Below are 41390 nucleotides of genomic sequence, written 5' to 3' on the forward strand. Positions count from 1 at the left end.
GGTCATACGTTTATCTGTCTGGCAGGCGTGAATATGTACCGGAGCCTGCGCCCGGTGTTGGAGGAATTTCAGCGAAGAAAGATGAAATTTCTCTTTGAGGCGTTTGACATGGACAAGAAGCTGAAAACAGACTGTGATAGGCATTATCATAAATGTGCTGTCTGCAATGAAAGGGGGACGCCGGCAAACTGTCCATACAAGGTGGAAAAGCGCCGGATCATCCAGAACGCCTGTGGAAAAGTCTATGGGATCTGTCAGGAGTTGTCCCTGCCGGTTAGCCGTATGATCTGGGACCAGGATGCAGATGGTAACTGGAATGGAAAAATCAAAGGTATAGATGATTATTATTACGCAAAGCGGGCTGCGACGTCAGCCCCTTTGCAGAAACAGAAGGGAGTGGAAGCATGAGAAAAGGAGAAAAGCTGCTGTTTCTGGCAGGGATCCTGCTTGCCATCGGCGCCCTTGCTTTTTCTGCGTGGAAACTGAGAGGAATCTATGGAGAATACCAGGAGGGCGAAGATACCTACGAAGAGCTTGCCTCATTTGTGGAGGATCCGGAGGATAAGCCGGAACCAGACAAAAGCGATGTGGAACCGGACGGATATTTGCAGATTGATTTTGAGGGACTGCAGGCTGTGAACTCGGACGTGATCGCCTGGATTGATATTCCCGGCCTTTCCATCAGTTATCCGGTGGTACAGGGAACCGATAATGCTTATTATCTGCATCATCTGTTTACCGGGGAGTACAACAGCAGCGGCAGTATCTTTGCGGACTGGCATAACCAGCCGGATTTCACGGATCCAAACACCATTGTATACGGTCACAATATGAAAAACGGCAGTATGTTTGGAACCCTCTCCCATTATCAGGATCGGGCTCTGTGGGAGGCTTCTTCTTATTTTTACCTGTATGTGCCGGGGAAGGTACTGAAATATCAGATTTTCTCCTGTTATGCCGGGTATGTGGGGAGCGAGGCTTACACCTATGCGTTTCCGGAAGAGACAGACTTTCAGGCTTTTCTGAAGCAGATCCGCTCCTATGCGGGATATGATACCGGTGTGGAAGTCGTGGAAACAGACCGGGTGGTGACACTTTCCACCTGTGTCAGCTCTAGACGTGACTATCGGTACATTGTCCACGGGAAATTGACAGAGGAAATAGCAAATTGAAGAAGAAAAGTATAGGAACAGAAAACAGCGCCGGTATGGAAAAGGAAGACACCATGCCGGTCTTTTTTATGGAGGAAAGTATCATGTTGGAAGCTGAATATGAGAAAGCACGGGAGGAAATTGGATGGAAAGGAAACAGTGTGCTTGAAGAAGAGCGGATACAAACACTCCAGTTAATCTTTCAGCGAGCCTGGCGTTATCAGGAGCGAGGGATGCTGGATGAGATTATATTAGGCTTTGTCCGGAAAAAGACAGGAATGATTCAGAAAGCTAAAACAAAAGGAGAGCTGCAGGAAATCAGCAAACCGCCAAGGCCGGTTTATAACGGCAATGGCTTTACACCTGGAAAGTATGACACAGAGGAAGAAGAATTGCTGGTCTGGAGCCTTACTTGTTTGCAAGCACCGCTCAACAACCAGGCATATGAACGGTACAAAGAGCTGTTCTGCCGCCTGTTGCAGGAAAAGGCGAAGATATTATTCCCGGAAATGAATGAGAATAATCAGGCAAAAGTTGCCTGAAGAATGAAGAATGGAGGATGGATATGACGATCAGAGAAGCAGGAAAAGGAATTGTGACAACCGTGGGAGGTACTTACAGGATCGGATTTATCAACATGGATGGTCAGGAAGATGAGACGGAACTCGATGCTTACAACATGACGGAATTGGAAGAATTATACAGGGATTTTTGTAAAGAGAATGGATTTAGACAGAATACCGTCACCTATATGGAACGGTAAATGAAACGCAGGCACCGGGAAACCGGCGCCTGCCTTGATAGAGAAAAATTAGGATTTGTATTTATTCATTTAAGAAAAAATTCATCACTTCTGGTGAACGCCGATAAGGAAGTATCAAAAACGTACTAACTTAACGGCTGACAAACAGGGTTGCTAAAATGAACCGGCGTGTTATTTCGCAATGAAATGGCACGCCGGTTTTCTACGCATTTCAAACCGCATTTTCAATGGTAAGAATGGGAAAATACCTCCGACTATCCAACCACGCCAGAACACCTCGGTAACATCGGGCTTTTCCACCCTCAAATGCGTAGACGCAACACCATAATATCAGCGGGCGCAAGCGGATTTCTGCTTGCGTCCGCTTGGTTACCACACAGCAAAGACGGAGGAAACCGCCAAGGGCGCGGAGCGTTCATCTCGACCCTTGACGACTTCCTTTGGCTTTGTTATTTCTTTACCACGATGGCATCCACCAATTTTGCCTGCAAGCGGTGCTTCATATACTCATCAATATCGACGTGCGGCAAACCATCTTTGTCATAGAGCGTTCGCGTACAAATCTTGTTGATGTAACGGTCGTAGTACCGCAAGACGCGCTCCAACGCCAACGGATCACCAGCACGGGCTGCTTCGATCACATCCATGGGCAAAAGCACTCTGCCGTTAAAAGTTGGTTGCTTCATGTTAGTTTCTCACTCCTTTGGATTTCAAGTTTCTTCTCAGTTCATTCAGTGTCTTTGTTCTGTGTCGTTGGACGGCGCTACGGGACAATCCCACAAAATTGCCCACTTCTCTGTCTGGCAGTTCCAGCACACAATGCAGAATTAAAATCTGCTGTTCGCGATCCGGCAAACCGGCAAAAGCATCTGCCACCAATTCGCTCTTAATATGCAGGACATGGCCAAACGCCGATAATACAAACTTGTCGCTGGGGTATTCGTCTACGGTATAAAGTTCATCCATTTCGTATTGGGACAAAGCGCTGAACTGGATTGCTCGTTCCCGCTGGCGGCTCAGTTCCCGAAAATAGCTGATGGCTTCATGGCGGAGAACGGTTTTACAGAAAGCATCGAACTGGTGCCGTGCTCCATATTCATCAAACACAAACATTAGCTTCTCACCCCCGATCTGCGGGAGAGTGAGAAGTTGAGGTTGGAGCCGCTGCCCCTTGCGCCTATGTTGTTGCGGTAGTTCCGGCCCGCACCGAAAGGCCACAATAACAACTCGGTAAAAGTAAATGTGATATACAGGTTACTTACACTGTATAGTACATCTTTTTGCCCAAACCGCTCCCTTGTTGGGGACAGACTTTTTTTGATGAGCTATACGATTGAAAAACAGGCTGCATCAGCATGGCGGGTTCCTCCATATCCGCCGATTCTATGCAGAGCAAACGAAAACGGCGGCCTTGATTTCTCAAAACCGCCGCTGGGATATGTGGAATGAGCGCACGAAATCAACCTGCCCGGCAACGGTTTTTTCTTTCCCCGTGAGGCGGGGCAGGTTAGTTAGCTTTATATTGAATTCGGAGATTCACTCGATAGTTTCTATCGAATCCACAATATTCATTTTGGAAATATTTCGCAGCGGAATCGCTGTTGCCAACAGGCAAACCAAAATGGAAATGATTGCAGCTTCGGAAATTGCCAAAACAGGGATAGCGATAAGTTGTAATGTATCTGTCTGTGCCGCATTGACAAAAACACAACAGATATAGCCCAACACTGCGCCAATCAATGATGCGAAAATTCCATAATAAGCGCCCTCCCACAGAAATGTTTTATATAGGCTTGTAGCACTCATTCCAATGGCTCGCTGCACACCGATCTCATTGACGCGAGTATGGATATTGCTGTAAACGGTATTAATGATATTCAATATGCCAATCATTCCAATAAAGATAATCAGTACCCAGCAAAGCATTTTGATTTGTTCAAAGCTCTCTGCCATTTCGTTGCTGCTTTCAATATAAGAAAGCCAGTGAGCACCCGGATATTCGCTGCACCAATCATCCAATATGGTTTCAAAAGAATTGACATCTGCACCATCCCGTAATGTCAAATAGATTTCCGAATAAGCGTCATTTTCAAGCAGCGTGCAATATATTTCTTCATTCACAATAAGCTGGACACCGTTGGTGAAACCCTCGTTGTTGATGGTGATGGGAGTATCAATCAGCCCCATTACACGAAGCGTTTTGCCTCCTAACCGAACCGTATCGCCAACAGAGAGTTCCATATACTCCATAGGGGTATCTACGTAAGAAAAAGGAATCGGATTTTTGACAAGGCAGCCTGTTCCATCTTTTAGAGCCTGCTTATCCTGCTCAGAAAGGTCAGGCGCGTAGATTTCTAATAACCCATCATCAATGTTTGCAAGCTGAAAGGTTTCGTAGCTTTGAACAGACAAATCTGTTTCAAAGGGAAGCTCGTCACCAGCGCCCGGCATAAATATGGAAAGTCTGGCAGTGGAAAGGCTTTCTACTGCGTCGTTTGCCTTGAGTGTGTTTACAGCTTCCGCCGGAATACCCGATGCTTCATTTGTAATAGCGTAATCGCTAAAATACATATCCTGAACCGAACTGCTGGCATCAAGCAGATTGGTAAAGCTCTGCAAAGCAACAAAGACGGTAATACTCATAACAAGGGAAAGAATCGTGACAAGCGTTCTGCCACGCCCACGTTTCAAATTCAACCTCGCATAGTAAGCTTCAAAATTGTGTACTTTGTGATTTCTTTTTCCGCGACGTTTGATTTTCACAGAGTGACCAGACATGGCGACTGTCGGGGATACACGGGATGCGTACTGGGCAGCGGGAAAGGCAGCCAGCAGAGCAAATAAAAGTGTGACTGCTACACTCACAATGAGCATGGGAAACTTCACCGTACTGGCGTTGCTGATCGCTACATTCAATTCAGAAACACTATTTGCCATGAATATATCAGGATTAAGAACACCTGTAGCAGCAATCAGCACTCCCTTTGCGGATAATGTACCGAGTATCAGCCCGATTGGAATACCAATTCCACAAAGGATTAGGAGTTGCAAGGAAACAAGACGATAAATTTGTCCACGCTCTCCGCCGATTGCGCGAAGTGTTCCATATTCCCTAATGCGTTTTGTAATGGAAATTTTCAGAATGTTGTAAATAACCAATCCGGCTGCAAACAAGACCAGCAATCCTACCAAAATACACGCCACGGTCATAAATGAAAAACCTGCACCAGTATCACTGCTGGTTGCCTCATCATAAGAAATACCGATGGCATCAAGGAGAATCCAGTTGTACTGGATATACCGATCCTCTACATCCAACTCCTCCGCAAGATCATACATAATGCTCTGAAAGTTTTGCTTGTCATAGGTCTTAAAGTCCGTAGAATAAAGCAGATATTCTTTTGGCAGTAAATTTTCTGCGGTTCCGGTTCCTACAATTCCCGAAACTGTGCCGGTCGTATATCCGATATAGCTGCTTTCAAGAATACCCGTCAATACAAAATTGCCGGAATATTCAAATTCTGGCAGAGAACCATCCATAAGAGACACACGCATATCCAGAGAAACAGTATCCCCAATCGCAACATCTAATCCGAGATATTGGATACTATCTTCTGGTAATGCAATTTCGTTTGCGGCCTCTGGTAAACGTCCCTCTTTAATCGTTCCGATTGACGGATACATAGATAGAGCGTTATCGTGATACTCCCGAAGGTATAAAGATAAGCTGCTGCTGCCTAACGGCGTACTGCCGACAAAGATGGTATCGGCAACATCGTATAGGCGGTCATCTTCGTGCAGTTTTTGGGCCTGTTCTTGATTAAGCTGATGGAAAGTAGCGTAGCGGTTTCCATTCAGACTCGCCGCCTGCTCTATCCGCATAGATTGTAATATCCCAATGGACTGACCGACTACCGTTGTCATGATCGTAGACATGATAACCGCGATCAAAATTAAGATTGCTGTGATTTTTTGTGCTTTTAGTTCTTTCCATGTAAGTGCTAAATAGGATTTCATTTTGCCGTCACCTCCGAAAGAACCCCGTCTACAATCACAAATTGCCGGTCTGCCATTCTTGCAATACGGCTGTCGTGGGTTATGATAACAAGCGTTTTGCCCATCTTCTTCCATATATTTTGCAGCATTTCCATGACCTCGCTGCCGCTTTTGCTATCAAGATTTCCGGTTGGTTCATCGGCAAAGATAATATCGGGTTTTGCAATCAGAGCGCGGGCAATCGCTACACGCTGCTGCTGACCGCCGGAAAGCTCATGAGGTAAATGGGTAAGGCGCTCCCGAATCCCCAGCAATTCCGTAAGCTGCTTTAGATAGGCTTCATCCGGCTGCTTTTTATCCAGCAAAAGAGGCATAATAATATTCTCTTTTGCGGTCAGAACGGGAAGCAGATTGAACTGCTGGAAGATGAAGCCGATCCGCTGGCGGCGAAAAGCAGATAGAGCTTTGTCGTTGAAACTGTATATGTCTTTTCCATCGTATGTAAGGCTGCCAGAAGTCGGCTTATCCAACCCGGATAACAAATGAAGTAAGGTACTTTTTCCGCTGCCAGAAGGCCCCATAATGGAGATGAAGTCGCTGGATGCAATTTCAAGATTGACTTTATCTAATGCGACAACACGGCTTTCGCCGCTGCCGTAGATTTTTGATAGTTCTTTTGCCTCAATATTCATAAAAAAACACTCTCCTTATTTGTGGTATAAGGAGAGTGTAAATTAAAAATCTCAAAAATTGCTCAAGGTTTCCGATTTATTTGAAATGAAGCAATAGCTGTTGCGCCATACTCCTTTCGATTCGTGAGTATCAGTGTTCCTCCATGTTTCAGGCATAATGTCTGGCTGCTATAAAGCCCCATCCCAAAGTGAGCAGAATCACCACTTACTTTTCCAAACGGTCTTGGGCCGTTTTGTACCAGTTCTGCAGGATAGCCTGGGCCATCATCTGTGACCGACAGACACAAGAGATTTTCCCGTTGTTGCAGGCATATTATAATTTCGCTTTTTGCAAAACGAGCAGCATTTCCAATCAAATTTTCCGCAACAGTCAGGAATACCGCATGATCTATTGACGCGGTTCCGTATTCAGGTGCAGAAATGGATAGCCGGAATGTCCCAGCAAGAAGTTTTGCTGTATCTTCTAATTCAGAGCGCAACAGGGAATACGGATATTCACTTACCCGCAAGGGCATTTGCTCCAATCTTTGTATGCTGCTCATAGCTTCCACATACTGTTCAATTCGCTGGGTATAGCTTTCCAATCTGTCAATCGTCTGCTTATCTACTGTACCCTGACGCAGCAATTTCACAGTCCCTTTCAAGACTGTGATCGGATTTCTTAAATCGTGAGAGAACGCGGCATTTAGCCTTTTCCGTTCTTCCATCTGCCGCCATAGTTCCTGATTCGATTTCAAGAGTTCTTCACGCATGGTATCAAAGGCGGCACAGAGCTGTCCCAATTCATCACCGGAACGAACCGGCATAATAAAATCAAGGTCATGGTTCTGAATCCTTGTAATACCATTTCGCAATACAGCAATCGGCTGTTTCAACTTAATATGATAATATAAAACTCCCGACAGAGCCAGCCCACCCACAGGAAGCGCAATACAAGACACAATTTGAAAGATACCTAATGCTGACAATATCTTTTGCTGGGATGCTGTCGGTGCTTCCAGCCTGATTACTGTACCATCTGATAAAACTTCTATTCCACCTGCGGGAAAGGTGCTGCTGATTGAAGTACATACCGCAAAAACAAGTCCCAACAGTAGGAGGGCAAACAACACACAGGAAACAGACAAAACAAGAAAAGATTTTTTTAACCCCATATTTTTTAAGCGTTCCACCGATAACCGCACCCCCAAACTGTTTCAATATAATTGTGCAGCGTATATGCCGCAAACTTAGCCCGTATTTTCCGAATATGTTCCATGATGGTGTCGCTATTCCCGCCCCCATCCAATCCCCACACAAGCTCATAGATTCGTTCCCGATCAAAGACCTGTCCTGCATTGAGGGAAAGAAGCTCCACAATTTCAAACTCCCGTTTCGACAGCAGGATGTTCTGACTATTGATTGCAGCTGTCCGGGCCGAGTAATCCAATGCCAATTCACCAAAGATGCGAACCGCAGAATTATTCTGGCGGCGCTGCTCCCGCCGCAGGTGCGCGGCAATTCGCGCCCCCAATTCGTCCAGATCAAAGGGTTTCACAATATAGTCATCTGCCCCAACCTGAAAACCTACGATCTTATCGCTGGATTCAATGCGGGCCGTCAGAAATAAAATGGGACAAGTGATATAATCCCGTATCTTCTGGCATACGGTCAGCCCGTCTATGTCCGGCATATTGATATCCAACAAAATCAAATCCGGGTTACTTGCGATTTTTTGGAGCGCTTCTTGGCCGCTGTATGCAGTCAAAATATCATATTGAGTTTGAAAGTAACTTTGTATCATATCGACGATACCATGTTCATCATCGACAATCAGTATTTTAGATCTCATAATCCTCACCTCTATTTATTTTATCATATAGTGCAAATCTCAAAAAACGCTCAACTTTTTAGTAACTAATGTATTATGCGCCATTCTCTACCTTCATTCATTTTCTAAATTGGGAAAGATTTTTACTTTATGCCGTCTTGAAGCAGAATGTAAAGAAAAATCTATACAAAGTTTTGATTTAGCGGGTAGTTTCCGTCCTTTCCAGCGTATTATTGGCGAAGCAAAAACAAGGGTTTGGGAAGTTCCCAACAAGCAAAAATCTCCGCCCGTCAACAGGCCGGAAACGGAGATTTTGCGGAAGTGTAGCCACACTTCCTATGCTTGCTCTGTTATGACTTCCCCGGAAAGGACGGGAATGGAATGGAAGAGAAACGAAGCCCCAAAGAGAGCGATTATTTGCCAAAACGGGGAAATCCGCTGCAAGAAACTGTCTGTTACAGGCTCGGCGGGACGGTCTATGAAGTACATACTTCCTGCGGCGGTACAGAACTGCTCTATGACAAGATGGTACGCCTCATTCGCTCGGAAGCTATTGCCGCATCTGCTGACAAAGAGGACAAACCGCAGTATAATAAGGACAGCAACCTGTTTGTCGGGCGTTCATTACAGGAGGAATGAACCATGACAGCAAACACCAATTATCCCGACAACATTACTGCTTTGTACGCCCGCCTGTCCCAAGAGGACGCGCTGGACGGCGAGAGCAACAGCATAGCCAATCAAAAGAAAATCCTTTTAAAGTACGCGACTGACAACGGTTTCCCCAATCCTGCGTTTTTCATCGACGACGGCGTTTCCGGGGTGACCTTTGACCGTCCGGGCTGGAATGAGATGATCCGACTGGCCGAGGCGGGAAAGGTCAGAACCGTTATTGTCAAGGATATGTCCCGTATGGGGCGGGACTATCTGAAAGTGGGCTACTATACCGAGAGTTTCTTTGCCGAGCGCGATATTCGGTATATCGCCATCAATGACGGCGTGGACAGCGACAAAGGGGACAACGATTTTACCCCTTTTCGCAATCTGTTCAACGACTTCTACGCCCGCGATACCAGCAAGAAAATCCGGGCTGTCATGCGTGCCAAAGGAAATGCCGGGGAACACCTCTGCACCAATCCGCCCTACGGGTATCAGAAAGACCCGGCGGATAAAAAGAAATGGATCGTGGACGAGGAAGCCGCCGAGATTGTCAAACGGATTTTTGACCTGTGCATTGCAGGGAAGGGCCCCTTGCAGATTGCCAAGCTGCTGACCGCCCAACACGTCCTGACGGTTAAAGCTCACTACGCCCAGCGGGACGGAAAGCCGCTGCCGGAGAAGCCTTACAAGTGGAGCCCCCAAGTCTGTTGCGGGAATTTTGGAGCGGCCAGAGTACACCGGCTGCACGGTGAACTTCAAGACCTATTCCAAGTCCCACAAGCTGAAAAAGCGGCTGCATAACGCCCCGGAGAACCAGCGAATTTTCCCCAATACCCAGCCCGCCATTATCGAAGAACAAGTCTTTGCACGAGTACAGGAGTTGCGGGAGAACAAGCGTCGCCCCAGCAAGACAGGAAAGCAAGGACTATTCTCTGGCTTGCTCTATTGTGCGGATTGCGGGGACAAACTGTATTTCTGTACGACAAACAGCTTTTCACCCAAGCAAGACCACTATGTTTGCTCCAACTATAAGAGCAACACGGGAACTTGTTCCGCCCACTTTATCCGGGAAGAAACGCTGAAACTGTTTGTGTTGCAGCGGATTTTCGATGTGACGGCACTGTTCTTTGACGATGCCATGGCATTTGAGGAAGCCGCGAAAAAGCAACGGTTCCAAGAAGCCGAAAAAGAGGCCAAGAAACGCAGGCGCGAAATCGCCCAAGCGGAAAAGCGTATTGGCGAACTTGACCGGATTTTCAAACGCATCTATGAGGACGACATCAACGGGGCAATCAGCCATGAACGGTTCTTGAAACTTTCTGCCGACTATGAGGCAGAACAAAAAGAACTGACGGAGCAGGTCAAGGCATGGCGGGACGCAGTAGAAACCTTTGAACAGGATCAAGCCGATTTTGCCAGCTTTGCAGCCATTGTGCGAAAATATGTGGGCATCCGGGAACTGACGCCCACCATCGTCAATGAGTTTGTAAAGAAGATCATCGTCCATGCGCCGGACAAGTCCAGCGGCCACCGCAGGCAGAAGATCGAACTGGTCTGGAATTTCATCGGAGAAGTTAACCTACCGGGCGACAATGAGACTGTGGAACGGCAAGGAAAAGGCAGGACGGCATGACTTTTCAGCCATGCCGCCCTGCGACAATCAAATTACTTCCTTATGGGCGCTCGCCTTCTTGTTTGGTTTTCTTTTTATTCCCAGCAGTTTAACAAAATCATCAAATAAGGCTGTATCTGTTGGCTCAAACATTAACCATTTTCCGTCGTGATAGGTTTTAGTTTCATCATAAATTTTCTGCACTTCTTTTGAATAACTATTTCTATCTGTATCAAATTTTAATTGTTCATCTTTCCCTAAGATAATCATAAATCCTACACAGTTTTCCCTTGCGTACAATGCACAAAGCGTTTTTCCGCCACGACGATATTTATACTCATAAGTCCACGCTTTACCACCTTTGTTCCATAAACATTCCATGTCATACTTTTCATCAATTAAAGCACAAAGTTTATTCCATATATCATATAATGATTGTCCGATTAAAGCAGTCATTTCTTCTGCATTAGGTATTTTATCCAGCATATTCGTTTCTCCTTTATAACTTTCAATTTGTTTCTGCCTACATTCTACCAAAGACACGTCTGGAATACTATCCTAAATAAAAAGTCTCAAAAAATTTTCTCTCCAGAGTTGCTATCTACATATCTCATACGTATGGAATAAGTAGAAATCAATATAAGGAGTGACGCATTATGATAAAAAAACTGACTATCCCCGTGGATCACGGGAACCGGAACATGAAGACCACCCATTTTCTTTTCACTACGGGGCTCTCATCCACTGACCGTAAGCCTGCAGGCCGGGAGGATTTCCTTCAGACTGACGGGAAGTTTTATGTTTTGAGTGACAAGCGGATCCCGTATCAGAGGGACAAGACGCAGGATGAGCGTTTTTCCATCCTGACGAGGTTTGCTATTGCAAAGGAACTGGAGCGTACCGGTCAGGTAACGGAAGAAGATGTGGTGCAGGTATCGCTGCCGATTGGCGTGCCGCCCAAGCATTACGCTGAATTGGCGGAGCGGTATCGGGAGTATTTCCTGGGAGACGGAAAGGTGCAGGATCTGGTGTATAACGGAAGAACCTACCATACCTGCATCCGGGACGTAGCTGTATATCCCCAGGCGTATGCCGCTATGATGATCGAGGGAGAAAAAATCCGGCAGGTCCACAAGGCTGTAGGGATTGACATTGGCGGATTTACATCGGATTTTCTGCTGATGCGGAGTGGAAGCCCATGTCTGGACTATTGCGATTCCATGGAAAAGGGTGTCATCACCATGTATAACGATATCATTTCCAGTGTCAACGGGGATCACGATATGCTGCTGGAGGAAACTGACATTGACAGTATCCTGGAAGGCAAGACGGAATATTATCCGGAAATGGTGGTACATACCGTGGAAGAAATGGCCCGGAATTTTGTGACCGACCTGCTCAGCAGTGTCCGGGAACGGGGCATTGACACGAAATCTACCTATACTATATTCATCGGAGGCGGAGCCATCTTACTCCGGCGGTTCCTGGAAAGTTCCAGCCGTCTGATCAAGTATCAGTTTATGGATGATATTTTTGCAAATGCGAAAGGGTACGGCATCCTGTACCGCAGTTCTTTAGCAGGGAAGTGATGATGTGGGAAAGAAAAATCCATATGTATTTACGATAGGGTTTGACAAGAAAAATCCGGAGCATTTGGAAGTCGTAGAGATCCTGAACGGAACAGAGAAAAAGGCGGCGCTGATTGCGGAAGCAATCCTGCAGTATACAGGGAAGAAGTCCGGAGGAGATACCGGAGTCTCCCAGGAAAGCATCCAAGCGATGGTGCGTCTTCTGGTACGGCAGGAAATGGAACGGATTGCTGACGAGGCTCCTGTTTCAGACTTTGGAACTTCAGGCAGCCAGCAGCTGCAGCCGGAGGCAGATAAGAAACCTGCAGAGGCTGTAATCGAGGATCTGAACGAGGAAGGTCCTCCGATTGATGAACGAACAATGCAGGATATTGCGGATGCCATGGCAGCATTTAGAAATATGTGATACAGGTCTTTAGGGAGAACTCGCAGTGGTTCTCCCGATTTTTCACCGTTTTTTCAGAATTTCCATAGAAAATCCATAGAACTTCTATAAAGATTTCCGAGAAGTGTCTCTTACAATGGCAGAAGAGGTGGTTATGTGGGGTTCTCTGTCCGGGTATGTAGTCCTTTCAAGAGGCCTCGCAGCGTTTGCAGCACAATAACCTGCTCTTCTTCGGAGCAGGACTCCAACTCTATCAGGATCTGCTGCATCGTCGTACTGCCGCTATTGTTCTTACGGTCTTTGATCACCGCATCAATAGAAATGTTCAGATAGGACGCCAGGGAGCAGAGACTGTCAAAACGAGGGTTCGCCTTATAAGTTTCGATATCTGAAATTGTACGAAGGGATACGTGGGACCGTTCCGCAAGCGTATTCTGCGATAATTCCAAATTCATTCTGGCTTCTCTTACAGCATCCCCCAATCGTTGTCTATACATCCAATCACCTCATTTCCTGCATATATTTTACCGCAGACAAGCAGTATATGAAATGCGTTATCCTGCGTATTGACAGGCGATATAACGCATATAAAGAGGGGGAATCTACGGAAGATAAGGTGTGAACAGCCGGATGGATCAGACGCTATCTGAAACAATTTCAAAAAAATCCTGCTTCTTTTTGCAGGTGAAGAAACTCTTTTACACGCAGTATATGTGTTGGTTCCGACCACATATACTGCGTGTTCTCATGTAAAGTTAAATCCGCCGGATAGGATCGGGCTGCCGTTGGCAGCTTTCGGTCTTATTTTTTTGCCGTGGGAACGGAACGAAAGACTGCCAGGGTGCCGCTCGCCGCCGGCCTTCTGAATTTCTTTGGAACTACAGATGAAATTCAGGAGGAATCAACATATGAATGAAAAACATACCTATTCGGGAGATCGGACAAAGAACCATTTTACGGCATACTTACTGGAATTTATCAAAGGGCGCAGGAGCAGTTACCTGGACAAAAAGATCCGGACGGAGAAGGACTCCTTCTTGATGGAGGAAATTGCGGAGATTGAAGAACGGATCACATTTGAAGAAATGAGGGAGAACCAGGAGCGGGAAGAGATTCTGCTCAAAGAGGCTGCAGGTGAGTTCCCGGAGTGGAACGAACTCTCGGATGAAAAACTTGTGAAATCGCTGCTGATGCTCAATGAGAAAGAACGGGAGCTGATCTATCTTCACGTATTTGAGGAGCGCTCGTTTAAAAAGATTGGTCAGATGACCGGGATGACAGCAGAGCGCTGCAAGGATGCGTACTTCTATGCAATCCGTAAAATACGCAAAAGATTGGGGGATAAATAGGATGAGCTTTGATGAATTATTATTCCGGGCGAAAGCCGGCGACATGGAAGCGAAGACAGAGATCTTTGCGATGTACCGTCCATTGCTGATCAAGAACGCACTGGTGAACGGAAGATTTGATGAAGATCTGTACCAGGAACTGGCAGTAGAGCTGATGAAGTGTATCCGGTATTTCCGGGATGTGGAGTAATTAAGAAGGGACCGGGCGGTGTAAGCTGCCCGGTCCCTTCGATAAGGATACTATTATTAATTATGTGATAGAAACAGGATAAAAGGTTAATATTTTGTATCGCCACACAAGAAGCCCACAGGTCTTGATAAGCTTGATCACGACCGGGAGGCTAGGGATTGTCCCTTTATTCTCAATGTTGGCGAGATACCGCCACTCAATACCTACCATTTCCGCCAGCGCCTTACGCGCCAGACGCCGGGCTTTCCGCGCAGCCTTTACATCCGCGCCGAAAGTTTCAAAGCCGGGGCAATCTTCTACTTTCGCTATATAACATTACCCATTTACATTGTATAATTCATATTTACCCAATGGAATGTTGTTATGCAGGTAGATTAAACTTTATAATTCATATTTCTGTTAAGCAGCACTTTGTTAAGTTGACAAGGCCACCTCATAATATTATAATTGAGTTGACAAAATCAACACATCTCATTCTAAAAAATGTTACGGAGGGTATTATGGCAATAGAGTTAGTAGCTGCGTATGATTTTCCCAAAGAAGTACGAGTGCTTTTTACAGAATACACAACAATGCTTACAAACAGTGATCCTACTTTCAAAAAATATCTCGACATACAAAATTATAATGACGAATTAGATAATTTAAGCAATAAATACGGTTTACCAGATGGACGATTATATTTGGCTTATTATAACGGTGTATTGGCTGGGTGCATAGGATTAAAAAAGATTGACGAAGCTAAATGCGAAATGAAACGATTATATGTACGCCCAGCATATCGTAAACAGCATATAGCAACTGTCCTTGTCCGTCAAATCATAAGCGATGCCAAATCAATCGGTTATAAATTTATGTTTTTAGACACTCTGCCCTTTTTGCAGGGGGCTATAAATATGTATAAAAAAATTGGGTTCAAAGAAATCTCAAGCTATAATAATAGTCCTATGGAAACGTCAATCTTTATGAGATTAGATTTAAGCGAGGAACTATAAAAAATAAATAGACTTATAGAATGGAGAGTAAGGCATTTTGGATAATGAACTTGTTAAAAAAATACGGGAATTTAACCGATACTATACTGTATGGTTGAATGTGCTTACTAAGGGTTATTTAGGAACTGATTTTTCGTGGCCGGAGTCGAGAACATTGTTTGAAATATGGCTTTTTCCGGGTATTAACGCAACAGAACTATGTGAGCATCTTAATATGGATAAGAGTTACATTAGCAGAATTATTTCTAAATTTGAAAAAAAAGGACTAATAACAAGAGAACTTGTTTTGGGAAGTAAAGGAATTAAAAAACTATGGCTAACTGAGATTGGAGTGGAAAAAGCAAAGCAAATAGATACCAATGGTGATAATCAAATTATTGATAAGCTCAAAACTATGGATGATGAAACGTGTCGTAAACTTTGTAGGGCAATGGTATTTATCGAAAATACTTTGCGAGAGCATGAAAAAGGCAGGAATTGAATATATAGAGATAAATCATTCTACCATCATATCGACCATTACCGAAAAGTTTTGATTTCAATGAACTTTTGCCCTCTAAATGCGTAGGCAGGCGCGGATCGCCCTATTATTATGTCTGCTCCTAAAAGCAATATCTTGACAAGTTATTTTCAAGCAGCTAAAATGAAAGTGACTACTTGCATATATGGAGAGATAGAAAATGGATGATACCAGCCAAAAAATAATTGATGCTGCCATGTCCCTTGTAAGAGATAAAGGGTATGTAGCAACGACAACCAAAGACATTGCCAAATTAGCCGGAGTGAATGAATGTACTCTTTTCCGTAAGTTTCAGTCAAAAAAAGATATTGTGTTAAGTGGGATTGAACAGGAAAAATGGCGCGGAAATTTAACAACTGATGCTTTCAAAAATCTTAAATGGGAGCTTGCTCCCGATTTAAAAATGTTTATGACAGAGTACATGAACAGAATTACACCTGATTTTGTAAAATTGTCTATTGGACTTAGAGCGCCACAGCTTTACGAAGATTCAGCACCACTCATTATGAAAGTTCCGAAAGTTTTTTTGTCTGCATTGGTAAAGTATTTTACTGGAATGGAACAAAGAGGGAAAATTCCGCATCTGGATTTTGAGTGTTTAGCTATGTCATTCTTTTCAAGTACATTTGGTTATACGTTTTTAACTGCTTCTTTTGAAAACGAACTATTACCTATCTCACGGGAGCAGTTTATCAATCAGACAGTTAGAACATTCATTGACGGGATCATGCATCAAACATAAATAATACGGCACCATTTTACTGGTGCCGTATAAAAAACAAATATATGCAAGCAAGCACACGCAATCATCAAGGAGGCCCAACTAATGCAAATTACAGGAGCAGAATTATTTGTAAAAGCATTGCTGGCTGAACAGGTTGACACTATATTTGCCTATCCTGGCGGTCAAGCAATCGATTTGTTTAATGCCCTCTATGGCGTAGAAGAAATTAAAGTTGTTCTCCCACGTCACGAACAGGGACTTGTCCATGCTGCCGACGGTTATGCACGTTCTACTGGTAAAGTGGGAGTTTGCCTTGTTACAAGCGGCCCCGGTGCAACCAATCTTGTAACAGGAATTGCAACCGCAAATTATGACAGCGTACCCCTTGTGTGTTTTACCGGGCAGGTTCCCACACATTTGATTGGAAACGATGCTTTCCAAGAAGTTGACATAGTGGGGATTACAAGGAGTATCTGTAAATATGCAATTACAGTTCGTAAAAGAGAAGATTTGGCGTCAATTATTAAAAAGGCTTTTTTTATTGCCCGTTCAGGTAAGCCGGGAGTTGTCGTCGTTGATCTGCCAAAGGATATTCAGCAGGCATTAGGAAGTGACTGTTATCCAGAGCAAATTGAAGTTCGAGGATACAAGCCCAATACCAATGTGCATATAGGGCAGATAAAAAAGGCTCTCGCTCTCTTGAAAACTGCAAAACGCCCCGTGTTTCTTATTGGCGGTGGCGTAAATATTGCCCACGCCCAGCAAGAAATGACACAGCTTGCAGAAAAAACCTGTATTCCGGTGATTACTACCATTATGGGGAAAGGTGCCCTACCAACTAATCATCCTTTATATGTTGGCAATTTGGGAATACACGGAAGTTACGCAGCGAATACGGCAATCAGTGAGTGTGATGTGCTTTTCTCAATAGGTGTACGATTTAATGACCGCATTACTGGTAAGGTTAGTGAATTTGCAAAAAAGGCTACCATTATCCACGTTGATATTGATCCGGCTTCTATTTCGAGAAATATTGTTGTAGATATACCGATTGTTGCGGACGCTAAAAATGCGATTGCTGCATTATTGGAAAAAGCCCCGAAGTATGATTTTGCGGATTGGAAAAAGCAAATTGATAGTTGGAAAGCAGAACATCCGATTTACAGTATTGATGGAGCCAAATCAAAAGTAACACCATATTCCATCATTCAGGAAATTAACCGTGTATTTGAAGATGCAGTTATTACCACGGATGTAGGTCAAAATCAGCTTTGGACAACGCAATTCCTTGAATTAACAGATAAAAAACAGATGCTAACTTCTGGCGGCCTTGGCACAATGGGATACGGTTTGCCAGCAGCCATTGGCGCAAAAATAGGGAACCCGAATAAAGATGTGATAGCCATTTGTGGTGATGGCGGTATTCAGATGAACATTCAAGAGATGGCTACGGCTGTTGTTTATGAATTGCCGATTATCATATGTATCTTAAATAATGGATATTTAGGGAATGTACGTCAATGGCAAGAAATGTTTTACAAAAAACGATACTCCTGTACTTGCTTAAGGTATCGAAAGAGTTGTGCCGCTTTCTGTAATACACCGTCTGCCTGTTGCCCTGACTACATTCCCGATTTTGTTCAATTAACCGAAAGTTATGGAGCAAAAGCCTTCCGAGTTCAAAGACCAGAGGACATAAAAACGACATTGGAAGAAGCTAAAGGTACGAAAAAAGTTCCTACGGTGATTGAATTTATTATTGACCCGGAAGAAAATGTACTTCCTATTGTTCCACCGGGAAATCCATTGAGCGATATGATTATGGGAGGTACGGGAAATGACTAAAAAGAGATGGATCAGTTTATTGGTAGAAAATGAAATTGGTGTGCTTGCCCGCATATCAGGGTTGTTTTCTGGAAAATCATATAATCTAAATAGCTTAACTGTTGGTACGACAGAAGATATAACAATTTCACGTATGACAATCAGCTTGACAAGTGATGATCAAACTTTTGAGCAAATTAAAAAGCAACTAAATCGGAGTGTCGAAGTTATCAAAGTTATTGATTTTACTGATATAGCAATTCATATGAAAGAGCTTATGTTCATTAAAGTCAATAACTGCTCTGAGGAAGATTTATCTAAACTAACCCGTATGCATGAAATCTTTGACGTCAAAATGATTGATTATGATACTACGTCAATATTGTTTGAATGTGTGCAGACAGAAAATCGAAACAATGATTTTATTGGAAAGCTACAAGATATTTTCCCCAACCGAATAGAAGTTGTTCGCGGAGGAAGTGTAGCAGTTGAGGCAATGAACACATCGGATATATAATATTCATCTCTCAAATCTGCCCGGTGGCGTAAAAGATAAAAACACTACTAGGCAGGTTGGTTTCGTGCACTTATTTTTGCATATCCTTGCGGTGGTTTAGAAAAATCAAGAACGTCGTTTTGTTTATAGCTTTGAATTTCAACATGGCGGCAACTGGAGGATGCCGTCATGTCTATTTTACTCTTTCGCAGTTTCCATGCCCCGTAACAGTTAAAAAAGTATAGTTCCTCCTCCGAGGGATTCCGGTTATATATGGGGATTAAATATGCGCTGCTGGATAAAAACTACCAGTTTATTAAAAACACCTTGGTTGAAAACAAACTGGAATAGGCTATGCAATATGCGACAACAGGTGCCAGCGACCAACACCTGCAAAAAAGATACCTGCTTGTTACCCGTGAAAATAAGTATATTGTTCTGCAATACTATATTGGCGTTCAATATACAAATGAATGGATGAATGAGCATCTGCCATCACCGGATATAATGCTGATTGTATTGATCGCAGTAGGAGGAATTTTTGTCTGTTTGAAGCAACTTCGCAGGTGGCAAGGCAGAATCTTGAGTTTGAGGTTCTCAGTGACAGGTGATGAAGGAAGATTGCAAATCTCAGTACAAATGCAGGTCCCAGTTTCTCGCAGGGAGATTTGCTGTACGTCGAAGAACAGTTTGACATGGCTGACCACAGCCGTAATTCTAACCTGCATTTTTGAATGAGAGAACAATAAGAAAAATACTACTGCTTCAAGGGAAGCCTGCAGGATTGAGCATGACATCAGTGAGCAGAGCTTCCAGAAACTGAAGAAACGGAAGGAGCGAGAATACTCTGAAGAGACAAATGGTGATTGAATTTCCAGAGGAACGGCTGCCGGAGATCAGCTGTATCAAGAGAAAGCTCCAGACTCTGGAGGGTGTGAAGATCTACATGGAGCCGCAGCAGATCCGATATCCGGGATTTTTCCTGGATACGCTCCAGCGTAAGGTCATGGTGGAGGAAAAGGAGGTATTGCTGACTGCCAGGGAATTTGATGTCCTCGCAGCCATGGCCCGGCATCCGGGACGTGTGTATACCTATGCTCAGATCTGTCGCATGATCTATGGAGAAACGGATGTAGGTGAAGAAATGTACAGCAGTGCCTACTGTCTGATCAGTAGCCTGCGGAAGAAGCTGGAGAAGGAACCACGGCACCCCCGGTATCTTGATACCGTATATGGTGTCGGGTATCGGTTTGAGGATGTATTAGAAAAGTAAATTATGATGAGATTAACAAGAGGGTGTTGCGTAGAAGCAGCATCCTTTTTTATTAGGCATAGTTTTAGTACCAGGGGCTTGAAGCGGAGCTGATGAAGTGCATCCGGTATTTCCGGGATGTGGAGTAATTAAGAAGGGACCGAGCGGCGAAAGCTGCCCGGTCTTCGATAAGGATACTATTGTGGATTATGTGGTAGAAATATGATAATAAGGCAATACTTTGTATTCTGCCATAGTTTCTATATTTAATTTATCTGCCGGACGACGGCAAAAGAAAAAAAGCCGTCGTGCAGCAGCTCTTTTCCCATGCCTGATTACATTACGGCGGCTTTGACAAAATCAAGGCCGCCGTTCTCTATGCCCTCATACGGAATGACGCCCTGACGCTGGCGGGATCGGCGGCCCACGGAGGGAGCCGCCATGAAGCAAAGAGCTTTTCGACAAATTAAGACAGGCTATGTACTGTCAAAAAAATCCCGTCCCCAACTATGGGGACAAGCGGCCATGAGTATGCACTATACCGTGTAAATAAACTTCATATCACTTCTTCTTTCGCCCGGTGGGTCTGCGACCTGCTGGGCGAAATTTGTTGTTTCCTGCGGTTCTTCGGTGCGGGCCGGAGCCGTCATATTGCTGCCAGTGAAAGGAGTGGTTTAAGCAGCTTTATCTTCTCACTCTCCCGTATATCGGGGATGAGAAGATGAACGAATACACCTTTGACTATGTGGAACGGAACCGGCTGGACGCTTTCTGCAAAACCGTTCTCCGCAACGCGGCCATCAACTACCTGTCGGAGCTGGCCCGCCGTCGTGACCGGGAAAAGCCGCTGGACACCTTGCCGCAGGCGGAAATGGACAAGCTCTGTACGTTGGACGAGTACCCCAGCGACAGCTTTAAATTCTCGGCCTTTGGCTATGACCTACATATCCGGGACGAACTGGTGGCAGGAGCTTTTGCCAGCCTGCCGGAGCAGGAGCAGCAGATTTTAATTCTGCACTGTGTCGCAGCTATGGCAGACGGAGAAATCGGCGGCCTTGTGGGGATGTCCCGCAACGCCGTCCAGCGCCACCACACAAAGACTTTGAACGAACTGCGGCAAAGGTTGGAGAATAACGGAGGGAGGAACGCGAAATGAAACAGCCCACATTCCACGGCAGGGTGCTTCTGCCCCTGTCAGTCTTTGCGGAGGCCCGCGCCGGTGATCCGCTGGCAATGGAGCGTATCTTACGATACTATGACGGCTACATGAATAAGCTGTGTACCCGGACACTCTGCGAGCTGGACGGAACGCCTCATGTGCGGGTGGACGAGTACATGAAACACCGCTTGCAAAATAAGCTGATCCGGGCCATCCTAAAGGACAGCCTATGAGAAAACGCCGGGCGCAGGGCCAGCAGGCCGCCGCGTCCGGCGCTTTCTCATGGGTTGTTTTCTACGCATTTAGAAGCCTGTTCAGGCGGGGATTGGATAATCTGTCCCGCCTGCCCACTGACCGTGCCGGAAAAGCCTTGTCACGGCTGGGTTTTCACCGCCTTAAATGTGTAGACAGGAGGTATCTTTTCCGCTGCCGTTCTGCCTCTTTCTTCCGGCGTATGGCTGCCACTTGACTTGCCCTATACTTACATTCTATTATTCATATTTACTGCCTTGTGTTCTTTGGGCGAATGAAATATAATAAAAAATGTTATCGGAGGTATGAATATGGCCTACATAACACTCAAAGAAACAAATGAGAATTAGGGCGTTTTGTCCTGTTAAGTCAACTATTGTTTCGTCGGGGCCGAGAGAAGCTGAAAGAAGCGAAAAAAACGGTTGATAAAAGAAAAGTTATGGTGATGATTATGAACAAAGATAGCGAAACAATCCTAATTGTTGATGATGAAAAAGAAATTGCTGATCTCTTGGAGGTCTATTTAACGAACGATAATTATTCTGTCTATAAATTTTACAATGGAACTGATGCCCTTCGGTGTATTGAAGAAAACGATATAGATTTGGCTATACTGGATGTTATGCTGCCAGATACTGACGGCTTCCAGTTATGTCAAAAAATCAGAGAGAACTTCTATTTCCCAGTGATTATGCTTACTGCAAAAATCGAGGACAATGATAAAATTATGGGATTAACTATTGGGGCAGATGACTATATTACCAAACCATTCAATCCTTTAGAGGTGGTTGCACGAGTAAAAACACAATTACGGCGTTGCTCAAAATACAACACGTCAATTTCGTCAAAAGAATCTGTCCCTAAAACAGAATATGACATCAGGGGACTTGTCATCAACAAAGACAGCCATAAGTGTTTTTTGTTTGGAAAGGAATTATCCTTAACTCCTATTGAGTTTGAGATCCTTTGGTATCTATGCGAACATCAGGGAAAAGTCATTCCATCGGAAGAACTGTTTGAAGCTGTATGGAAGGAAAAGTATCTGAATAATAACAGTACGGTAATGGCTCACATTGGACGGCTTCGAGAAAAATTGAATGAACCAGCAAAAAAGCCAAGATTTATCAAGACAGTTTGGGGTGTGGGTTATGAAATTGAATAAAGGAATAAAAAGCAATCTTCTGACTACGCTTTTTAGAAGTTACATTTTCCAGTGTGGGATTATATCTGTAATCATTATCGTTGTTTCTAATTTGATGGGGATGTTGCTACAATGGCTGCTTAGTAAATATGTACCGGACTATTATTTGTTTTACAGATCGCTCTATTTAGGTGTCGCGGCTGTTATAGTATGGGCCTTGTGCATAATCTTTCTTACATATCGGCTACTTAAAAAAGTTGTCGCTTATGTAGATGAGTTGCAGGAGGCCACAGGTAAACTATTTGACTCAAATGTAGATTATATTGAATTGTCGCCAGAATTAAGTGAAATAGCGGCCAAAATAAATCGCCTAAAGCAAGAATCTGAGGCTAATGCAAGACTGGCAAAAGAAAATGAACAGCGAAAAAATGATTTGATCATGTACCTTGCGCACGATCTAAAGACGCCACTTTCTTCTGTAATGGGATATTTAATGTTGCTGCGTGATGAACCTCAGATTTCTGAAAAACTTCGAGAGAAATATCTTTCGATTTCTCTTAGTAAAGCAGAACGTCTTGAAGATTTAATCAATGAATTTTTTGAAATTACAAGGTTCAATTTATCGAATATTACATTACAGTATAAAGAAATCGACTTAACGCGTTTGTTGGAACAGCTTATTTATGAATTTGCACCTATGCTTCGGGAAAAGGGACTGCAATGTGATCTCAATGCTCCCGAAACCCTTATGTTTCGTTGTGACGCAGATAAAATTCAACGGGTATTTGATAATCTTTTGCGCAATGCTGTTATTTATAGTTTCAATGATACAACGATTACCATTGCAGCAGAGCCACATGAAAAAAATGTAACGATTATATTCGAGAACTGTGGAAACACAATTCCGAGGGAAAAACTATCACAGATATTTGAGCAGTTTTATCGCCTTGATGCGGCACGAAGCACAAGTAGCGGTGGAGCCGGTTTGGGCCTTGCCATAGCAAAACAAATTGTAGAACTTCATAAAGGGACGATAACCGCAGAAAGTACGGATGAAAAAATTCGGTTTACAGTTACGCTCCCTATTTTGTAGGAAAATCGTTAGAAATTCCGTAGAAAAAAAGAGGATAGTCTTTCGGACAAACAAAGAAATAAAAGCTCCTATTCTGATACAATATTATGTGTCAGAGCAGGAGCCTTTTTATTGCTGATTTTTCAAAAATATTAGGGGGGATACCGTTGAACAGATACAAAAAAGGAATTGCTTCACTATTGGTTATATGTGCCTTCGCTTTAACAGCGTGTTCATCCAATAATCAACCTCAACAAAATGATGTGAGTAACATTACTCAAAGTGTAGAAAACGTGATAGCCCAGCGTGGATCACTTACGCCAACGCTATCAATGCAAACTACTGTTATTCAGGCTTCGGCCTTTGCTCTATCTTCCCCTATAAATGGAGCTTTTGAAACTCAACTGGATGTAGGTGATAAACTTATTGCTGGGGATGTAATTGGTAATATAGACGGCAATGAGATAAAAGTGCCGGTTGATGGGATAATTCTTTCCCTTACTCCTTCTGGCGAAAACGTGCCCCAAAATTATCCTGTTGCTATTGTGAGCTATACAGGCTTTGCTCTGAATGTAGAAGCGGAAAATTATTTGAAAACATTGCCTGAAAGCGTAGCATTACATGCAAAATTTCAAATCTCAAATGGCATTGGCCCAACGGAGTCTATTGCTGTTGTAACCCCTGTAACAGAAAACAGTGAAGATATAGTGCAGCAATCTTTCATGCCGCAAACTACAACCCTTCAATGTCTAATCGGGCAGGATGTTGATGTAAAACCGGGTCAAAGTGCAACTGTGGTTATATCTGCGGAAACGAGGAAGGATGTCCTTATACTTCCGCTTTCTGTTATTGCTGGGAGGCAGGATAAAGGTATGGTAACGGTCATAAAAGATGGAGAAGAAGTTCAGACAGAGGTGGTATTGGGAGCGTCTGATGGGGCTTATATAGAAATCCTATCAGGGATAGAAGAAGGAGATATTATTTCTTCTCTGCCCCCAAACCTTGATCCAAGGAGAAATTCATAAATGGATGGAGTTATAGACGAAAGTTTAATTAAAATCAGAGATCTAACAGCAACGGTAAAATTGAATAATGGCGAGATTTTAACCACTGTGAGTAATGCACATTTGGAATTAAAAAGAGGTCACAGCTATGCGATTGTTGGAAAATCCGGTTCGGGGAAAACAAGTTTAATATCCATTATAGGATTGCTAAATCGCTGCTACCAAGGTGAATATATTTATAACGGCACCCCTGTTTCTACTTTGTCAGACCGAAAACTATCCATGTTGCGGGCAAACAATATTGGCTTTGTTTTTCAGAATTATTCTCTTATAAAGCATTTAAGGGTTTGGGAAAATATTGAACTGCCACTGCTATATGCAAAAAAGTCATTAAGTAAAAGGCAGCGACAAGAACACATTCATAATCTCCTACAAAGTGTAGGGTTGGCTGGAAAAGCAAATGATTATCCATCTAATCTGTCCGGTGGTGAACAACAGCGAGTAGCGATTGCACGTGCGCTGGCAGTATCACCGGAAGCCATTTTATGTGATGAACCCACAGGAGCTTTGGATAAAAAAACTGGTCAACAGGTTATGAGTTTGTTGCTCAAGGTTGTAAAAGAAAATAAAATTATGCTTTTATTAGTAACCCATGACCCGGATATTGCGAATACCTGTGACACGATTTTTAGAATGGACGAAGGGAGGATTTGCTATGTTGAAAATGATTCTTAAAGACCTGCGAATTTCCCCTCTCCGAAGTGTCTTGACAAGTATATCCATGTTGGTTGGGATCATAGCAATGATCGCCTCCTTTTTAGTTGGTACACTCGGCAGCGGATATTTAGTTGCTGTTAATGCACAGATATATGGATGGGCTCCGACCTACTCCTTTTCTGTTGCGGGCTCATGTTTTGAGGATTCCAGCAAACTTGAAGATTTATTTTTATCTCTTGAAAGAGTTGAAGATCATACGGCTATTACATTTTCTATGCGGGAGGATGTGAGGTTTGCACCGGTTACGTCTATTTCTTCCCTACAAAATTTGGATATGGCCGTATATAAAGAACTTTTCCCCGTAGATGTTGTTTTTACGACCTCTCCTTACAACCAGATATATAATCTTCCAATGTCCTCTGGTGAATGGTTAAACGGCTCTGGTTCAAATTACTCTCTTGAAATTGTCATAAACAAGGCGGCCAAAAGCTATTTTAATGCTCCTTATGCGGTTGGAAATGTAGGAAGCAGCCTTGCTTTGACACCATTCCATATTATTGGCATTGTCAATGATGGACGAGATGTGGCGACGGTTTATATAGACGCTTATTCGGTAGCACAATACGTTCCTACTATGTGGCAAGTCCAAAATGCAACTATTTATTGGAACTCAACGCATGGGCTAACAACAGAGCAGATTTATTCTGCTTTAAGTGATTGTATAGCAGATACAGTAGGTGGAGAACTGGAATATTCAGGAAGAAGTGATGTGGGAAATACGTATGACTCTGTTTTATCCATGCTTCAAATAGGGCTTCTCGTGACATCATTTTTATTGCTATTTGTTTCAATATTAGGGCAGATCAATATTGGTTTATCCTCTTTGGAACAGCGGACGCATGAACTTCTTATTCGTCGGGCAATCGGAGCTTCCCGTTCCAACATTGTTCTTTTAGTTTTAGGTTCGCAACTGATCCTTTCAGCCTTTGTATGTGTGGCGTCCATTTTGATTTCTATTCTTCTGGTTCAGGGTATAGGCATGTATCTTCCGGCTGACTCCCCTGTACCTTCACCTGATTATCCAATCCTTGTAGCCATAATTTCGGTTGTTGCTTCTGTGGCAACAGCACTACTCGGCGGATTATTACCAGCTTTGAAAGCTGCTAAATTAGAGCCAGCATTAGCACTTCGATGAGAAAATATTAGGAGGATGATAAATATGAAAAAAATAATTACAAAATGTATTCCCATGTGTGTCGCTCTGCTTCTTTGCGTGTTGATAGCAGGTTGTTCCAATTCTGACTCAGCAGATCGAGGTTTTACAGACTTTGAACACATTGAAGATGAATATTTGGAAACTATCTCCAACTTAGATTGGCCGGAAGGAGTGACCCTTCCTGAAAGTTTGGAAGGTGAAGATACTGGTGGATCGTTTCAAATTGGCTATGGAGATACAAGAGCTTCCAATCTGTGGGAATATTGCTGGATGAAAGAGTGGTTGGACAGCTATAATATCGATCCAGAACGTGCCCAAAAAGCGTTGGAAGAATTGGAAACCGCTTTTGATATGCCATATATGGGAGAAGATCGCTGCGATGATGCGACCCGCAATTATCTCCGTGAGAATATCGACAAAGCGAAGCTGGGCGATCCCTCTGGATTTATGGAGTGTATAGAAGTCAACTATGCTAATTAAATACAAATTTTATTCTGATTAGCGTATTGCCGGAGGTGTAATTTATGTCAAGAAGATACAAGAAAAGGAGGTTTCATTTCGGAGTATTTTTGTTTTTCCTAACTGTTGTAGTAATTGCAGGCGTATTTTTTATTCCATGGGTAATGAAACCTGAAAACTTTAGAAGTGAAAAAAATGCAATCTATTCGTTTTTATATGGGGAGTTTCAACCAGATTCATACAATGCAAAATCGTTGATTTTAGTAGACCGTTCAAACAATGATTTTTTCATTTCAAAAAAAGAAAATGAGCAACAACTTCCTGCCAGTTTAGCAAAACTGTTCGTTATTGAATATGCTGCAACAATCGCAGATTTAGATAGCATTGTTCCAGCCAGCTATGAAGCTATTTCACTGACAAAGCCCGGTTCATCTGTTGCAGGCATAGAAGCAAAAGATCATTTCCTGCATAACTTATTTGCTGCAATGTTAGTCCCTTCAGGAAATGATGCAGCCTATGTGGTTGCTGATTATTGCGGTGGTATTCTTTCTCCGCAAACCGCAACTGTTCAAGATCGTATCAATATTTTTATGGACAGTTTGAACGTCCATTTACAAGAGAAAGGATATACAAATACTGTTTTGTATGACCCCAGTGGCTATGATATGGATGCGCTCACCACGGTTTTAGACCTTAATTCAGTTGTTAATCAGCTTTTAGAATTTCAATGGTTTCGAGATATTATATCTCAAAGCTCTTATACGGCCACTTTACCAGATGGCAGCACACAATCGTGGAAAAACACAAATATCTTTCTTGACCCAACATCCGATTATTACAATGAGAATGTGATTGGCGTTAAGACTGGTTCGTTGTCTGATGATTACAATTTAGTTGTTCTTTACCGAAAATATGGGAAAGAGTTTCTGATATGTAGTTTGGGTTCACAATCTGACTCATCCAGATATGATGATGTAAACAATATCCTTAAAACGATAGATGAATCGGATTATTTAAAAAAGTAACGAACAAAATATACTTTTTACTGCCGGACGACGGCAAAAGAAAAAAAGCCGTCGTTCAGCAGCCTTTTTCCCATGCCTGATTACATTACGGCGGCTTTGAACAAATCAAGGCCGCCGTTCTCTATGCCCTCATACGGAATGACGCCCTGACGCTGGCGGGATCGGCGGCCCACGGAGGGAGCCGCCATGAAGCAAAGAGCGTTTCGACAAATTCCGACGGGGTATAAACCGTCAAAAAAAGCCTGTCCCCGGCTATGGGGACAAGCGGCCATGAGTATGTACTATATTATGTCGTACGATTTTTGTTGCATAAAAGCAGTATGAGGAAGTCCCAGCAGAATAAGAAATCTGCTGGATAAAAATGATGTCAGTGAGCAGAGCTTCCCCAAAATAAGGAGATGGAAGGAGCGAGAACACTTTGAAAAAGCAAATGGTGATTGAATTTCCAGAGGAGCGGATGCCGGAGATCTGCAGCATCAAAAGAAAGCTCCAGGCTCTGGAGGGGGTAAAAATCTTCATGGAGCCGCAACAGATCCTATATCCGGGATTTTTCCTGGATATGCTCCAGCGTAAGGTTATGGTGGAGGAAAAAGAAGTGCTGTTGACTGCCAGGGAATTTGATGTCCTCGCAGTCATGGCCCGGCATCCGGGACGTGTGTATACCTATGCGCAGATCGGTCGCATGATCTATGGAGAAACGGATATAGGGGAAGAAATGTACAGCAGTGCTTACTGTCTGATCGGCAGCCTGCGGAAGAAGCTGGAGAAAGATCCACGGCACCCTCGGTATCTTCATACCGTATATGGTGTCGGGTATCGGTTTGAGATTGCATAAAATAATAATCGTTAAAACCATCAAGGGGGCGCTGCTTTTTACACAGCGTCCCTTGAGTTCTTTCATAAGATATTTACTACAGTTTCTATTATGAGAACGGCATGGTCGAGCCATGGTAACCATCCACATGAAGCGGGAGGACTGTAGCTCCGGATTCTACTTTTTTGATCTGCGCGTCATGAGATAATCCCAGGACAGCGCAGCCACACGAAACCTTTTCAATGACCGACTGGCCCGATGCCAGGTCAACGATTGTATGCCCGTTCATTGTCCCAAGCCGTGCATTTCCATTCAAGCTCAGAATACGGGAGTTGTCCTGCATGGTATGGATCTGGCTATCCTTATATGCATGATGAATAAGTGAAATATCTTTCATATTATGGACAACTGCATTTTCGCACAAATTAGTGATCATAGCATGGTCATCCAGGCATTGGATCTGGGCGTTTCCCTGAACATTCTTAATGAAAGAGTTCCCTGTGATGATCTCTGTCTGAGCATGATCCTCCATAGTATCGATGACAGAATCAAAACAGTAGATTTCTGCATCTCCGCATACGGTTTCCACGTCACAGTGATACAGGATATGCTTACCACTGCTGATCAACTTAATCGTCTCATTTGCCCGTAAGTATTTCTTCTGCCAATCTTCCAGCGCTTTTATGATTCTTTCCTGTATAGCTGGATTGTCGCAATCAGATTCAGTAGAAGAACTGTAACAAGAGCAAAAATCTGGACGATGTAATCTGGGATTAAGCCACCATTTCCAGGCGTATGGATCCAGCGTAAATATGCGATAGCTGTCATCATCCATTACATAACCAGTATCTCCTGCTTTAGAGGCAAGTATTTCATTGATACCCGTATTCCTCCTTGCTGTTGCGTAACCTTCATTTTCAAATAATACAATACTAAATTCTAATCTCATTCTTTTCTCCTTTCTTGTGGCGTGTTCCTCCGGAATATTCCTGCAATCCTCCTTTCCTGCTTTTAGGCATAAAAAAAGAGAATGAAGCCGGGTGCTCATTCTCAAACTTCGTACAGAAATCTCTGCAAAATAAAAAAAGCCAGAAGGTACTGCTCTGTTGGCAGAATATCCCTCTGACTGATTACAAACCTAAACAGCATATCCTTTTCCAGATAAACACAAATAATGATTACAAAATAAGTATATTACCATATATGGTATGTGTCAAACAAAAATACAACAAAATATAGTTTGGTTCGGATTTTTTCAATAAAAGTTGCTATTTACGCATCCCATACGTATGAAATAAGTAACAGAGCCATATGAAGCGTTAAGGGAAGTTTTAGTAGAACAAACAGAAAATCATCCACTCTGCGAAAATGCAGCCCTATTATTCTTATGAAAAGTAAAAATACAGGAGGAAATTACTATGGTAAAGAAAAAAGGCGTTTTATGCTATGACCGGGAATCTGGGAGGTATGACATCTACTTTGGAAACGGAAGCTATTACGGCGGTCTGCATTGTGGGGACTGCTTTGATGTGGAGATGGATGGAGACTGGGTGCCGGTTCGGATTGAAATGGATGATGACTGGTATCTTGTGGGAGTTCCGAAGATCCGGCTGGACGGCCTGACAGTCCGGGCGGATTGGTACGAATAATCTTGTCAGGAGGGCGAACATGAAAAAGGAATGGGTGAAACCTGAGATCAAGTTTATCACGGATCCGGATATTATCCTGGGATGCCTCTATGAAGTGTATGGACAGGAACAGAAGTCTGTATTGGCTGGGAAGAATATCCGGCATACGATGATCTTCCCTTTTCTCCGGATGCTGGCAAATAACACACAGGGAGATGTCAGGAATCTGGAAGCTCTGCATCAGCGGCTCTGGAAGATATATGAAAAAGAACCGGAAAAGCAGGTGTTTGTACAGCAGGGAGAGAAAATCCTGGAAGCTGTCAGGAAAGGAGAAGATGGTGGATGATTTCCTATGAAAAAGCAAAAATGGGGAAGCAGCTGATGAAACAATTCATTGCGGAAGGGGAACTGGAAAAAGCAGCGTTAATCGGGTTGATGTACCAGATGCCGATTCGGATAGGGGATGCGATAAAGCTGCGGAAAAGTGACCTTTCCGGGAGGAATGTTTTAAAGATCTCTGCCAAATATGGAAAACCTTATACGAACCGGCATGGCAATCCTTATCGGATCACCAGACAGCTGAGGAGTCTTCTAAATTCTATCAACAGGGACTCTGATTTCATCTTCACACGGAAGAAGGAGTATTATATACATTTATTCCACATATATTGGGGGTATTATCATCTAAATGACTTCCGGTGTGAATATTTGAGGAACGAAGAACTGCTTGAATGTCAGAGACGGAAGAAACAGTCCAAACCAGCCCAGCGCTTCACCGTTGAGGTAAAGGACGGGAAGCTGATTTTCAAAAGGGTGAGCGGCACCTAAGCTGCCCCCTGAAATCATCCAGATCGGACAGCGGAAAAAATCTGCTGTCCTTTTTGCGTTTTTATGCTGTGAAACGTATGGAATATATATAGGAAGCGTGTCAGAACCGTGCCATTTTCTGAACACAACATAATAGCAATTATGTTGTGTTGGAGGCATGAAAGACAGAAGAAATCCTATCTGGACGCAACATAATTACGCAACTCTCACGGAGAAGTGAGCGCAACATAATCGCAGAGAGGAAGAAGTACCGTGGCATTACTGGAGGATTATAAAAAGTTCCTGAGAGAACAGGGCAAATCAGAGAATACCATTAAGACCTATAGCGGTCATGTAAATGAATATTACCGGTGGTATAAAGATACTTTCGGGGAGGAGCCGACGCTGCTATACCATACCAACATTTTGGATTTTCGGTCATACCTGCAGAACATTAAGAAACTGAAATTTAAAAGCATTGATACGAAACTGTCCTCTCTGACCAGCTTTAATGAGTTCCTGGTACAGATCGGAGTTCAAAAAGATCTGGTCATCTCAGCAGAGGACCGATTGAAATTCCAGCAGGACATTGCAAGTCCGGCGGATATAGATAAGAAAGATGTGGAGGCGTTTCTCCAAAAGGTACTTGTTGATACCGGGAAGAGAAACTATGCGATTGCGGTAATCCTTGCATATGCCGGCCTGCGTGTCAGCGAATGCATCAGCATCAGCCTGACAGATATTGATTTTCAGGCAAGGGAACTGCTGGTGACTGGCAAAGGCAATAAGCAGCGGATCGTATTTATCAATGACAAGATTATCCATGCAGTCCGGGAGTATCTGAAGGTAAGAAACTCCCAGTCTGAGTACCTGTTTATCAGCCGGAATGGTGGAAAGCTCCACCGCAGCAGTGTGAACCGGTTTTTCAATCAGTGTTCGGACCGGATTACACCGCACTCGCTCCGGCATTACTTCTGCTCTCATGCCCTGGAGATGGGATATACAATTGCGGAAGTCGCAAATCAGGCCGGACATGCCAGCGAGCGGACCACGCTGATCTATACCAATACGAGCCGGGAACAGATGAAGGAGAAAGCGAACCTGCTGTAAGAAACTATAAGAACAAAATTGTCTTTGTATAAACAGACAATAAGTTGATTATAATAAAAGTATGAGGTATAATAATGACAAAACTAACGAAGGACGTGGAATGTATGGAGATGATAAGACGAAATTTGTATCTGGATAAGATACGTCCATTCATTGACCAGGATCTGATTAAGGTATTGATTGGCCTTAGAAGAAGTGGAAAGACGATCCTGCTTTCGCAGATCCGTGATGTTATTTTGGAGAATGGAGTGCCAAAAGAAAATATCATAGAGATCAATTTTGAGTCCCGGCGTTTTAAAAAGCTGGAGGATGCAGATAACTTCTATCAGTACGTCACGGAACGGGCAGAGCAGGCGGATGGAAAAGTATATCTCTTTTTTGACGAAATCCAGCATGTGAAAGAGTGGCACTCAGTCATCCCTTCCTTCCGAATTGATTTTGACTGCGATATCTATGTGACAGGCTCCAACAGCAAATTGCTTTCCGGAGAACTGGCGACCAATATGGCAGGAAGATATGTTTCTTTTCATGTGTATCCTTTTGTACTGTCCGAGATACAGGAATTTTATGAGATCAATGGGCTTCCTTATACCAGGAAACAGCTTTTTACGGATTACCTGAAATACGGCGGCCTGCCGATGCGCCTGGTGCTGCCGGATGAACATTCCGTCCGCACATATCTGGAGGATGTCTATGATTCTGTCGTGATGAAAGATATTCTCTCCAGGTATGCGATCCGGAATGAAAATCTTCTAAGGAAACTTCTGGAATTTCTGCTGGACAATATCGGAAATCCGTTCTCTGCGCGCTCGATCAGCCGTTCCTTACTATCAGCCGGTCAATCGACCACAGTGGACACGGTGCTGAATTATATTGATAAGCTGCAGGCTGGAATGATACTCTCAAAAGCGGAACGATATGATATTAAGGGGAAAAACATCCTGGCATCCACAGAAAAGTATTATGCCGGTGACATTGGGCTTCGCAATGTGAGCAAAGCCAGCGAGCAGATCGACACAAGTAAGCTGTTGGAGAATGTGGTATACCTGGAAATGTTAAGCCGGGGATATGAGGTAAAGGTGGGGAAACTGGATACCCAGGAAATTGATTTTGTATGTTACAAAGGGCAGAAGAAACTTTATATCCAGGTGGCCTATATCTTATCAGAGGATTGTATTGCAAGAGAATTTGGCAATCTTGAGAAGATTGATGACAATTACCCGAAATATGTGATCAGCAGTGACATCATAGATATGAGCAGGAATGGTATTGTCCATTATAATATTATTGATTTTCTGCTAGATAAGAAAGAAATGTAAGTAGTGATAATGAGATAAGGAGAAGAAATGAGCCGTCTGAGAGGATGGCTCTATTCATTTTTAATTTGAACATTACAGTTAAATAAATTGTTTCTTGTGAGGTTTCTGTGACATTTCGTTGTTATCCTAAAAGAAAAAGGGGATAAATATGAGCATAATAAAGGATAAACAGCAAAGACAATATGTACATCACCATTTAAGAACTCATTTAACAGTCATTAAAGGAAATGCCGAGATGCTTGATAGATATTATTGTGATAATAGAACTAAGGAAAAACAAATATTGTTACAGATCTTAAAACATATAAAAGACATGGAAAATTTTCTGGAAGAGTTATAGAATACTTCTAAATAAATCAAAAGGATGTGATCCAATGAAAATTTTAGTGGTCGAAGATGACCAGCTTTTGAATACAACCCTTTGCTATAACCTGTCCGCTGCAGGTTATGAAGTAGATGCTGCATTAACCAAGGGGATAGCGGAAAATTTGTGTGAGAAACAGGAATATGATCTGATTGTCCTTGATATCAATCTGCCGGATGGAAACGGATTTGATTTTTGTCGAGAACTTAAGGACAGTTACCCTGATACTGCGGTTATCTTCTTGACAGCAAACGATATGGAGAGCGATATGCTCAAAGGTTATGAGCTGGGGGCAGATGATTATGTGACGAAGCCTTTCCCTATGAGTGTATTCCAGAAAAAAGTGTCTGCATTGCTGGCCAGGATCAGGAAACAATCTGGCGGCGACTTCTACAACGACGGCAACCTGTTTATCAACTTTACGGAAATGACCGCAACGCTTAGCGGAGAAAGTATTTCTTTTACACCGATGGAATACCGGCTTTTGAAAGTGTTGACAAAAAATCCGCAGGTCGTTTTGACCCGGCAGGTGCTATTGGAAAAGCTGTGGGATATAGACGGGAATTTTGTGGATGAACACGCCCTGACTTCTACAATCAGCAGGGTACGCAACAAAATCGAAAAGCCAGATCGTGCCTATATTAAAACCGTCTATGGCATGGGCTATATGTGGATTGGGGGCGGTAGCAAATGAGGACGGAAAAACTCTCGGTCAATAAAGTGTGCATGGTCGTGTGTGTAGCTCTTTTCTTGCTTTCAATCGCTATGCCAGTTACCATATACTTTTTGACGCAGAACGTATTGGCGCTATGCTGCGGGTTGCTCTATGCGGTTGTTGTCGCCGGGTGTATGGCTGCTTTTCTGGCCTTTGTGCGCCGGAAATTAACGCTGTTTTCGGATGCCCTTTGTAAGCTGCTGGACGATATGATGTCAGCAGATCAGGCCCCGCCGCAGTACACAGAGGAAGAAAATCTGTTTTATAAAATCCAGCACCGACTTTCTCGGCTCTATGAAGTGCTGCGGGAAAGCAAAAGCAGTATTGCAAAGGAACGAGCCGACTTGCAGGAATTGATTTCGGACATCTCCCATCAGGTCAAAACACCGATTGCAAACCTAAAAATGCTGGATGCCACTTTGTTGGAGCAAGCTGTATCGCCGGAAAAACAGAAAGAATTTCTTTTGGCTATGGACAGCCAGTTAGACAAGCTGGATTTTCTGATGCAGGCGATGATTAAAACATCACGGCTTGAAGCCGGTGTAATTGCTTTGGAGCCGAAGCCGCAGGCCATCTATGATACTCTCGCTGCGGCGCTGGGTGGTATTCTGCTGAACGCAGAACAGAAAAAGATTGCGGTCACGGTGGATTGCCCGGAAACGGTAACTGCGGCCCATGATAGGAAATGGACAACCGAAGCCCTGTTCAATATTCTGGATAATGCGGTAAAGTATACGCCAGAGGGAGGAAAAATCCATGTGGCTGTGGTGTGTTGGGAAATGTATGTGAAGATTGATATTTGCGATACAGGTATTGGTATTCCAGAACAACATCGAGGGACGATTTTCAAGCGGTTCTACCGTGAGGACAGGGTGCATGACGCCCCCGGCATCGGGATCGGCCTATATCTTACCCGTGAGATTATCACCCGGCAAGGGGGCTTTATCCGTGTTGCTTCGGAAGTCGGTGCTGGCTCTACTTTTTCGGTGTTCCTGCCCCATTCTTGAAATGTCACAGGATTGCGACATTTCAAGGCGTTTTAAGGGGAAATTCAAGAACCGTCGTGACATTTCTGCGAGGATTTCCCTTTACAATGGAACCATCAAAAAGAAAGGTGGTAGAACTTATGCCTATTTTACAGACAACAGATTTGAAAAAATACTATGGGGACGAGCCGAATATTACAAAGGCTCTGGACGGCGTTTCTCTTTCCATTGAGCCGGGGGAATTTGTTGCCATTATTGGCACATCCGGCAGCGGAAAATCTACATTGCTGAATATGATGGGTGGGCTGGATGTTCCTACTTCCGGCAAAGTTATTGTGGACGGCAAAGATTTATCTACGCTGAATGAAGAACAGCTTACAATTTTTCGCAGACGAAAAATCGGATTTGTATTCCAAAACTATAATCTTGTTCCTGTCCTGAATGTGTATGAAAATATCGCTCTCCCGGTTGAACTGGATGGTGATACTGTGGATAAAGCATTTATGGATGAAGTGGTTCGGATGCTGGCTTTGGGCGATAAGCTAAACAATATGCCCAATAATCTTTCCGGCGGTCAACAGCAGCGCGTCGCCATTGCCCGCGCTCTGGTATCAAAGCCTGCCATCGTTTTAGCTGATGAGCCAACGGGGAATTTGGATAGTCGAACCAGCAATGACGTATTGGGCCTCATGAAAGTTACCAGCCAAAAATTTCATCAAACCCTTGTGATGATTACCCATAACAATGAAATTGCCCAGCTTGCAGATCGTATTATCCGTATTGAGGACGGGAAAATTTCCGAGTAAAGGGGTGAGAAAGAATGAATGACATTTTATTTGGCAACAATAATAGGCCAATCATTAAAAAGCTAGCAAAACGCAGCTTTCAACAGAATAGAATCAGAAATGCTATTGCAACATTGGCAATTTTCTTGACTACTCTTTTAATCTGCACTATTTTTTTAATTGGTGGCAGCTACATCAGCTCATGGCAACTTCAACAAGAACAGACGAGAGGCACGACGGGCCATGCTACGTTAAACGCTCCCTCTTTGGAGCAGTACGAAATTTTAGCAGCTTCGGGAGAAATAGATAGTGTCGGTGTGCGGGCCGATGTGCTTTTGCCGAGCTTTGTTAATGCTGAGTTTGACACGAATGGGGCTGGCCTTTTTTATGGCTTGAGGTTTTATAATACCTCTGAATGGCAAAATCATCGTGTTCCTGTCTTGGAAAATGTCTATGGTACTTATCCCAGCAGTGCAGACGAGATTATGGTTCCCACTTGGGTATTGGAAAAATGGAACATCACAGAGCCTTATATTGGGATGGAACTGCCATTCTCTTATCAAAGTGGCTCCATGCAGGAAACAGAACAAAAAACTTTTCGTCTGTCAGGTTGGTTTGACGAGTACGACTATATAGGGAACGGAAATATTGCTTATCTGCTTGTGTCCGAAGCGTTCTGTAATGAAGTCGGATTTGATATTTGGAGTAATCAGGGAACAACAGCAGATATGCGCTTTTCTAATACACAGAACATTGCCGAAATCACTTCCACCATAGAAAGCAGTCTGAAATTGAGCGATGGGCAGACGCTTTCCGTCAATCCCGATTTATTAGAAGGGAATACTAATTTTCAGACGATTGCTGTTTGCATTATCCTTGGACTTGGGATTGTTCTGTGCGGGTATCTTTTGATCTATAATGTGTTTTACATTTCCGTATCAAATGATGTTCGATTTTATGGACAGTTACGAACAATAGGAACGACTTCAACGCAAATCGGAAAAATCATTTCACGGCAGGCTATGAAAATTGCTTGTTTTGGAATTATTGCTGGTCTGCTTGGCAGTTTTGCCCTATCAAATTTTGTTATTCCTTTGGCGCTTCGTAATCTTACAGAAGCCAATACGGGGATCGTAGTGGCACAACGGTCTATTATTTACATTGGCGCTGCGCTCTTTTCTCTTGTCACGGTTTTGCTGTCCATCCATAAACCTATCAAAATAGCAAAAAGAATTTCGCCTATAGCTGCTTTACATTATCAAAATGAAGTGGCAGAAATAAGGCCAAAACTTAGAAGCAAACATTTTTCAGCATCCGGAATGGCTTGGCGAAATATACAGAGGACAAAAAAGAAAAGTGTTCTTGCTGTTCTGTCTATCTTTTTAGGAATTACTGCCTGCTTGGTTGTTACCCTCTTCATCCAAAGCATGAGTACAGATAGCTTTATAGACAGTGCTATGGAGCATGATATTGAGCTTACCAATCAAACCCTTGTACTTGGTTATAGGGGCGAACAAGAACAGCTTTTTGACGAGAATTTTATAAATGAACTGAACTCGATTGAGGGCGTTGGAAATATCAGTTTGCAAAGAGAACAGACAATCATTCCAGAATATTCAGAAGATATGTTTTATTCGTATATTCTGGACAAATATCAGTCACAGGGGATGGAAGCGCCCGGAGCTGATTACTACGAACAATATCCAAATCGTTTTTATACACAATTAGTCAGCATTGACGCTGAAAAACTCAAAGACTATATCGTTGAGAATGGTATGGACTATGAGGGATTTTATAATGGGGATTATGGCTTATTAGTCACTGACAAGCCTGAGTTATTTCCGAGTGATATGACACTTCGCTTCCAATGTGGCCAAATAAGCGACTTTGAGGCTGTTGCAGGTGGGGATATTTTGGAACTGCCTATTGGCGGCTTTCTTCCCAGCAGTTATTACGGTGGACTAAGTACAGATGCCCCATATATTTTTGTCAGTGATGCGGGTATGGAACGGATTTCTCCTGATGCTTATATTTCCCAGCTTGGCATTGATGTTAATTCAGCAAATGAAAAGCAAGTGGTTTCCGCTGTGCGAGAATTATGCAATCAAAAAGGTTTGATTTCCTTAACTTCAAAGGCCGAACTTTCAGAGGGGCTACATTCTGCCAAAATCACGCTCTATACTTTGGGCGGTGGTATTGCTTTTGTACTGGCCTTTATCGGCATTATCAATTTTGCCAACATCATGTTTACCAATATCGAGGCCCGCAAGCATGAGTTGTCTGTTATGGAAAGCATCGGTATGACAAAGAAACAGTGCCGCCGTATGCTCCAAATGGAAGGATTTTGGTATGCGATTATAACACTTGCTCTATGCCTGACGGTGGGGAATGGATTGCTTGTTTTGGCATTTCAATCGTTTAAGGGGATTGTAGAATATGCAGCTTTTAGTTATCCAATTTGGATGATGATTGTCCTTGCTGCTATTTTGCTTGCATTTTGCTGGTTCATTCCTTTGTTGTTTGTAAACCGTATGATGAAAAAAACAACGGTTGAAAGGTTACGGCAGAATTGATTGGATTGCCTACGCATATAGGATAATAAAACGCCGGTGTTGGTTCAACAGAGAAATATCGTAGAACACATACGGACATCATAGAAATTCACAGGAAAAATTGGAAATATTTTGAGAAATGCGGCATAGAAGGAGAGAAGAAATATTGGGAAACTTTTGATTTTGACATTTAACGAGGAAGAAGAAAATATTCTCAATGAAATAACAAGAGCCTTAGCAGATAAATTGGAAATATTGTATAGTGAACCAGAGCAACTTTTTTCGCCTGCTCTTATGGGCATAGAGATATTTCCAAAGGAACGAAAAGTAAAAATTGAAGGAGCAGAAGTTAAATTCTCCCGCTTTGAATTTGATGTTCTACTGTTTCTTGCAAAGCATCCTAGACAGGTGTTTACGAGGAAACAGATCTATGAGGCAGTCTGGGATGACATCCCTGTGAGCGTGGATGCCAAGGTCGAGTGTATGATTTACAGCATCCGGAAGAAGCTCCGGACATACACTGATAGAAAATACATCCGAACCGTCTGGGGAGTGGGATACAAATTCGATCCGGAAACTTAAAAAGGAGCCGTCCGTGAGGGCGGCTCCGAGTCATTACTATACACTTCATTCATCAAAAGAGTATCGTTCCAGCATATAAAGCGGGACGGTATCAATTTTTCCAGCCTGTCCGCCTTTCGTATCGCCTTTCAGGTAGAGCAGGCGGTCTGCTTTTCCCTGATCCAGCGCTTTCTGTGCGGTGGTAGCGGTGCCTTTACCGGATTTTACCTCTACCAGATACCGGATATGAGAATGGATGGACTGTGCGACAAAATCAATCTCCCCGCCTTTGTAAGTGGCGAAGGCCGGCGTTTCAAAAGCAATTTCCGGAGGGAAATCCTGCCTGCGCTTCAGATTGATGTAAACATAGTTTTCATTCAGTGTTCCGGCAAGCGTCCGGCTGTCTGTACCGGTTAGAGCAAGATAATAATTGGCAAGCCCCGGATCCATAAAGAAACAGCGGCTGGCCGGTTTAAATTCTAAGATGTCCATTTCCGTAATCTTTGCACAGAAACCGATGATGCCGGAGAAATAGAGCCAGCTTATCGCCCGGTTGCAGGTGGCTTTTGAAATATTACTGGAGTAATCTCTTGTTACCAGCTTCTGCAGCTCTTCACTGATGCTGTCTTCCTTCAGTCCCCGGCTTTCCCGGTTCAGGATCCGACAGATGGAAAAGAAAATCTGCGTAAATACCCGTGTATCCAGGATATCGCTGAAATACCGGATAGATTCGTTGGTAAAGGTATCAATGATCTTAACCAGTACGCCCTGCGCTTTCTGAAAATCACCTGTCTCCAGGTAAGTCTCCACCACTTTCGGGTAGCCTCCGATATGGGTATAAATATCATATGCTTCGGTAAGCTGCTGATGGATCTGATCCTCCTGTGGCATAACAGGAGTAAGTGTCAGATATTCGGTGTAAAGCTCTCCATTATACGCCTGAAGAAACTCCTCAAAGGACAAGGTGTAGATGGGAAGTCTTGTGACGTCCCCGCTGGAATAACGAAATTCCGGATCATAGATTTTCCCCAGATAGCTTCCTGTCACGATAAAGCGTGCCTGAAACTGACGGGTAAATTCCCGGATTCGGTTGTAAACCTCCGATGACTCCTGAATCTCATCAATAATGATGACGGTATCCTCGGTGTCCTCAAATTCCACATCAAACAGACGGAACACATCATGCAGAGGATGTTCCGGACGTTTTGTACCCGGTTCCCAGGCAGTTGCCTGTTTATAGCACTGCATAAACTGCTGTCCGCTCTGCTCAAAGAGATTGATGTAAATTTTATGGCGGAAGTTTTCATCCGCAAATTTATTGATGATGTATGTTTTTCCTACCTGCCTTGCCCCGATGACTGCGAGAGTGGAATGAACGGGATCCTCTTTCCACTCAAGAAGCCGGCCGTATATGCTGCGTTTTAGATCCATTTGTATGTTCCTCCCGGTTTCCAGTAACTCTATTCTATCAAATTATGTGCTATACATACAGCAGAAAAACAACGCAGAGTCCAGATTTATTTGTCTTTGCGCTTTTTCGGACACCATGCTGGAGAGGTCTTGATTGGAACCTCATCGGACCAGGCCTTTCCATAATCCAGGAATCCTGGATCTTTCGACATTCTATGTTCCTGAAAATAATCAAAAATATAATGCTGATCCGGATGCTTACAGCGAAAAGAAGCCCGGCTGTTAC

General features: G+C 43.4%; 46 protein-coding genes and 2 pseudogenes. 37 read left to right on the top strand and 11 right to left on the bottom strand.

Features of this window, described 5'->3' with window-relative positions; translation table 11 throughout:
• The 4 genes and pseudogenes from B5E53_RS15190 to B5E53_RS15205 form a co-directional block, all read left to right on the top strand.
• Positions 1 to 408: pseudogene (locus tag B5E53_RS15190) on the top strand (hypothetical protein); the annotation flags it as partial.
• Positions 405 to 1172 (top strand): class B sortase, encoded by a 768-nt coding sequence (gene srtB / locus B5E53_RS15195; protein WP_087162145.1) that lies wholly within the window; start codon positions 405 to 407, stop codon positions 1170 to 1172. The pseudogene B5E53_RS15190 and the gene srtB, both read left to right, overlap by 4 nt.
• Positions 1169 to 1693 carry a hypothetical protein gene (locus tag B5E53_RS15200; RefSeq protein WP_087276030.1) on the top strand — a complete coding sequence of 175 codons (525 nt, stop codon included), beginning with the start codon at positions 1169 to 1171 and terminating at the stop codon, positions 1691 to 1693. Before srtB ends, B5E53_RS15200 begins: the two co-directional genes overlap by 4 nt.
• A gap of 23 nt (positions 1694 to 1716) precedes the next feature.
• Entirely contained in the window at positions 1717 to 1914 is a 198-nt protein-coding gene (locus B5E53_RS15205) for a hypothetical protein (RefSeq protein ID WP_015573104.1), read from the top strand.
• Positions 1915 to 2363: 449 nt separating this feature from the next.
• Here the strand turns inward: B5E53_RS15205 and B5E53_RS15210 are convergent, their stop codons facing one another.
• From B5E53_RS15210 to B5E53_RS15235, 6 genes are all read right to left on the bottom strand, one after another.
• A complete protein-coding gene (locus B5E53_RS15210; protein WP_087276033.1) occupies positions 2364 to 2600 on the bottom strand; it encodes a helix-turn-helix domain-containing protein in 237 nt (78 codons plus the stop codon).
• Between the two features lies 1 nt (position 2601).
• Positions 2602 to 3045 (bottom strand): sigma-70 family RNA polymerase sigma factor, encoded by a 444-nt coding sequence (locus tag B5E53_RS15215; protein WP_275532327.1) that lies wholly within the window; start codon positions 3043 to 3045, stop codon positions 2602 to 2604.
• 405 nt (positions 3046 to 3450) lie between these two features.
• Positions 3451 to 5931 carry an ABC transporter permease gene (locus tag B5E53_RS15220; RefSeq protein WP_087276038.1) on the bottom strand — a complete coding sequence of 827 codons (2481 nt, stop codon included), beginning with the start codon at positions 5929 to 5931 and terminating at the stop codon, positions 3451 to 3453.
• Positions 5928 to 6602: an ABC transporter ATP-binding protein gene (locus tag B5E53_RS15225; RefSeq protein ID WP_087276040.1), complete on the bottom strand. Its 675-nt coding sequence runs from the start codon at positions 6600 to 6602 to the stop codon at positions 5928 to 5930. Before B5E53_RS15225 ends, B5E53_RS15220 begins: the two co-directional genes overlap by 4 nt.
• 62 nt (positions 6603 to 6664) lie before the next feature.
• The gene (locus B5E53_RS15230) at positions 6665 to 7774 is read right to left on the bottom strand and encodes a HAMP domain-containing sensor histidine kinase (RefSeq protein WP_343215669.1); all 1110 of its coding nucleotides are present in this window, start codon (positions 7772 to 7774) and stop codon (positions 6665 to 6667) included.
• On the bottom strand, positions 7762 to 8433 hold the full coding sequence (locus B5E53_RS15235; RefSeq protein ID WP_087276043.1) for a response regulator transcription factor: 672 nt from the start codon (positions 8431 to 8433) through the stop codon (positions 7762 to 7764). The genes B5E53_RS15230 and B5E53_RS15235 overlap by 13 nt, the downstream gene beginning before the upstream one ends.
• A gap of 360 nt (positions 8434 to 8793) precedes the next feature.
• Here B5E53_RS15235 and B5E53_RS15240 point away from each other — a divergent pair, with 360 nt between their 5' ends.
• The 3 genes from B5E53_RS15240 to B5E53_RS20175 are packed head-to-tail and all read left to right on the top strand — an operon-like array spanning position 8794 to position 10705.
• Positions 8794 to 9051 carry a hypothetical protein gene (locus B5E53_RS15240; protein WP_087276046.1) on the top strand — a complete coding sequence of 86 codons (258 nt, stop codon included), beginning with the start codon at positions 8794 to 8796 and terminating at the stop codon, positions 9049 to 9051.
• 3 nt (positions 9052 to 9054) lie between these two features.
• On the top strand, positions 9055 to 9873 hold the full coding sequence (locus B5E53_RS20170) for a recombinase family protein (RefSeq protein WP_343215670.1): 819 nt from the start codon (positions 9055 to 9057) through the stop codon (positions 9871 to 9873).
• The gene (locus B5E53_RS20175) at positions 9821 to 10705 is read left to right on the top strand and encodes a DUF4368 domain-containing protein (RefSeq protein ID WP_343215671.1); all 885 of its coding nucleotides are present in this window, start codon (positions 9821 to 9823) and stop codon (positions 10703 to 10705) included. The genes B5E53_RS20170 and B5E53_RS20175 overlap by 53 nt, the downstream gene beginning before the upstream one ends.
• 27 nt (positions 10706 to 10732) lie before the next feature.
• Here the strand turns inward: B5E53_RS20175 and B5E53_RS15250 are convergent, their stop codons facing one another.
• Positions 10733 to 11170, bottom strand: a complete 438-nt coding sequence (locus B5E53_RS15250; RefSeq protein WP_087276048.1) for a DUF3788 domain-containing protein — start codon at positions 11168 to 11170, stop codon at positions 10733 to 10735.
• A gap of 170 nt (positions 11171 to 11340) precedes the next feature.
• On the opposite strand from B5E53_RS15250, the gene B5E53_RS15255 reads away from it, so the two are divergent.
• Both B5E53_RS15255 and B5E53_RS15260 read left to right on the top strand, forming a co-directional pair.
• Entirely contained in the window at positions 11341 to 12273 is a 933-nt protein-coding gene (locus tag B5E53_RS15255; RefSeq protein ID WP_087276051.1) for a ParM/StbA family protein, read from the top strand.
• A gap of 4 nt (positions 12274 to 12277) precedes the next feature.
• Positions 12278 to 12679, top strand: a complete 402-nt coding sequence (locus B5E53_RS15260; RefSeq protein WP_087276054.1) for a hypothetical protein — start codon at positions 12278 to 12280, stop codon at positions 12677 to 12679.
• Positions 12680 to 12810: 131 nt separating this feature from the next.
• On the opposite strand, the gene B5E53_RS15265 is transcribed toward B5E53_RS15260, so the two are convergent.
• Complete coding sequence (locus tag B5E53_RS15265) at positions 12811 to 13155, bottom strand: helix-turn-helix transcriptional regulator (RefSeq protein WP_087200826.1); 345 nt, start codon at positions 13153 to 13155, stop codon at positions 12811 to 12813.
• A 411-nt stretch (positions 13156 to 13566) separates the two neighbouring features.
• On the opposite strand from B5E53_RS15265, the gene B5E53_RS15270 reads away from it, so the two are divergent.
• Entirely contained in the window at positions 13567 to 14007 is a 441-nt protein-coding gene (locus B5E53_RS15270) for a sigma-70 family RNA polymerase sigma factor (protein WP_087270550.1), read from the top strand.
• Between the two features lies 1 nt (position 14008).
• A complete protein-coding gene (locus B5E53_RS15275; RefSeq protein ID WP_087270553.1) occupies positions 14009 to 14197 on the top strand; it encodes a helix-turn-helix domain-containing protein in 189 nt (62 codons plus the stop codon).
• Between the two features lie 96 nt (positions 14198 to 14293).
• On the opposite strand, the pseudogene B5E53_RS15280 reads toward B5E53_RS15275, so the two are convergent.
• A pseudogene (locus B5E53_RS15280) lies at positions 14294 to 14506 on the bottom strand (helix-turn-helix domain-containing protein); the annotation flags it as partial.
• Between the two features lie 191 nt (positions 14507 to 14697).
• Between B5E53_RS15280 and B5E53_RS15285 the strand changes: the two are divergent.
• The 16 genes from B5E53_RS15285 (at position 14698) to B5E53_RS15375 (ending at position 28888) form a co-directional block, all read left to right on the top strand.
• Positions 14698 to 15192 (top strand): GNAT family N-acetyltransferase, encoded by a 495-nt coding sequence (locus B5E53_RS15285; protein ID WP_087316574.1) that lies wholly within the window; start codon positions 14698 to 14700, stop codon positions 15190 to 15192.
• A 37-nt stretch (positions 15193 to 15229) separates the two neighbouring features.
• A complete protein-coding gene (locus B5E53_RS15290) occupies positions 15230 to 15673 on the top strand; it encodes a MarR family winged helix-turn-helix transcriptional regulator (RefSeq protein WP_162611936.1) in 444 nt (147 codons plus the stop codon).
• Positions 15674 to 15872: 199 nt separating this feature from the next.
• Positions 15873 to 16454, top strand: coding sequence for a TetR/AcrR family transcriptional regulator (locus tag B5E53_RS15295; RefSeq protein ID WP_087316579.1), 582 nt, complete (start codon positions 15873 to 15875; stop codon positions 16452 to 16454).
• Positions 16455 to 16538: 84 nt separating this feature from the next.
• On the top strand, positions 16539 to 18281 hold the full coding sequence (gene ilvB, locus B5E53_RS15300; protein WP_087316581.1) for a biosynthetic-type acetolactate synthase large subunit: 1743 nt from the start codon (positions 16539 to 16541) through the stop codon (positions 18279 to 18281).
• Positions 18274 to 18777, top strand: a complete 504-nt coding sequence (ilvN, locus tag B5E53_RS15305; RefSeq protein ID WP_087316583.1) for an acetolactate synthase small subunit — start codon at positions 18274 to 18276, stop codon at positions 18775 to 18777. Before ilvB ends, ilvN begins: the two co-directional genes overlap by 8 nt.
• A gap of 838 nt (positions 18778 to 19615) precedes the next feature.
• Positions 19616 to 20029, top strand: a complete 414-nt coding sequence (locus tag B5E53_RS15320; protein WP_087316587.1) for a winged helix-turn-helix domain-containing protein — start codon at positions 19616 to 19618, stop codon at positions 20027 to 20029.
• Positions 20030 to 20729: 700 nt separating this feature from the next.
• Positions 20730 to 21164, top strand: coding sequence for a sigma-70 family RNA polymerase sigma factor (locus B5E53_RS15325; RefSeq protein ID WP_087316589.1), 435 nt, complete (start codon positions 20730 to 20732; stop codon positions 21162 to 21164).
• Entirely contained in the window at positions 21161 to 21400 is a 240-nt protein-coding gene (locus B5E53_RS15330) for a helix-turn-helix domain-containing protein (protein ID WP_087316591.1), read from the top strand. Before B5E53_RS15325 ends, B5E53_RS15330 begins: the two co-directional genes overlap by 4 nt.
• A gap of 470 nt (positions 21401 to 21870) precedes the next feature.
• Positions 21871 to 22581, top strand: a complete 711-nt coding sequence (vanR, locus tag B5E53_RS15340) for a VanR-ABDEGLN family response regulator transcription factor (RefSeq protein WP_087163109.1) — start codon at positions 21871 to 21873, stop codon at positions 22579 to 22581.
• Positions 22568 to 23653, top strand: a complete 1086-nt coding sequence (vanS, locus tag B5E53_RS15345; protein ID WP_087163103.1) for a vancomycin resistance histidine kinase VanS — start codon at positions 22568 to 22570, stop codon at positions 23651 to 23653. The genes vanR and vanS overlap by 14 nt, the downstream gene beginning before the upstream one ends.
• A gap of 146 nt (positions 23654 to 23799) precedes the next feature.
• On the top strand, positions 23800 to 24657 hold the full coding sequence (locus B5E53_RS15350; RefSeq protein WP_242963770.1) for a hypothetical protein: 858 nt from the start codon (positions 23800 to 23802) through the stop codon (positions 24655 to 24657).
• Positions 24658 to 25371: an ABC transporter ATP-binding protein gene (locus B5E53_RS15355; RefSeq protein ID WP_087163102.1), complete on the top strand. Its 714-nt coding sequence runs from the start codon at positions 24658 to 24660 to the stop codon at positions 25369 to 25371.
• Positions 25352 to 26548 carry an ABC transporter permease gene (locus B5E53_RS15360; RefSeq protein ID WP_242963772.1) on the top strand — a complete coding sequence of 399 codons (1197 nt, stop codon included), beginning with the start codon at positions 25352 to 25354 and terminating at the stop codon, positions 26546 to 26548. Before B5E53_RS15355 ends, B5E53_RS15360 begins: the two co-directional genes overlap by 20 nt.
• Before the next feature lie 24 nt (positions 26549 to 26572).
• The gene (locus tag B5E53_RS15365) at positions 26573 to 27049 is read left to right on the top strand and encodes a hypothetical protein (protein ID WP_087163101.1); all 477 of its coding nucleotides are present in this window, start codon (positions 26573 to 26575) and stop codon (positions 27047 to 27049) included.
• 44 nt (positions 27050 to 27093) lie between these two features.
• Entirely contained in the window at positions 27094 to 28053 is a 960-nt protein-coding gene (locus B5E53_RS15370) for a D-alanyl-D-alanine carboxypeptidase (RefSeq protein WP_087316596.1), read from the top strand.
• A gap of 430 nt (positions 28054 to 28483) precedes the next feature.
• Positions 28484 to 28888 (top strand): winged helix-turn-helix domain-containing protein, encoded by a 405-nt coding sequence (locus tag B5E53_RS15375; RefSeq protein WP_087316598.1) that lies wholly within the window; start codon positions 28484 to 28486, stop codon positions 28886 to 28888.
• An 88-nt stretch (positions 28889 to 28976) separates the two neighbouring features.
• Here the strand turns inward: B5E53_RS15375 and B5E53_RS15380 are convergent, their stop codons facing one another.
• A complete protein-coding gene (locus B5E53_RS15380) occupies positions 28977 to 29816 on the bottom strand; it encodes a hypothetical protein (protein WP_140401514.1) in 840 nt (279 codons plus the stop codon).
• A gap of 469 nt (positions 29817 to 30285) precedes the next feature.
• Here B5E53_RS15380 and B5E53_RS15385 point away from each other — a divergent pair, with 469 nt between their 5' ends.
• From B5E53_RS15385 to B5E53_RS15435, 10 genes are all read left to right on the top strand, one after another.
• Positions 30286 to 30516, top strand: a complete 231-nt coding sequence (locus B5E53_RS15385) for a DUF5348 domain-containing protein (protein WP_087162982.1) — start codon at positions 30286 to 30288, stop codon at positions 30514 to 30516.
• Between the two features lie 19 nt (positions 30517 to 30535).
• Positions 30536 to 30841, top strand: coding sequence for a hypothetical protein (locus tag B5E53_RS15390; protein ID WP_087200876.1), 306 nt, complete (start codon positions 30536 to 30538; stop codon positions 30839 to 30841).
• Positions 30838 to 31323, top strand: coding sequence for a hypothetical protein (locus tag B5E53_RS15395; RefSeq protein ID WP_087162984.1), 486 nt, complete (start codon positions 30838 to 30840; stop codon positions 31321 to 31323). The genes B5E53_RS15390 and B5E53_RS15395 overlap by 4 nt, the downstream gene beginning before the upstream one ends.
• Positions 31324 to 31575: 252 nt before the next feature.
• Positions 31576 to 32412 (top strand): tyrosine-type recombinase/integrase, encoded by an 837-nt coding sequence (locus B5E53_RS15400; RefSeq protein ID WP_087316603.1) that lies wholly within the window; start codon positions 31576 to 31578, stop codon positions 32410 to 32412.
• A gap of 74 nt (positions 32413 to 32486) precedes the next feature.
• Entirely contained in the window at positions 32487 to 33731 is a 1245-nt protein-coding gene (locus B5E53_RS15405) for an ATP-binding protein (protein WP_087316605.1), read from the top strand.
• A 374-nt stretch (positions 33732 to 34105) separates the two neighbouring features.
• Positions 34106 to 34789 carry a response regulator transcription factor gene (locus tag B5E53_RS15415; RefSeq protein WP_087316609.1) on the top strand — a complete coding sequence of 228 codons (684 nt, stop codon included), beginning with the start codon at positions 34106 to 34108 and terminating at the stop codon, positions 34787 to 34789.
• Positions 34786 to 35817, top strand: a complete 1032-nt coding sequence (locus tag B5E53_RS15420) for a HAMP domain-containing sensor histidine kinase (protein WP_087316611.1) — start codon at positions 34786 to 34788, stop codon at positions 35815 to 35817. Before B5E53_RS15415 ends, B5E53_RS15420 begins: the two co-directional genes overlap by 4 nt.
• A 119-nt stretch (positions 35818 to 35936) precedes the next feature.
• Positions 35937 to 36602, top strand: coding sequence for an ABC transporter ATP-binding protein (locus tag B5E53_RS15425; protein WP_087316613.1), 666 nt, complete (start codon positions 35937 to 35939; stop codon positions 36600 to 36602).
• Positions 36603 to 36616: 14 nt separating this feature from the next.
• The gene (locus B5E53_RS15430) at positions 36617 to 39154 is read left to right on the top strand and encodes an ABC transporter permease (RefSeq protein WP_087316615.1); all 2538 of its coding nucleotides are present in this window, start codon (positions 36617 to 36619) and stop codon (positions 39152 to 39154) included.
• A gap of 162 nt (positions 39155 to 39316) precedes the next feature.
• Positions 39317 to 39715 (top strand): winged helix-turn-helix domain-containing protein, encoded by a 399-nt coding sequence (locus B5E53_RS15435; protein ID WP_087316618.1) that lies wholly within the window; start codon positions 39317 to 39319, stop codon positions 39713 to 39715.
• Between the two features lie 45 nt (positions 39716 to 39760).
• Here B5E53_RS15435 and B5E53_RS15440 read toward each other — a convergent pair whose 3' ends face one another.
• Positions 39761 to 41125, bottom strand: a complete 1365-nt coding sequence (locus tag B5E53_RS15440; RefSeq protein WP_087316620.1) for an AAA family ATPase — start codon at positions 41123 to 41125, stop codon at positions 39761 to 39763.
• Positions 41126 to 41390 lie beyond the last annotated feature (265 nt).

Source organism: Eubacterium sp. An11, assembly GCF_002161065.1.
GTDB lineage: Bacteria > Bacillota > Clostridia > Lachnospirales > Lachnospiraceae > Anaerobutyricum > Anaerobutyricum faecale.

Bases quoted from the DNA above. Each gene is read 5' to 3' on its own strand.
- srtB (WP_087162145.1), top strand. From the start codon at position 405: ATGAGAAAAGGAGAAAAGCTGCTGTTTCTGGCAGGGATCCTGCTTGCC.
- B5E53_RS15205 (WP_015573104.1), top strand. From the start codon at position 1,717: ATGACGATCAGAGAAGCAGGAAAAGGAATTGTGACAACCGTGGGAGGT.
- B5E53_RS15210 (WP_087276033.1), bottom strand. From the start codon at position 2,600: ATGAAGCAACCAACTTTTAACGGCAGAGTGCTTTTGCCCATGGATGTG.
- B5E53_RS15220 (WP_087276038.1), bottom strand. From the start codon at position 5,931: ATGAAATCCTATTTAGCACTTACATGGAAAGAACTAAAAGCACAAAAA.
- B5E53_RS15225 (WP_087276040.1), bottom strand. From the start codon at position 6,602: ATGAATATTGAGGCAAAAGAACTATCAAAAATCTACGGCAGCGGCGAA.
- B5E53_RS15235 (WP_087276043.1), bottom strand. From the start codon at position 8,433: ATGAGATCTAAAATACTGATTGTCGATGATGAACATGGTATCGTCGAT.
- B5E53_RS15240 (WP_087276046.1), top strand. From the start codon at position 8,794: ATGGAAGAGAAACGAAGCCCCAAAGAGAGCGATTATTTGCCAAAACGG.
- B5E53_RS20170 (WP_343215670.1), top strand. From the start codon at position 9,055: ATGACAGCAAACACCAATTATCCCGACAACATTACTGCTTTGTACGCC.
- B5E53_RS15250 (WP_087276048.1), bottom strand. From the start codon at position 11,170: ATGCTGGATAAAATACCTAATGCAGAAGAAATGACTGCTTTAATCGGA.
- B5E53_RS15255 (WP_087276051.1), top strand. From the start codon at position 11,341: ATGATAAAAAAACTGACTATCCCCGTGGATCACGGGAACCGGAACATG.
- B5E53_RS15265 (WP_087200826.1), bottom strand. From the start codon at position 13,155: ATGTATAGACAACGATTGGGGGATGCTGTAAGAGAAGCCAGAATGAAT.
- B5E53_RS15270 (WP_087270550.1), top strand. From the start codon at position 13,567: ATGAATGAAAAACATACCTATTCGGGAGATCGGACAAAGAACCATTTT.
- B5E53_RS15275 (WP_087270553.1), top strand. From the start codon at position 14,009: ATGAGCTTTGATGAATTATTATTCCGGGCGAAAGCCGGCGACATGGAA.
- B5E53_RS15285 (WP_087316574.1), top strand. From the start codon at position 14,698: ATGGCAATAGAGTTAGTAGCTGCGTATGATTTTCCCAAAGAAGTACGA.
- B5E53_RS15295 (WP_087316579.1), top strand. From the start codon at position 15,873: ATGGATGATACCAGCCAAAAAATAATTGATGCTGCCATGTCCCTTGTA.
- ilvB (WP_087316581.1), top strand. From the start codon at position 16,539: ATGCAAATTACAGGAGCAGAATTATTTGTAAAAGCATTGCTGGCTGAA.
- ilvN (WP_087316583.1), top strand. From the start codon at position 18,274: ATGACTAAAAAGAGATGGATCAGTTTATTGGTAGAAAATGAAATTGGT.
- B5E53_RS15320 (WP_087316587.1), top strand. From the start codon at position 19,616: ATGGTGATTGAATTTCCAGAGGAACGGCTGCCGGAGATCAGCTGTATC.
- B5E53_RS15325 (WP_087316589.1), top strand. From the start codon at position 20,730: ATGAACGAATACACCTTTGACTATGTGGAACGGAACCGGCTGGACGCT.
- B5E53_RS15330 (WP_087316591.1), top strand. From the start codon at position 21,161: ATGAAACAGCCCACATTCCACGGCAGGGTGCTTCTGCCCCTGTCAGTC.
- vanR (WP_087163109.1), top strand. From the start codon at position 21,871: ATGAACAAAGATAGCGAAACAATCCTAATTGTTGATGATGAAAAAGAA.
- vanS (WP_087163103.1), top strand. From the start codon at position 22,568: ATGAAATTGAATAAAGGAATAAAAAGCAATCTTCTGACTACGCTTTTT.
- B5E53_RS15355 (WP_087163102.1), top strand. From the start codon at position 24,658: ATGGATGGAGTTATAGACGAAAGTTTAATTAAAATCAGAGATCTAACA.
- B5E53_RS15360 (WP_242963772.1), top strand. From the start codon at position 25,352: ATGTTGAAAATGATTCTTAAAGACCTGCGAATTTCCCCTCTCCGAAGT.
- B5E53_RS15365 (WP_087163101.1), top strand. From the start codon at position 26,573: ATGAAAAAAATAATTACAAAATGTATTCCCATGTGTGTCGCTCTGCTT.
- B5E53_RS15370 (WP_087316596.1), top strand. From the start codon at position 27,094: ATGTCAAGAAGATACAAGAAAAGGAGGTTTCATTTCGGAGTATTTTTG.
- B5E53_RS15375 (WP_087316598.1), top strand. From the start codon at position 28,484: ATGGTGATTGAATTTCCAGAGGAGCGGATGCCGGAGATCTGCAGCATC.
- B5E53_RS15380 (WP_140401514.1), bottom strand. From the start codon at position 29,816: ATGAGATTAGAATTTAGTATTGTATTATTTGAAAATGAAGGTTACGCA.
- B5E53_RS15385 (WP_087162982.1), top strand. From the start codon at position 30,286: ATGGTAAAGAAAAAAGGCGTTTTATGCTATGACCGGGAATCTGGGAGG.
- B5E53_RS15390 (WP_087200876.1), top strand. From the start codon at position 30,536: ATGAAAAAGGAATGGGTGAAACCTGAGATCAAGTTTATCACGGATCCG.
- B5E53_RS15395 (WP_087162984.1), top strand. From the start codon at position 30,838: ATGATTTCCTATGAAAAAGCAAAAATGGGGAAGCAGCTGATGAAACAA.
- B5E53_RS15405 (WP_087316605.1), top strand. From the start codon at position 32,487: ATGACAAAACTAACGAAGGACGTGGAATGTATGGAGATGATAAGACGA.
- B5E53_RS15415 (WP_087316609.1), top strand. From the start codon at position 34,106: ATGAAAATTTTAGTGGTCGAAGATGACCAGCTTTTGAATACAACCCTT.
- B5E53_RS15420 (WP_087316611.1), top strand. From the start codon at position 34,786: ATGAGGACGGAAAAACTCTCGGTCAATAAAGTGTGCATGGTCGTGTGT.
- B5E53_RS15425 (WP_087316613.1), top strand. From the start codon at position 35,937: ATGCCTATTTTACAGACAACAGATTTGAAAAAATACTATGGGGACGAG.
- B5E53_RS15430 (WP_087316615.1), top strand. From the start codon at position 36,617: ATGAATGACATTTTATTTGGCAACAATAATAGGCCAATCATTAAAAAG.
- B5E53_RS15440 (WP_087316620.1), bottom strand. From the start codon at position 41,125: ATGGATCTAAAACGCAGCATATACGGCCGGCTTCTTGAGTGGAAAGAG.